The following is a 57,671-nucleotide window of genomic DNA, read 5'->3' on the forward strand; positions in this document are numbered from 1 at the left end:
ATAATGCTAATATGAAACTACTCTTTTTCAAAAAAATTTTTATTAGGGGGAAGGTTCATGAAAAAGAAAAGTTTAGCGTTAGTGTTAGCGGCAGGAATGGCAGTTACTACATTTGGAGGGACAGGCTCTGCGTTTGCAGATTCAAAAAATGTGCTCTCTACGAAGAAGTACAATGAGACAGTGAAGTCGCCTGAGTTTATTTCTGGTGATCTAACTGGAGCAACTGGCAAGAAAGCGGAATCTGTTGTGTTTGATTATTTAAATGCAGCAAAAGGTGATTATAAGCTAGGGGAAAAGAGTGCGCAAGATTCTTTCAAAGTGAAACAAGTGAAAAAAGATGCTGTAACTGATTCAACAGTAGTACGTATGCAACAAGTTTACGAAGGAGTACCTGTATGGGGTTCTACTCAAGTAGCTCACGTAAGTAAAGATGGTTCTTTAAAAGTATTGTCTGGAACAGTTGCACCTGATTTAGACAAGAAAGAAAAGTTGAAAAATAAAAATAAGATTGAAGCCGCAAAAGCGATTGCAATCGCGCAGCAAGATTTAGGTGTAACACCGAAATATGAGGTAGAACCAAAAGCGGACTTATATGTATATCAAAACGGTGAAGAAACAACATATGCATACGTTGTAAATCTAAACTTCTTAGATCCAAGCCCAGGAAACTACTACTATTTCATTGAAGCAGACAGCGGTAAAGTGTTAAATAAATATAATAAACTTGATCATGTAACAAATGAAGATAAGTCACCAGTTAAGCAAGATGCTCCTAAACAGGAAGCAAAAGCTGCTGCAAAGCCAGTAACAGGAACGAATAAAGTGGGAACTGGTAAAGGTGTATTAGGAGATACGAAATCGCTTAATACAACGTTATCTGGGTCATCTTACTACTTGCAAGATAATACGCGCGGGGCAACAATTTTCACATATGATGCGAAAAACCGTTCAACATTACCGGGAACATTATGGGCAGATACAGATAATGTTTTCAATGCAGCGTATGATGCAGCAGCAGTAGATGCTCATTTCTATGCTGGTAGAACATATGATTATTATAAAGCTACATTCAATAGAAACTCTATTAATGATGCAGGAGCACCATTAAAATCAACAGTTCATTACGGAAGTAAGTATAATAATGCATTCTGGAACGGTTCACAAATGGTATACGGAGATGGTGATGGTATAACATTCACTTCATTATCTGGTGGAATTGATGTAATTGGTCACGAATTAACGCATGCTGTTACGGAAAATAGCTCGGATTTAATTTATCAAAATGAATCAGGAGCGCTAAATGAAGCAATTTCTGATATCTTTGGTACTTTAGTAGAATACTATGATAATCGTAATCCAGATTGGGAAATTGGTGAAGATATTTACACGCCTGGTAAAGCAGGAGATGCACTTCGCTCTATGAGTGATCCAGCGAAATATGGTGATCCAGACCATTATTCTAAGCGTTACACTGGTACTAGTGATAACGGTGGGGTTCATACGAACAGTGGTATTATTAACAAGCAAGCTTATTTATTAGCAAATGGCGGTACGCATTCTGGTGTAACTGTAACTGGTATTGGTAAAGATAAATTAGGTGCGATTTACTACCGTGCAAATACACAGTATTTCACGCAATCTACTACATTTAGTCAAGCTCGTGCTGGTGCAGTACAAGCTGCAGCGGATTTATATGGTGCTAGCTCTGCAGAAGTAAATGCAGTGAAGCAATCATTTAGTGCTGTTGGTGTAAACTAAGGATTTAAGGGATAGATATTAATAAAATACTTCAAAATAAAGAAGGAGCATAGGCTCCTTCTTTATTTTTTTCTCCATTTTTTCCACAAATAGAACAATCCAATGCAACCTGCGATTGTTACAATCCACTTCGCTTCATTTGTTCCATTCATAACATGATATGCCGAATATACTTCAATCAATAAGGCCGGTATTTTACCTATTGTACTGGCAATACTGAAGGAGAGTAATGACATTTTCCCTAGAGCTGCAAATAAAGTCACGATACTTGATGGGATGAAAGGTATCAATCGAAACGATAGAACGAGTAGAAAGGCCTCTCTACCTTCTACATAAAGAAGACGCTCTACCTTTGGATACTTATTTACTTTATCGTGAGTGAACTTTTGAAGGCCTATGCGATAAATATAAAACGAGATAATAGCGCCTAATGCTTCGCCTGCGATCGAAATGAGTGTGCCATTTGTAACGCCAAATAGCTGTATATTAATGGCGGTTAAAAAGATGCTAGGGATAAAACCTAAAAGACTGATGATGATATTGATTAAGATACTAAGTGGAATTGCGATTGAATAGTATTCTGTTAGGAAATTTTGAATCGTTTCTGCCATATTATAAAATCCTTTATCTTTTTTTGCATTACACCATATTTCGAATGGATAGGCAAGGAGAAATTTACATAATGTAGAAAACGTTGACAGAACGACATTTATATACCGTATATAGGTATGTGGTATATAAAAATGGGGGTATATTTTAATTTATTAAAAAACACTGCATAAACCCTATTTTTACAGGGTTTATGCAGTGTTTTAAATGGTGTTTTAATTCGGGAAATAATTAGAAAATCATAGGGGTATATTTTAAAGTAGGTGAAAAACAGTGGTTTGATGAAGATAGAGTGGTAAATATAGCAAAATAGCTGAAGGGTTTAAAAAATGTATGTGTTTTTTCGTTGTGAAATTGACTTTTAGTGAAGTTACGATAATAATCATGGAAGAGGTGATATGATGAAACGAATAAATAGTCTTTTCTTCAGTAGTTTACTGGCATTGATGCTGATCTTAAGTGGATGTGCAGGAAAAGAACAAAAAACTGAGAAACAAACAGGGAATCAAGGTACGTCAGTAGAAAAAATTAGTGATAATATTTTAGATGAAATGGAAGGGCCTCCTAAAAATGGTCATACGATTGAAAGGCATGTAGGAAAATCAGAAGAGGATTTGAAGAATCGTTTGAAGACAGATAAAGTATCAGCGGCAAGTACATACTATGATAAAGAAACAGCGACGAAAGCTGTAAAAGATAGTTTGAAGCAACATGATAAAGAAATTCAAGATTGGTTAAAAAATTCTAAAGAGGCTCGTCTCGTATTAAATACAACTCATTCATTCCCGGTTGGGAAAACGGTAATAAAGAAAAATATGAATGTAAAAGATAAGTTAGTAAAAACTGTTACTGTTTTAGCGAGAGATAAGTCAGGAGATTTAGGATATAAGATTATTACTTCTTATCCATCTGACAAATAAGAAGGGGGAGTACATATGTATACGACATTACAATACTTTCTTAAATCATACTGTACGTTAAGTATTCATGAGGATGAAATAGTAAGCGTGATGGCAGAGTTTATAGAGCAAGAAGATGAAGAAATTGTTTTGAAATTACGCGATGAATTAGTATATATGAAGAACAAGAACGCGTGGGAAGAAGCGTGCGTACTGGCTGCGAAGCAAGGGAATCGTATATGGTCTTTAGAAGAAACGAAGGATCATCTTGAAACTTTTTTACTATTACTGCAAAAGAAAAAGGCGTGAGTAGATTACGCCTTTTTCTTTATGCTTTTTGAAATTTGTCCGTTTGATAGTATCTCATTGTTTTGGGGCACTTTTATATACGCTTTTTGAAATTTGTCCATTTGATAGTACTTCGCCGTTTTGTGTTACTTTTTTATACGTAACCGCTGTTATTTTATCATTAGTTCTACTAATTACTTGAGAAGAAACTTCAACATTTTTACCAGTATTTGTACCGAAAATGCGTGTAGTAATACTACCTCCATTTGAAAATGCTTGAATATAAATATGATTACCTGTATTGTTTTTAAATTTTAAATCCGGACCATAGTCTGCCACTGCTGCATCTTGCCCAAGTGGTAAATAATTTACGGGCATAGAATGATTACTTCGAGAAACAATTCCTAAATCTGCCCTTAAAGCTGCGCTATATAAAGTACTGCTGACTTGGCAAACGCCTCCGCCTGCACTTTGTATAACTTTACCTTGTGAATATACTGCGGCAGATTTATAACCATGTGCAGCATCAGTTACACCAACACGGCCATTAAAACTAAACGTTTCATCAGGTGCTACAATAACTCCACTTAAAGTATTAGCTGATTTATTTACGTTAAAGGATTGATTACCATTACGGCCAGCCATTGGAGTAGAGTACTCAGCAATTACTTCTTTAATCCCCATTTTCTGTATATCTTCTGTAGAACGTTCTGGTTTTATTAATGTAACCGGTAATGTAACATCTGATTTACCAGTAGTAATAGCTTCGTTTGTTAAATCGCGTAGTTTGCCTTTATCAATTTTTTCTCCGTTTTGACTTTGACTAACATTTACAGTAGAGCCTTCAATACTTAATTCTGCATTAACAGGATTTTTTAATGTTTCATTATATTTATCTTTTATAAAGGTTTCATAAGCTGTTGTATTTAATTGTGGTGTTAATTTATAGTCACGTTTTAATTCATCGTTTTCAGCTTGCTTCCGCATTTTGTAACGACTCATTACGTTTCCTTCTTGTTCTTTAAAGATTTTGTTTACGATATCTTTCTCTTTATAATTTATACCTAAATCTTTCCATATGTAAGTTTGTTTATCATCTTGGAATATGTAGGTAAGGGATTTTTGATCTAATTCATTTATTTTTTGATTAATAATTGCTTGAATATCTGCTTTATTTTTTCCATCAAGAGAAATACCTTCAAACGTAGTATTTGGTAATGCGGTGTTATTTAATTGATTATTTAATTTGGATACATATTGATATCCACCAATACCGCCTACACAAAGTAATATGCCCCCTGCAATTGCAGAACCGATCAGTATTTTACTTAGCTTCATTTATTTCCCCCCAGAAATTTGTGTATAAATATATGTATTACATTTTTTGTATAAAAATGATGAAAATAACAGTATGTAAGTTCTAGTATACTATTATTTCCACTGTGTGTGTAATGTTTTTATAAAAAATGTTACACTGTTGTAATAATTGTCTCTTTTTGTCACAATATGCATGAAAAATTTGTTGAAAATTATAATAAAAAGGCTGTCTAGAAAAATCTAGCAGCCTTTTTATTATAATTTTTTATGCTCATTTTTATTCGTAACACCGAGATGTTCTTGAAGTGTTGTCGATATATTATTGACGCTTTTTTCGTTTGGAACGTAATAATAAATACCATCTATATATTTATCTGTACCTTCCACTTGAAATTTGTCCATTTTTAAACTTGAATCCATTGAATTTTTTGCAATTGTCATCATATCATCAAAAGTTAAATTTGTTTTTAAATCATTATCGACAGCATCTAGTAGGCCACCGATTTTATTAATGGAATTAAGAGATAGTGCTTTTTCGGCAATAGCTTCTAAAACAAGTTGTTGTCGTTGACCGCGCATATAATCGCTATCGATGTGACGAGTTCTAGCTAGTGCAAGTGCCTCTTCTCCGTTTAAATGTTGACGTCCTTTTTTAAGATGAATTGCATTTGCTTCGTCTTTACTATTTTGTTCTGTAAACTCAACAGGAACATCGACAGTAATACCGCCAAGGGAATCAACGATTTTGATAAAGGATTTAAAGTTAAATTTTACGTAGTAGTCAACAGGAACGTCTAAAAAGTTCTCTACTGTATCAATCGTGCTGTCTACACCGCCGAATACGTGTGCATGTGTAATTTTATCGTATTTATCACGTGACTTAATGTAGACGCGTGAGTCACGTGGAATGCTTACAAGTTTAACGGATTTATCGTTTTTATTAATTGTTGCAAGTAATAGCGCATCCGTACGAGTTGCTTTTCCATAATTTTTTTCTCTAATATCACTTTCATCAACACCCATAATAAGTACGGAAATGTTATCAGTCATAGGTTTAACTGCTTTTTCACGTTTGTTGGATTTATCTCCTCGACCTAGTTCAGAATAAGCGTTATTTAAAATGGATTTTGCTTTACTGTATATATGGAAGGAGTAACCTCCTGCTCCAAGTGCTACAATTAGTAATGGAATAAGAAGGAACCAAAGTAGGCGTTTTTTCTTTGAGCGTCCTTTTTTGGCTCGCATATTGTTGTTTGTGTCGGATTTCATCATTTTTTCTCCTTTAAAACTATCAAAGTGTATACATCTAGGTGTATTAAAACACATAAAAAATATTTTACGCTAAATAAAAGCGATTGTACATGTATAAAAAATAGATGTCTTGATTATTTATCCCGCATTAACGGGCAGTAAAACTCCCACCTCAAAGTCCAGCGAATGCAAGGAAGTTAGGTGGGAGTTAACTGCCCGTAAAAGCCCGATTGGTGAAGGCTAATACTCAGAGGGGGATAGTCCCCTCTGAGTAAAGTTTCACTTTATAAGACACCTATTCGTTATTGTATACAAAAGATAGGGATAAGAAAATGATAAAATTTTACCTAATTACAACATAATACTTACGATAATTGCAGATAAAATACTAACGAGAGTAGCTCCATATAGTAATTTAAGCCCAAACCTTGCGACAACGTTTCCTTGGTCTTCGTTTAACCCTTTTACTGCACCGGAAATAATTCCAATAGAAGAAAAGTTGGCAAAAGAAACGAGGAAAACAGAAATAATACCAACTGTACGGGGAGAAAGGCTATTGGAAATTTTACTAAGATCCATCATTGCTACAAATTCATTCGTTACAAGCTTTGTTGCCATAATGCTACCAGCTGCGACAATTTCAGAACTTGGTACACCGATAAGAAATGCAATAGGTGCAAATACGTAGCCGATTAATTGCTGAAAAGTAATGCCGAATATAATGAGGAATAGGTCATTAATGCAGCTAATCAATGCTACGAATCCGATGAGCATGGCGCCAACGACAATGGCTACCCGGAAACCATCAAGAATATATTCGCCAAGCATTTCAAAGAAACTTTGCTTTTCACCTTTTATTTCCAAAATATCTTCTTCATCTTTAACGTCGTAAGGGTTAATGATGAGTATGATAATAAAACCGCTAAATAAATTGAGAACGAGTGCGGTTACTACATATTTAGGTTCAATCATCGTCATATAGGCACCTACGATAGACATAGATACTGTTGACATGGCTGATGCACAAAGTGTATAAAGACGGTGTTTTGGAATTTGTGCTAATTGCTTTTTTACCGTAATAAACACTTCTGATTGGCCGACAATAGCGGAAGCGATGGCATTGTAAGATTCTAATTTCCCAAGACCATTTATCTTGCTAAGAAAGAAACCAATCCAATGAATAAAAAATGGTAGTATTTTGAAATGTTGTAATATACCAATTAAGACGGAAATAAAGACAATCGGTAATAATACAGTAAGGAAAAACGACATCTCACCTTTATTTGCAAGACCGCCAAACACAAAGTTTATACCATCAGCAGCATACTCGAGTAGCTTTGTGAAAAGGCTGGAAATGAACCGAATAAGTATGAGACCAATTTCTGTATTTAATAATAAATAGGTTAAAATTAACTGTATAATAAGCATGATGAAAATAGGTTTAAATTTAATGTGTTTCTTATTATTGCTAGCAATATAAGCAAGGAAGAAAACGACGATAAGTCCGACAAAAAAAATGATAAATTTCATAGTAAGCCCCCTAAAAGAAATGTTCTGCTATATATGTTTTTCATTTCAAGGGAGAATATGCATCTTTGGTAAAGAAAGGAATAGAGAAATCATGAATATATGTAAAGTGCATCACGTTGCAATTATTTGTTCGAATTATGAAGTGTCAAAAAATTTTTATACTAGAATATTAGGTTTTAAAGTGATAAATGAAGTATATAGAAAGGAACGCGATTCTTATAAGTTGGATTTATGTGTAGGAGAAGAGTATCAAATAGAATTATTTTCATTTCCAAGTCCGCCTGAGCGCCCAAGTTTTCCAGAAGCAGCTGGACTTAGACATTTAGCATTTGCAGTTATAAATATAGAAGAAGCTGTGACGCATTTAAATCAATGTGGTGTTGAGACGGAATCGATACGTATTGATGAAATAACGGGGAAGAAATTCGTCTTTTTCCAAGATCCTGACGGTTTACCTTTAGAATTGTATGAGGTTTGAAAATTGGTGAATTTTATATAGGGTTGCTTTCTAATAATTGAAGAAACTAAAGTGAAACTTCTTTTTAAAAGGAGGTGTAACTTTAGCTAAGAAAGCTAAAGGACATATGTGGATATTTTAAAATTATTGATGGTAGCCATTCTTATTGCATTAACAGCTTTTTTTGTGGCTGTTGAGTTTGCAATTATTAAGGTGCGTAGCAGTCGCATTGATCAACTCGTTACTGAAAAACGACGAGGTGCATTGGCTGCTAAAAAAGTAACTGCAAATTTAGATGAGTATTTATCAGCATGTCAGTTAGGTATTACGATTACTGCGTTAGGGCTCGGGTGGTTAGGAGAGCCAACTATAAAACATTTACTCGAGCCATTGTTCTTAAAATTACAATTATCTCCTGCCATTGCTAGTACAATTTCATTTATTATTGCCTTTGCAGTGATTACATTTTTACATGTTGTTATTGGGGAACTTGCCCCAAAAACATTAGCTATACAAAGGTCAGAGCAAGTTAGCTTATTATTATCAAAGCCACTAATTTATTTTTACCGAGTTATGTATCCGTTTATTTGGGCTTTAAATGGTTCAGCAAGGCTTGTAACAGGTTTATTTGGGTTACATCCAGCTTCTGAACATGAAGTAGCTCATTCAGAAGAAGAATTAAGGTTAATCTTATCGGAGAGTTATGAGAGCGGAGAGATTAATCAAAGGGAATTTAAATACGTAAATAATATTTTTGAATTCGATAATAGAGTAGCAAAGGAAATTATGGTACCTCGTACGGAAGTTGTAGGATTATATGAGGACGAGCCGTTTGAAACACATATTACAGTAATTGCGCAAGAAAAATATACGAGATATCCTGTATTTGGTGAAGATAAAGATGAGATTATCGGAATGGTTAATGTAAAAGATTTATTTATTCGTTATATGGATGGTAATCGAGAGGAAGAGTGCTCGATTACACCATATACAAGGCCAGTTATTGAAGTATTAGAAAATATCCCAATTCATGATTTGCTATTACAAATGCAAAGAAGACGAATTCCGTTAGCTGTATTATATGATGAATATGGTGGTACAGCAGGCATTGTCACGCTAGAAGATATTTTAGAAGAAATTGTTGGAGAAATTCGAGATGAATACGATGAAGATGAACACCCGCCTATTGAACACATAAGCGAAGGATGTAAAATTGTAGAGGGAAAAGTGCTTATTAGTGAAGTAAATGATTTATTTGGCATACATTTGGTTGCTGATGATGTAGATACAATTGGTGGTTGGATCATGGTACAAAAACAAGTCGTTGCTGAAGGGGATGTTATTGAGAAACATGGCTTTTATTTTAAAGTCCTTGAAAAGGATATGCATCAAATTAAACGAGTGGAGATAAAGAAAGTAGAAGAATGATTTTCTATAAACTTTAATAAAAAGGATATATAGAAAATTAAATGTTTGCGCTTTCAAAAGAGGTGCTATATAGTGAAGGTGGATACTGAAAAATTCTTCTGAATAATATTCGTATTTTGAGATGGCGGATTTTTCAGATAAGGATTTAGAATGAAAAAAGTATAGGTGATGCAAATGATAGCAACGAAGGATATACGTATAGAAAAAGACTTTTTAGGTGAAAAGGAAGTACCAAGTGTAGCTTATTATGGTGTACAAACATTACGTGCCGTAGAAAACTTTCCAATTACAGGATATCGCATTCATCCGTCACTCATTACGGCAATGGCAATTGTGAAAAAAGCGGCGGCACTTGCGAATATGGATACTGGTTACTTAGCTAAAGATATTGGGCAAGAAATTGCGGAAGCAGCACAAGAAATTGTTGACGGAAAGTTCCATGATCAATTTATTGTAGATCCAATTCAAGGCGGTGCTGGAACTTCTATTAATATGAATACAAATGAAGTAATTGCGAATAGAGCATTAGAACGTATGGGATACGAAAAAGGTGAGTATGCGAAAATTAGTCCAAACACGCATGTGAACATGGCTCAATCAACAAATGATGCTTTTCCAACGGGAATTCATATTGCTACTCTTATGATGTTAGAAGAGCTTCTTATTACAATGGAAGAACTTCATGCTGCTTTCCGTACAAAGGCAAAAGAGTTCGATCACGTCATTAAAATGGGGCGTACACATTTACAAGATGCAGTGCCAATTCGCCTTGGACAAGAATTTGAAGCGTATAGCCGCGTGCTTGCGCGTGATATAAAAAGAATTAAACAGTCTCGCCAACATTTATATGAAGTGAACATGGGAGCGACAGCTGTTGGTACGGGATTAAATGCAAATCCTACGTACATTGAACAAGTGGTAAAACATTTACGAACATTTAGCGGATTCCCGCTTGTCGGTGCAGAGCATTTAGTTGATGCAACGCAAAATACAGATGCATACACAGAAGTATCTGCAGCATTAAAAGTATGTATGATGAATATGTCTAAAATTGCAAACGATCTTCGTATTATGGCGTCTGGGCCACGTGTCGGATTAGCAGAGATTCAATTGCCTGCACGCCAACCAGGTTCATCTATTATGCCAGGTAAAGTAAATCCAGTTATGGCAGAAGTAATTAACCAAGTTGCTTTCCAAGTAATTGGTAATGATCATACAATTTGCTTGGCATCAGAAGCAGGACAATTAGAATTAAACGTAATGGAGCCTGTGCTTGTATTTAATTTAATTCAATCTATTAGTATTATGAATAACGGATTCCGTGTATTCCGTGAATACTGTATTAAAGGAATTACAGCAAATGAAGAATTGCTGAAGCAATATGTTGAGAAAAGTGTTGGAATTATTACAGCAGTTAACCCTCACATTGGTTATGAAGCAGCATCTCGCATTGCGCGCGAAGCGATTGAAACAGGGAAATCTGTTAGAGAGTTATGTTTAGAACATGGTGTACTAACAGAAGAAGAATTGGATATTATTTTAGATCCATTCGAAATGACTCACCCTGAAATTGCTGGAGCTTCTTTATTAAAGGATAAAGTGAAACTTTAATCAGTGGGGGAGCATCCCGCGTTAATGCGAGATAAAAAAATAAAACACCGATCCATTTGGATCGGTGTTTTATTTTTTAAAAGATATTAAATACAGCGTTTAATTGAAGTAAGCTAATAACAGCTAAGAAGATTAAGCTATATTTCATTGCTGTTTTAAATAGAGCAGACTCTTTACCAACTAGTCCAACTGCCGCACAAGCAACTGCTACAGATTGTGGTGAAACCATTTTCGCCATTGTACCACCTACTACGTTTAATGCAACGAGTGTAGAAGGAACGATGTTTAATTGATCTGCAGTTACTGCTTGAAGCGGTGCGAATAATGAACCACTTGATACTACTGATCCTGTAATGAATACGCCAATCCATCCTAAGATTGGAGAAAGAACTGGGAATGCATTACCAGTAGAAGAGAATGCAAGTCCAAGTGTAGATGACATACCAGAGTAGTTCTCTACGTAAGCTAAAGCGATAACGCTACAAATTGTATATACTGGAGCTTTTAATTCTTTAATTGTTTCAACGATTAGTTCTTTAATCATTTTACCTTTTACGCGGTAAACGATAAGTGACACGATAATTGCTAATACAATCGCAGTAGTTGTAGAAGAAAATACATCGAATTTGAAAATCGCTGCGAAAGGTGTATCGGCTTTTGTAATTGGTGTAGTTTTCATAACCATATTATGAAGACCAGGGAACTGAATGTTAAATACTAAGTTTGCTAACGCACCATCCGGAGCGAATAAAGCTTTAATCGGTTTTAAATTAAAGATTGTTACGAATGCAGTTAAGAATACGAATGGAGACCAAGCATATAAAATTTGATTGAATGTATGAGCTTCTTTTTCTTCTTGTTTTTCTTCTTTAGTAGAAGATTTTGGTTGCCAAACACGTAAGAATAATGCAAGGGCAATCATACTTACAACGGCTGCGAAAATATTAGTAAGTTCTGCACCTAAGAAGTAAGTTACAAGGAACTGAGTAACTGCGAAAGAAACACCACTTACAAGAATACCTTGCCAAGTTTCTTTAATACCTTTAATTCCATCGACCATGGAAACAAGTAAGAAAGGTAAAATAATGCTAATGAATGGTAAAATAAGAACAGTTTGACGACCTATAGTTAATGCATCAAGTTCAGTTAATTGTGCTGGTACAGTAACTGGAATACCCATAGCACCCATAGCACCACCAGCGATGTTAGCTACTAAACAAATACCTGCTGCTTTTAATGGGTTAAAGCCCATACCTACAAGTAATGCAGCTGTAATAGCAACTGGAACCCCTAGACCAGCTGCGCCTTCTAAGAAAGCACCGAAAGAATAAGCGATTAATAATACTTGTAAACGTTGATCATTTGTAATGCTGGAAATACTATCGCGAATGATGTTGAATTGCTCTGTTTTAACAGTTAATTTGTAAAGGAAAATTGCTGCGATAACGATAGTACAAATTGGATAAAATCCAGATAAAACACCGAATCCGGCAGATGCTACAGCTACAGTTGCTGGCATTTTATAAACAAATATAGCAAGAATAATAGCGACAATCACACTGTAAAGACCAGCGATATAACTTTTCATTTTGAGTCCCATTAAACAAATGATGAAGCAGAAAATTGGAAGTGCTGCGATTAGTGCAGATAACCAAATATTGTTTAATGGGTCATAAATTTGTGTCCAAGTACTCATAATAATGACAACTCCTATCTATTATATGTGAAGAAATTCACATTATTTGTGAAACAATTCACAATCAACTTACATGCTTAGTATATTCTCCTTCAACACTATTGTCAACGTAAAAAAGTATAATTATTCCATAATAGTGTTAAAAGAAAGCTTTGTTCATAAAGTAGACAAAAAGCGCACTTAAATGTATTTGAGTGCGTTTTTTAAAGTGAAACTTTATTCAGTGAGTATTTTGTTCATATGCCATTGTCCCAATAGGTGTATAGTAGATGCCGTCTTTTGTATCGAATATAAAGTTTGATATATTGCACGTATCTGTCCTGTTTGATCTAGTGGGGGAAGGAGTGGTTTATTTCATTATGAGGTTTTGAATAACAGTCCAGCCAAATGTAATATGAATAAAAAATAAGAAGCAAATTCTTAATACTAGAGCATCTCTTTTTACTGAAAATTCCTTTTAGTGTAACAAAGAGGTTAAGTATACTCCAACTACTTTACGGAAGTTTATCAATTATAGACGGTATTTTACAATATCATTACTTTGCGTTTCAATGAGGTGAAAATATAACAAAAAGCCTGATAAAACAACGTTTGCAAGCAAAGTATTTGTAGCCCTTTATTTTGCTTTTTCGTTATATCATATAGTATAATATTCAAAATCAGTAAGGATTTTTTCCTGAATTCTATGCTGATAAAGGTGGAAAAAATTTTCAGCGTTATAGGTTGATAAAGTTATGTCGTAACAGGAAATATAAGAACAGATATATAAATAAATAAAAAGAAAATAAAAACGAAAATGAGGGGAACTTTATGAGCCAAAATCAATTCGAATGTCGTATTTCAGAAGAAGATGTACAAATGTTAAGAGCGTTAGCGCATCCGTTGCGTCTACGCCTAGTAATGGAACTAATGCAACGTGGAACGTGTAATGTAACACAACTACAGGAAGTATTAGAAATTCCGCAATCAACGGTTTCACAACATTTAACGAAGTTAAAGCAAAATAAGGTAGTACGCTTTGAGAGACGAGGATTAGAAGTGTATTATCAAATCCATAATGATAAAGTAAGTGCAGTAGTAAAAACATTATTTTCTTAAAATTTGAATATTATGGAAAAAGACGTGTGGAATATACGTCTTTTTTTATTTGTCAGAAAGGTAGCGAGAGAGTAAATATTAACAGGTGAGGAAGAAATGACTATCAATCAACATGCTGCCTTACGGAATATATTCTAAAAGGAAAAGAAAAAATAGAAAGGAGTGTAGTAAGCAAAAGGAGGGATAGTAGTATGGATGTGCAACGTGTGAAACAAATCTTATCTTCTTCAAGTAAAATTGACGTTACATATGAGGGCGTACCAGTATGGATTGAGAGCTGTGATGAGCAGAAGGGGAGTGCCCAAGTGTATGACGTATCTAATCCTGGTGAGAGCGTTCATGTGGACGTGACGGCTTTAGAGGAGAAATAATAAAAAAGACGCTTCTAATTTTAGAAGCGTCTTTTTGTTATTCCATCATATGTGCAATTTTCTTAGAGAACATAAGAAGTACTAATCCTAGTACGATTACGATAACACCGATGCTTGCAAATACTTCTAAATATCCTAAAGATTGAGTGAAAGCAGCTAATTGTCCTGCTAATAAGTTTGCAAAGCCAGTACCAGCTAACCATACACCCATTAATAATGATGCTAATTTAACAGGAGCGATTGCACTTACCATAGATAATCCAATTGGTGATAAGAATAGTTCACCGATTGTGTGGAACATGTAAGTGAATACAATGAATAGTAAGTTTGCTTTCATTGTAATGTTACCTTCATCGCTACCAGTTTTTAGAACAGCTAAAGTTAAAACTAAGTACCCGACTCCTAGTAAAATCATACCAAAAGCCATTTTTGTAGGGATTTTTAAATCACCATTTTTTGTTTTTGAAAGTTTAATCCATAATGCAGAAACTGGTAATGCTAATAAGATAATGAATAATGGGTTTACAGATTGGAACCAAGGTGTGGGAATTGTAAATCCACCAATTGTACGATCTACGAACTTATCTGTGTAAAGTGTTAAAGAACTACCAGCTTGTTCAAATCCTGCCCAGAAGAATACAACGAAACAAGTTAAAATTAAAATTGCAACAGTACGTTTTTTCTCTTGTGGTGTTAAAGGTTTTTTCTCAACAGCTTTTGCATTTTGTTCTTTAGATTTTTTACCCACAACTGTTGTTCCAGCTGATCCTAAGTAACGAGGTGCTAATAAGTTAAATGCAATCTGCCCAATAATCATACCGATACAAGCTGTTAAGAAACCGTATCTGTAATCTGCGAAGTAACCGCAAATGAATGGAGCGATAAGAGCTCCTAAGTTGATTCCCATGTAGAAGATAGTGAAGGCACTATCACGACGAGAATCGTTGTCGCTATATAATTGACCTAGTAAAGTCGAAATATTTGGTTTGAAGAATCCGTTACCGATAACTAATAATCCTAATCCTAAAAATAGTCCGGTTTTCGTGTTCATTGAAAATAGTACGAAGTTACCAATCGCCATAATGATACCGCCAATAGTAATGGCGTGTCGTTTCGTAATGAAATGGTCAGTTAACCAGCCACCAATAATAGGTGTGAAATATACAAGCATTGTGAAAATACCGTAAATTTGAACTGCAACTGCTTTATCAAAGCCTAAACCGCCGCTTACTAAGCTCGTTGTTAAATAAAGAACTAATAAGCCACGCATTCCGTAATAACTAAATCTTTCCCATGCTTCTGTAAAGAACAACAAGTATAACCCTGGTGGATGTTTTTTTGGTGATTGTTGCTCTCCAGCTTTGTCTAATTTTAAAGCTGCATCCATTTTTGTTTCCCCCTAATCCTGTATAACGGATATTTATGTAATCATTTTAATTTACAAAATATTTAGAAGTCAATAGAATTATATGGAAATAGAAAGAAAATTTCTAAAAAAGTTCTATTTTCTTCAACCGTTATTGTATTTTGCCCTGAAAACTCGATAATAAGCGTTTTCAAATGTAGTAATTGAATTCTAAACGAATTTAAAATAGTGATTAATCAGAAAATTTAGATTAAAATATTTATTCTGATATAGAGAAAATATATTCTATTTACTTTTATAATATAACATATTGGGAATAAAAATACAAAATGAAATAATGTGACACTTCAGTGAAATGAAAAAACCAGCTCCATAAAAGAGGGGAGCTGGTTAGAATAAATTTATTTAACGAAGCGTTTTTCAATGTCGTCTAGTAGCAAGTTAGCAGCCATTACACCGCCAGCTGTATTCCAAATAACATCGTCAACTTTGTATGCTTTTCCGTTCTTTACTGCATTTAAGTTTTTAAATAGAGGATCGTTTATATATTCCTTTTCTAGTTCAGAACCTTTTTTCTCATTGCCTTTATCGAATGTGAAGTAGAATAATACATCGCCATCCATTGCCGAAATACGTTCTTTAGATACGTTACGCTCTGCAAAATCATCTTTATTTTGATCACCAGGACGTTTAAATCCAAGTTCTTTTAAAATAACACCAGAGAATGTATCACCGTGATAAATACGAACATCACCAGGCATAAAGCGTACCATAGAAATTTCTTGATTTACTTTATCACCAAGTTTGCCTTTTAAATCTTTCATACGTGTTTCGTAATCAGCTAAAACCTTTTGGCCTTCTTTTTCTTTATTTAATGCTTTTGCATAAAATTTGAAGTTATCTTTCCATTCACCACGTAATGTTTCTGAGAACACAGTAGGTGCAATTGCTTTTAGTTGTTCGTACACTTTTTCGTGGCGCATTTTGTTACCAATAATTAAGTCTGGTTTTAAAGAAGCAATTGTTTCAACGTTAACTTGTCCTTCATCACCAACAACTTTTACATCTTTCATTTTATCCTTAATATGTGGATACCATGGGTCACCAGTCCAAGACTTTACAGCACCAACTGGTTTCACACCTAATTCAAGTAAAGCTTCAGTTCCTTCATTTGTTAAGATAACTACACGTTTTGGATTAGCAGGAACTTCTGTTTTACCCATTGCATGTTCTACAGTAACCACTTCTTTTTTATTATCTTCTTTTGTAGATTCTTCTTTGTTATTTGATTTTCCACAAGCACTTAAAAGCATTGAAAATGCTAGTAAAAATACAAATACTGTAAACGATTTCTTCCGCATGAAATTCATTATGTACCCCCTACATGTTGAGAATATTTTTCAATAGCAAGCATGATATTAAGCCTTTATCTTTTGATTGTCAATACATATGGCTGAAAATAATTCTCATTTCCGTTGACAATGAGAATTAAGTTGAAATACACTAACAACGTATCATTATACATTGAAGGGGAAACGCTGCATGTTATTAAAAACAAATCGAGCAAAATGGATTGGATTATTTGTTGGAATCATTGCAGTCGTTATTTGTATTTGGGGAAGTATTATTTTCGGATATACAAATACGAGTTGGAAACTAGCATTGGATGCTTTTTTCCATTTTAATGGTTCCAATGAACATATTATTATTCAAAATGTACGTCTGCCTAGGGCGTTAATTGCAGCTAGTGTTGGTGCTAGTTTAGCCATTGCAGGCTGTCTTATGCAAACTTTAACTAAGAATCCACTTGCTTCACCAGATTTTATTGGATTAAATTCAGGCGCTGCGTTCTTCATAGTTGTAGCAATTGTTATCTTTTCCGTGACGTCATTATCGGCTTTCACGTGGATTGCCTTTTTAGGAGCGGCAATTGCAGCTGTACTTGTATTTGCTTCTAGTTCTTTAGGAAAAGAAGGGACGACTCCTCTTAAGTTAACATTAGCAGGTGTCGCGATAAGTGCTTTATTTTCATCATTAACACAAGGGTTGCTTGTTTTGAATGAAAAGGCAATGGAAGAAGTATTGTTTTGGCTTGCCGGATCTGTACAAGGAAGAAAAATAGAAATTTTACAATCTGTATTTCCGTATTTATTAGTAGGATGGATTGCCTCTCTTATGATGGCAGGGAAAGTAAATACATTGATGATGGGAGAAGATGTTGCAAAAGGTCTCGGACAACGAACAATTTTAATGAAATCATTCGTACTACTCATTATTGTATTGTTGTCGGGTGGTTCAGTTGCGGTTGCTGGCCCAATAGGATTTATAGGAATTGTAACTCCGCATTTTGCCAGATTTCTTGTTGGAGTTGACCACAGATGGAGAGTGCCCTATAGCGGATTGTTAGGTGCAATACTATTAATCTTAGCGGATATAGCCGCAAGATATGTCATTATGCCACAAGAAGTACCAGTAGGGGTTATGACAGCATTTATCGGGGCCCCATTCTTTATTTATATTGCACGTAAGAGAGGGCTTAGCAAATGAAGAAGTATATCCCGTTTCGTATAGGAAAAGATGGATTCTCGTTTTTAATGTATAAACGAGCTAGTCTCGTCTTGGTGAGTTTATTAGTAATTTTAATAGGATTATTTTTTGCAAGTGCAGGTATGGGAGATATGAAGATTGCTCCTTATGACGTATGGCAAGCGATTACTGGAAATGGCGATGCGATGTCAAATATGGTTGTAAATAAGTTTCGTATGCCGCGTATTTTAATTGCGATCCTTGTAGGAATTGCACTTGCTGTAGCAGGTTGTATTTTACAAGGGCTCGTTAGAAATCCGCTTGCTTCCCCTGATATCATTGGAATTACAGGTGGTGCAAGCGTAGCAGTTGTACTCTTTTTAGCTATATTTAGTGATAAAAACAATGCGCTAACAGTAAGCATTCATTATATGCCGCTCGCAGCTTTTGCTGGAGCGACGATTGTAGCGCTTTTTGTATATTTATTTGCATGGAAAAATGATGGCTTATCACCGATTAGTCTTGTTTTAATTGGTGTTGGATTTTGGGCGTTAACGAAAGCGGCAACAACGTTATTTATGTTATTAGCACCAATTTATCAAGCGAGCCAAGCAAATGTATGGATTACAGGTACTGTTTACGGCTCTTCATGGCAAAATGTGATGGTACTTGCGCCTTGGGTTCTCATTTTAACGGTAATATCCTTTATCGCTGCTAGACATTTAAATGCACAAGAGCTAGGGGATGATATAGCGGTAGGACTTGGTGTTCCTTTAACGAAGTCGCGTGTATTTATGTTATTACTTAGTACAGCTTTAATTGGTGGGGCGGTTGCCTTTGCCGGAGGGATTGGGTTTGTTGGTTTAATGGCACCTCATATTTCGCGAAGATTAGTTGGTTCTTTATACGGTGCATTACTCCCAGTTGCAGCTATTGTCGGTGCAATTTTAGTACTCGCTGCGGATTTAATTGGGCGCACAATTTTCACACCACTTGAAATTCCAGCAGGGGTATTTACATCAGCAATTGGTGCACCTTATTTTATTTATTTACTTTATAAAAGTCGGAATTCATAAAGGGAGATGAATATGCAAAAAGCATTGGAGACAAAACGTTTGACGCTGTCCTATGGTGAAACAATTATTATCGATGAGTTGGATTTAGAAATTCCAAAAGGTGAAATTACAATCTTCATCGGTTCTAACGGTTGTGGAAAATCAACTTTATTACGTTCACTAGCTAGATTATTAAAGCCAACAAATGGTGATATTTTGTTAGATAATCAAGCGTTACAAAGTATGCAAACGAAGCAAATTGCTCGTCAAATGGCAATCTTACCGCAAGGACCCCAAGCACCAGAAGGGCTTACAGTATTGCAACTTGTAAAGCAAGGACGTTATCCATATCAAACTTGGTTAAAGCAATGGTCAGAAAAAGACGAGGAAATGGTACAGAAGGCACTTGCAGCAACAGGTATGACAGAATTTGCTGAGCGGGATGTGCATGCTCTTTCAGGTGGGCAACGTCAACGTGCTTGGATTGCAATGACGCTTGCACAAGATACAGACATTATTTTACTGGATGAGCCAACTACATATTTAGATATGACTCACCAAATTGAAGTGCTAGATTTATTATTCGAATTAAATGAAACAGAGCAACGAACAATTGTTATGGTATTACACGATTTGAATTTGGCATGCCGTTATGCAGACAACATTGTAGCTATTCAAGATAAACGAATATATGCACAAGGTAAACCAGAAGAAGTTATTGACCAGAAGTTAGTTCGGGATGTATTCCGTATGGAGTGTCAAATCAGTACGGATCCGTTGTTTGGAACACCACTATGTATCCCGCACGGAAGAGGAAGACGATTAGTTAAAGAAGTTGCTCAAGCAATGAGATAACGAAAAAAGACGATGGGGATTCATCGTCTTTTTATTTTTTGCAAGAAAATAATAGAAAGAGGGGAATTCGTAAACGTCGTTCATATTCCTCTTCACTTTGAAAATAGGTTTGATTTGGTGTAGCTTCTTTTAGATTTATAATGGTAAATCCGGCTTGCTGTAATAATGTGAAATACTCTTCCGTTGTACGATGATATTTAATAACTTCTTGGTCAATCCATGGTTCAACCCGTTTGCCTAGTTTAAAATAATCATCGACGAACCAGCTCTTTCTTTTACCACTCGTTTGCAAGCTTTCAAATGAAGAGGTAATAACAGGATGTTGAACGCTAAAGATGAAGGTTCCATTTGTTTTTAAAGTTTTGTACACATTTTGAAAAATGATATGAAGATGTTCAATATAATGTAAAGCGAGTCTAGATGTGACTAAATCAAAAGTGGATGGGGAGTATGTATAATCTTTGAGGTTTATCAAATGAACAGATCCATTTTTATTTTCTAGTTGTTTTTTAGCTTTTTCATACATAAGCTGAGAGCCTTCAATGCCAGTGTAAGAGTGGCATCCGTTTTCTAATAATTCCTCGCCAAACTTAGCATCGCCACAACCTAAATCGAGAATTTGTTTTCCTTTTACATCACCAATGAGTTGAAAGAATGCTGGCTTTTCAATGGATTCATTGGGGCTATTTTCGCAGTATCTTCGTTTCATATATTGCTCAAAAAACGCTTCGTTATTATATACATCAGATTCTGTAAATGCCATGTTTGAAGCCTCCCTAAATATTTTTTTAATTCTATCAAATATGGAATGTAAATGATAGATTTCTTGTAATGAATCATATATAATTAAAATTTGTAAGCGGTTTCTTTAAACTATTTTTCTATAATAAATTCTGAAAACGTGTTAAGCTAGTAGAGGGATTATTAGAACTATTAAGACAATAATCCGCTTACATGAACGATGGGAGGCTTCACGATGTCTAGTAAAACACTTGCGAAATTTTTAGAAGAAAATTTAGAGGATTTAAAATCAAAGGGGCTTTATAACGTAATTGATCCGCTTGAAAGTCCAAATGGACCGATTATTACAATTGGCGGCAAAGAATATATTAACTTATCTTCAAACAACTATCTTGGATTAGCGACTGATAATTGCTTACAAGAAGCAGCGATTGGTGCAATTCATAAGTACGGTGTTGGGGCAGGAGCTGTTCGTACAATTAACGGTACTTTAGATTTGCATATTAAATTAGAAGAAACAATTGCAAAGTTTAAACATACAGAAGCAGCAATTGCTTATCAATCAGGATTTAATTGTAATATGGCAGCGATTTCAGCTGTTATGGATAAAAATGATGCGATTCTTTCAGATGAATTAAATCATGCATCTATTATTGATGGTAGTCGTCTATCAAGAGCGAAAATCATCGTTTATAAACATTCTGATATGGAAGATTTACGCCAAAAAGCAATCGCGGCGAAAGAATCAGGTCTTTACAATAAATTAATGGTTATTACAGACGGTGTTTTCTCAATGGATGGAGATATTGCAAAATTACCAGAAATTGTTGAGATTGCAGAAGAGCTAGATTTAATGACATATGTAGATGATGCACATGGTTCAGGGGTACTTGGAAAAGGTGCAGGTACTGTGAAGCACTTCGGTCTTTCTGATAGAGTTGATTTCCAAATTGGTACATTATCAAAAGCAATTGGGGTAATTGGTGGATATGTAGCAGGGAAACAAAACTTAATTGATTGGTTAAAAGTTCGTTCACGTCCATTCTTATTCTCTACAGCATTAACACCAGCTGATGCAGCAGCTTGCATGAGATCAATTGAAATCTTAATGGAAAGCACAGAGTTACACGATCGTTTATGGGAAAATGGTCGCTATTTAAAACAAGGGTTAAAAGAACTTGGCTTTAACATCGGAGAAAGTGAAACGCCAATTACACCTTGTATTATTGGTGATGAAATATTAACACAAGAATTTAGTAGACGTCTAAATGAAGAAGGCGTATACGCAAAATCTATCGTGTTCCCAACTGTAGCTAAAGGAACAGGACGCGTTCGTAATATGCCTACAGCAGCTCATACGAAGGAAATGCTAGATGAAGCAATTCTTAAATATGAAAAAGTAGGGAAAGAAATGGGCATCATTTAAGTAACGACATCTTTTGAATAGCTTGCAAATGAGGAGTGGGGAAAATGAAAAAAATTCTAGTAACCGGTTCTTTAGGGCAAATTGGTTCTGAACTAGTAATGAAACTTCGTGATGTATACGGCGCATCAAACGTTATTGCAACAGATATTCGTGAAACAGATAGTGAAGTAGTAACGTCTGGTCCATTTGAAACGTTAGATGTAACAGATGGGCAAAAACTACATGATATTGCAAAGCGTAATGAAGTAGATACAATTATTCATTTAGCAGCTTTACTTTCAGCAACAGCAGAAAAAAATCCGTTATTTGCTTGGAATTTAAATATGGGTGGACTTGTAAATGCATTAGAAGCAGCTCGTGAATTAAACTGTAAGTTTTTCACGCCAAGTTCTATCGGTGCATTCGGTCCATCAACGCCGAAAGATAATACGCCACAAGATACAATTCAGCGTCCTACTACGATGTATGGGGTAAACAAAGTAGCAGGAGAATTACTATGTGATTATTATCATCAAAAGTTTGGCGTTGATACGCGCGGTGTACGTTTCCCAGGCTTAATTTCTTACGTAGCTCCTCCAGGAGGCGGAACAACTGACTATGCAGTTGAAATTTATTATGAGGCGATTAAAAAAGGTGCATACACCTCATACATTGCTGAAGGAACGTACATGGATATGATGTATATGCCAGATGCTTTACAAGCGATCATTTCATTAATGGAAGCTGATTCAAGTAAGCTAGTGCATAGAAATGCGTTTAACATTACAGCAATGAGCTTCGAGCCAGAGCAAATTGCAGCATCAATTCGTAAACACATTCCGACGTTTACAATGGATTACGCAGTAGATCCAGCTCGTCAAACAATCGCTGATAGCTGGCCAAACTCTATTGATGCAACAGCAGCAATGAAAGAGTGGGGCTTTAAAGCAGAATACGATTTAGACAAAATGACAGCGGACATGCTGGCTAAGTTAAAAAAAAAGCTCACAGCTGAGTTAGTGATGAATTAATAGGAAGAGCCGATTCTTAGGAATTGGCTCTTCATTCTTTTTGAGAGGGGGAAAATAACATGCAAAGAGTTGATGTCGTATATGCACTAATACATGACGAAGAAACAGATAAAATATTAATGGTACATAATGTAGAACAAAACGTTTGGTCATTGCCAGGCGGGGCTGTTGAAAAGGGTGAGACGTTAGAGGAAGCTCTAGTAAGGGAAGTAAAAGAAGAGACAGGTTTAACTGCTATGGCAGGTGGACTTGTTGCAATCAATGAAAAATTCTTTGAAGAATCCGGGAATCACGCACTACTTTTTACATTTCGAGCGAAAGTACTAACGGGCGAGCTACATGCAGAAGATGAGGGAGAAATTTCTGCGATAGAGTGGGTGGAGCGAACAATCGCAAATGAACGATTCCCATTCTACGATGGAGGATTCGAGTCATTGTTAGAAGTAGCCATTCCATACAAGTTTCAACCAGAAAAAAGTAATTGAACGAGAAAAAGGGGCCAAAAGGCTCCTTTTTTCTATTCAATCGTCTTCAGTAATAGTTTTTTCAGCAATGGTTTAATCTTCAATCGTAAATCTTCAGCATGATTTGCAACTAAGAAGTGATGATTATAAATGTTTTTCATTAATTGATAAGTCGCTTCTTTCGCTTCGCCTTCTTCGATGAAGATACCGATTACTTCCATACCACTTTTACGAGCGAGTTTCACAGCTTCATGCGTATCTAAAATTCCGTCTTGTTGATAGTCTAGGGCAGAAGGTTCACCGTCTGTGAAGACTAATAGAAATTTATGTTTTTCTGGTCTTTTCGCAAGCTTTTCAGAAACGATACGAATAATATATCCGTCGCGGTTATCTTCTTCTTCACGAAGTTGCATAATTTCTGGACCAACGTTTGGTAACGTTGAGTTTTTGTAATTTACAACCTCATGGATAACGTTCGGTTTATCTTCAGGTTTAGCACTAGAAGCATCTTCCCAAAATCCGCTAATAGCGTGCGGGATTTTTAAAGATTTCAACGCTTCATGGAATAAGACAACACTCTTCTTCGTTTCTTCCATTTTGTTATACATAGAACCAGAACAATCCACTAATAGTTGGAATGCAACGTCGAGCTCTTGCGATTCTTGTCCTTTTTTATAAAACATGCGCGGCTGCTTTTCAGTATAAATACGAAGGAATTTCTTCCGAAGTCTTCCGTAGTATTTATCACTATTTGCATTCGTTTTATTTTCAATCGTTTTTTCGATAATTTTCTTTAATTCTTTTACATCTTTATTAACGACTGATTTGATAGCTTGGTAATCTTTTTTCTCGTCAGGATTTGATTTGCGAGCTTCTTTAAATGTATGAGAGGCACCTACATTATACTTACCATATGCACCCTCGCTTTGGCTAGAAGCGTGTGAAGCTCTTGCTTCTTCTGTATCAGCACCATCAAAGTTGGATTGTGTACTTTTTTGAGAAGTACCTTGTACAGAACCAAGTGCTTGATCGCCATCTTCTGATTCACGAGCAGTATCACCCATCATGTTTGTTTTTGTTCCGCTTTCTAATTCAAAGCGTAAAAAGTTCTCGTTTTCGTTATTTTTATTTTCACGATGCCATGTGGAGAAGCTTTCATCCATTTTGTTTTTATTGTCATCGTCATCTATGAGCTGCGTATCATCATTTGCTAAATCTTCAACGCGGCAGTTCTTTTCATCTGCAATGACAGATAAATAAAGCGGAGCATGTCCGAAATAATTGTTAAGCATATCATTTTCAAGAAGCTCCTCTAAGCGGTAGCGAATTTTCTCAACGATATACATAATATCTTCCGTATTACGGGCTTGGAATGTCTCATGCAAAATTACTTCAATTTGCTCGAAATATTCATTGGTAAACATTTCATATTTATCGCTCGTTAATGAAAGGTAACATAGACAAAATAGACGATCACCGTGATAGTTACGAACGCGGTTTATTTCATTTTGTGAGCCGAAGTAATTGCGGTACATTTCTTTTCGGCGTTTAAAAATATGTTTCGTGCCAGGTCGTAAGTTTTTTACGATTTCCTCGACACGTAAATCTTCTAATAGAACAAATAATTGTGTTAAGAACTTCTTTAGGGGCGATTCTTGTAATTCAATCGCGTAAGAACGAATTAAAGCCATGTCCGAGTAATGTTTATTACCAAGTGCTTTTAAGAACACTTCGCTTTTTAATCCGATTACTGTATCTTCTTCTTTTCGATCATCCCAAAAGTGACTAATGACAACCTTTTTTTCAATTTCGTCGTAGTATGCTTTATAGCCATATTCAAGATAGGCATCGTCTTCTTTTAGAAGGGCATACATTAAGTTTTCCATTTGTAGAAACAGCGACGCATCAATTTTTTTGTCACTAAAAATTTGTCTCATGAATTATCCCTCAAAGAAATAACTTTCTGCTAATTCACGGACAGTCATTTGTTCTGTTTCATCATTTAATTTCGCAATAATGCTTCGCTCAATAGCGCGCATAACAGGAATATATACACCTAAATCGCATGCGTCGATAATACCACGAATACTTGCTGCTTCTTCACTTACACGGCCATCACGAGCTAAAGGCATAAGGTCGCTTGCAAATGCAACGAACTTTTCAATTGTTGCAACATCATTTAATTTTGATTCAGATAGTAATAGTTCTTTTAATGTGTCACCTTGAATATAAGGAACTTCAATAATAACAAAACGGTTTTTTAATGCTTCGTTTAGTTCACTTGTCCCAACGTAACCTTCGTTAATCGCAGCAATTACGCGATATTCGTCATCACCGTATACAACTTCTTGTGTAAATGGGTTTGTAATCATTTTACGGTAATCTAGTGCACCGTGAAGAAGTGGTAACGTTTCAGGTTTTGCCATATTGATTTCATCAATATATAGGAAGTGACCGTTCTTCATTGCTTTCATAAGAGGACCGTTAACGAACGTAACTTCAGATGCTCCGTCTTTCGTTTGTAATGTGTTGTATCCTAAAATACCTTCCACATCTAAATCGACAGAACAGTTAATGCTATGCATTGGTTTTTGGAATAAAGAAGAAAGAGTTTCCGCTAGTACCGTTTTACCACTACCAGTTGGTCCTTTTAATAGAATATTTTTGCCAAGAAGAAGTGCCGTAATAGCATCTTCGATAATGCTGTTATCAGATGCTTTATATATTTTAGTACCGATTAAATGAGCATTTTCACCAGCTTCTTGTTTATTCTTTTCATGAATTGTAGAAAGCTGCTGTTTTAAATCAGAATGTATATGAAATTGTTCTAACATGTATTTCCCACCTAACATTATTTTCATAAAGTAATATATCTTATGATAACTTGTTTTAATATGGTATGCAAAGAAAAGGAGAAGGGGGAAATATAAAAGAAAAAGCAATCAATATCACATTGATTGCTTATAGTAAAGGTGAAATCAGTCGCATAAAGGACTCTAATATTCTTTTTTTGATACTTCTTTTTTGGAATGAGTTCCATTTAATTTCAGTAGAGTGTTTAAAGTCTTCTTCAAAATCGCATTTAATATCATGAACGGTTTCTGATTCATAGAGTACGCTAATAATTTCATAATTTAATTCAAAGCTACGTACATCCATATTTGCTGTTCCGATTGTTGCAATTTTATCATCAACGAGTACAATCTTTGCGTGCATAAATCCATCTTTATAACTGTAAATAGAAGCACCGGCTTTTAAAAGTGGAGTGAAATAAGATTGAGATGCTTGATCGCTAATAATACTATCACTCTTACCAGGATATAAAATGCGTACATCTATGCCAGATATTGCACTTAAGCGTAATAATGTTAAAGTTTCTTGATCCGGAATAAAGTATGGTGTAGCGATCCAAATAGATTTTTTGGCTGAGCCCATAACAGCTAGTAATGTATTACGAATGCTTTTATCATCTGAGCTTGGTCCACTTGCTACAATTTGCACCGCACCTGTTGCATCCAAAATTTCTTTTCCTGGGAAGTATTGTCTATTCATAAATTGATCCCAAGAATAAGTATTCAATCCACTAGACGCATAAAGCCAATCTTCTAGAAAGATGGCTTGTAATTTATACAATGCTTTTCCTTCTATTTTTAAATGACTATCACGCCAAACAGGGAATTTTTTTGAGCGACCAAGATATTCATCACCTACGTTAAGCCCTCCGGTAAAACCAATTTCTCCATCTACAATGACGATTTTACGATGATTACGATAATTAACTGTCTCCAGTAACCAAGCTGAAAAAATAGGGTCAAATTCGACAATTTCAATTCCAGCTTTTTTCATAGGTTGTAAAAATCGTCGTCTTAACGTATTACTTCCGAGTCCATCATAAAGGAAGCGTACAATAATACCCTCGTTTGCCTTTTGTATTAAAGCATCTCGTACTTTTGTACCAATCTCATCAGATTTATAAATATAGTATTGAATATGTATGTGATGTTTTGCATTCTCGATTGCTTGCAAAATTTCTGAAAAGGTTTGATCGCCGTTTGTTAAAAGTTTTGTCGTCGTTCTATCTGCGGCAGGCCCGCCTCCAAATTTTTGTACGACTTCTGTTAAATGTATGGAACGTTCATGTAATGGGACTGTGAGTGATAATTCTAGTCGTCTTCCTTCTAATATTTCGCGGAATAATTTTCTTTGTTCTTCTGAACGATGGAGATGTTTTTTTCTTCTCCAACGGCTACGCCCGAAAATAGAGTATAAAAGTACACCTACAACGGGAAGAAGTGCTAATACTAAAAACCAAGCTAAAGTACTTTGGGGAGATCTATTTTCTATAAAAATAACGAATGAAATTCCTACGATTGTGATGGACCATAGAGCACCGACAAACGTATATAACGAAATAACCGATGTATTTAATAGGAAAAGAACGATAGATACGATTGTAAATATTAATAATAATTGAACGATAGGTTTCTTCATTTCTATATAATTCCTCTAATCTTTCTTAAATATAGACTTCTTAAATAGAAGATATAATCTGACATCCTTATTATAAAGTGTTTTGTTTTTTTTACAAAATATAGACATTTGTCCTATACTTTCCGCATTTGTCCTACATACAGTATATTGTTACGTTGTTATCCCGTTATTTGCTGGGTAGTAAAAATCCCATCTCAAAATTCGATGAGTGCAAGGAAGTTAGGCGGGAAATGATTGTCCATAAATGCCCGATTGATTTGGGCTAATAATCAGTGGGGGAGGGACAAAGCCCGCGCCGATTAAAATTTCACTTTGAAAGGGAGAGGTGAATAATGAATTATATAGAAAATAACGGAGTGTATTATCGCAATCATAATGGAGGACACCATCATAATGGAGGACACAACCATTATGATCATCACCATCATCATCACGGTGGTGGATGGGGCTGGGGTGGAGGCGGCTCATGGGGCGGCGGATTTTTCCCAGGAAGTTTTGCGGGAGGTATGTTAGGTGGGCTTACAGCAGGTGCATTAACGGGTGCAGCGAGTGGAGGTTATTATCCAGCACCGTACCCAGTAACATATCCAGCACCATATCCAGTTCCATACCCAGGTTATCAGCAAATACCATATCAGTATTAAACAAAAAAGAGGTTATCCTCTTTTTTGTTTAATACTATATTTATTTATGAAATACTTCCAAAATAAAGGTAAAAATATGTTAATATTTTATTATTGTAATTCAAAAACATATATAGCAATTTAAACTTTTATATTATTATTCGTGAATAGTTATATAGTATGTTCTAATGTCTATTTTGCTATTAAAAAGCATAGAGGTTAGACGCGAGTGGAATGAGTAGGAAACAAGGGTTGCATAGAGCAAGTTAAAGGAATGCGGTATAATAAGGCAAGCTAATTAGGGAGATGAGAAGCTACTAATTATAATTGGAACGTTATTATATTGCTTTTTTTTACAAATAATATTATGTTATTTTAATCGGCATAATTCAAAATGTGATGTATGTAAAGGGTTATTATTAGAAAATGAAATATCTCTATTTCTATGAAAAGAAACAAGTTGTGTTTTAGTTAGATAGGAAGCAAGGAGAGATGCGCATGCTAGAACAAAGAGGTCATGCATTATATGACTCTTCATTGCGAGATTTAAAGTTAGCATTAGATGAGTCTTCAATTGTTGCAATTACAGACCGAAAAGGTCTTATTACATATGTAAATGATAAGTTTTGTGAAATCTCCAAATATAAAAGAGAAGAGTTAATAGGAAAAGATCATCGTATTTTAAATTCAGGATATCATCCGAAAACTTTTTTTCAAAACTTATGGAAGCGTATTTTGAATGGGAAAGTATGGAGAGGTGAAATCCAAAATCAAGCAAAAGATGGTACATATTATTGGGTTAAAACCACAATTGTTCCATTTTTAAATGAAAAAGGAGAGCCGTATCAATTTATCGCGATCCGAAATGACATTAGTAGTAGAAAAGAAGCAGAACAGAGATTACGATTGAGTGAAAGCCGTTATAGGGAACTTGCATATCATGATGCTTTAACGAGTTTACCGAACCGATTACAGCTAATAACGACTGTTAATGAGCTGATTGCAGGGAAAAAGGAATTTGGCATAATATACTTTGACTTAGATCGTTTTAAATTAGTAAATGATACGTTAGGTCATATGATAGGAGATTTACTTTTAAGCGAAGTTGCTTCACGGTTGCATTATGTGTTAGGAGAGAAAGATGTTCTGGCTAGGCTAGGTGGCGACGAATTTGTGCTGTTAACAAATGAACATACACAAGATGAGATGCGGCAGTTAGCGACATCGGTATTGTCATGTTTTCAGGCACCATTTATGCTTGAAGGTCATGAAGTATACATTTCAGCTAGTCTAGGACTTTGTTCATATCCACAAGATGGACAAGACGTGGAAACACTATTGAAAAATTCGGATTTAGCTATGTATAGTGCGAAAGAACAGGGAAGAAATGCGGCGTGTTTCTTTACAGATGAGTTACGTGCAAAAATAAATCGTAGAATGAAAATCGAGTTTGCTTTGCAAAAGGCAATTCGTGATGAAGAATTAGATGTAGTATTGCAACCTATCATTGATTTGAAAACGAAGAAATATACTGGCATTGAGGCTTTAGTGCGCTGTATGACAGAAGAAGGGCCTATTTCACCAAGCGAATTTATTCCAGTAGCTGAAGAATCTGGACTTATTATAAAATTAGGAGATTGGGTATTAGAAAAATCGTGTCGCCTGTTTAAAACATTACCGGATTACCAAGAAGGATTAAGGTTATCTGTGAATTTATCCATACAACAATTAATGCAGAAGCGTTTTATTTTGTCTGTACGTAGCATCTTAAGGAGAACTGGTTTTCCTCCGAATCGTTTAATTTTAGAAATAACGGAAAGTATTGCTGTTCGCCATTTTGATTATATTATCGCTACATTACAAGAATTAAGAAGTATGGGCGTATTAATTGCTTTAGACGATTTTGGAACTGGCTATTCCTCATTGTATTATTTAAAACAATTGCCACTTGATATCGTAAAAATTGATCGTAATTTTATTCGTGAATTTCATTATGATCATGCACAGCCAGAAAGAACGATTGTAAAATCTGTTATTGAAATTGCCCATAGTTTAAATTTAGCAGTAGTTGCTGAAGGGGTAGAAACGGTAGAACAAGAAAGTTTATTACAATCCATGGGCTGTGACTATGTACAAGGATTTTATTATGCAAAACCTTTATCCGTAGGAGAGTTAAAAGAAAAGTTAATTACGGATTTTTAATAGAAAAGAGAAGCTAAAAGCTTCTCTTTTTTTAATTCGTTTTTTGTGAGTTTTTCATTAATACGGGATAAAGAATAAGACCTAATATAAACAATCCAATTCCTAAGAAGAACGTTTTTAAATCAGCAGTTCCCGTTTTGATAACCCAAATAGAGTATACAAATGCTAATGTAGTAATAACCCCGTCTTTTATTCGAGATCCTGGCATTATATCATACGTTTCTCCTGTAATAACCAATTTAAATTGGTACAGAGTAGAAACAAGGTATGGAATTAAATAAGCTAATGTTGCTACAACGATAGCGAAATTATATGCTTCTGAAACAGTGCCAGAAATCGTTGAGAATAAGAAGATTTGTGTCATCACATTTGTAATAAATAATGATTTTGAAGGACTACCCTTTTTATTTGTTTTACTGAAAAACTTAGGGAAAAGTCCATTTTTGGCAGCCTGGTAAGGTACTTCTGAACTAACAACAATCCAGCCAACAGTAGATCCAAATAAAGATACAAGTGCTAGTAACGCCATTATATATGCGCCTTTATTGCCGATTGCTAAATTTAATGCGTCTACTAATGGTTTTTGAGACTCTTTTAAAGCTTCTTGCGAGAGAGCTCCCATTGTAAGTAAAGTAATTGACATGTAAATAATAAGAGCAATAATTAGGCCGAAAATTGTAGCTTTTTTTACATCACGCTGTGATTTTGCGCGGTTAGAAAGCATAACTGCTGATTCGATGCCGATAAACGCCCAAAGTGTTGCAATAGCAGCTGAATTGATTTGTCCACCTAACGAGATGGATTGTCCAGCTTCATTCATAAATGTTTGACCGTCTCCGAAATTAGAGGCGTTGAAAATGAATAATGTAATCACAATAAACATTGTAAATCCGATAATTTTTGCAATGGTAGCAAGAAGATTCATATTTCCAGCTCGATCAATATTTTGAGAAAGAATATATTGAATTCCCCATAACATAAGGCTACATACTAGAAAAGTTAACCCTTTTCCTAGTTCTAGTGAAAATCCATTTATTGAAAAGAGAATTTGCTTACTTTGTAAAACTGGAAAAAATGTTGATAAATATCCAGCAAAGGAAATAATAACAGATGCTGTTGCAGCCCAGTTCGCAGCCCAATATCCCCACGCCATACTATACCCTGCAACTTTACCTGCTTTTTTTGAAGGAAACATCGCTTGAGCGTAACTTTGTGGTCCTGCTTTTAATTCTGGTTTTCGAATTGCTAAATTTCCAAATACGAGTGCAATCATAAATACGCCAAGTCCTGTAATACTCCATGCGAGTGTAGAACCCATTGGACCTGATACTTGTGCTAAATTTGCTGGGAGCATAAATACGCCACCGCCAACCATATTCCCGATAACAAAAGCTGTTAAAACCCATAATCCCCATTTTTTCGTTTCCATTTTTGTTAACTCCTTTGTAGTAAGATTTGCTTAAACATCATTTTTTACTAGCTTTTTGGCAATAAAAAAAGAGCCATGTAGATAAAAAATACCTACATGGCTCTTCGCCAAAGCGTAGGTACAACGGGAATAACCCTTGTACCTACGCGTAAATTTTCCGCTAGGTTTCAAGGGTTACGTATGATGATGATGTTTTTGTGCAAATGTAACTACAATTGTTGTATAAGTAAGCATAGTTCTTTGCTCCCTTTCTCCTCTGATTTTGAAGTTAGTATACTACATGTTTTTTTGAATGAAAAGAAAAATATAAAAACTTTTATAAAAATACGTTTTAGAGATTAAATATTTACCTATATTTTTCTTGTACTGGAAAATAAGTGAGAGATTGGCAGAAGAGTGTAGCATGGTATAATACATATAGAATTAGAAGGTGACAAGGGGCTATTGTAGATGACGAGTAAGTATGAGCAAATTTATATAGAAATCAGTAAGTCTATTGATAATAAGCACTTAAAAGAGGGATGCAAAATCCCATCAGAAACAGAATTAATGAAGCAGTATGAGGCAAGCCGAGGTACTGTAAGAAAAGCAGTAGATTTATTGCAAGAGCGTGGATATGTGCAAAAAATTCATGGAAAAGGTGTTTTTGTATTAAAGCGAAAAAATATTGAGTTTAACTTCGGTGGCATTGTAAGTTTTCAAGAAGAAAATGAGCGTCTAGGACGTCATTGTATTACAGAAGTCGTGGAAATGAAGAAAGAAGAAGCGACAAAAGAGGTTGCAAAATTATTAAACGTGAAAGAAAAAACAGAAATAGATCATATTAAACGTGTACGAAATATTGATGGAGAAAAAGTAATTTTAGATATAAATCATTTTGTATCTGAGTTTATTCCAGGATTAACGAGAGAAATTGCAACGGCATCAATTTATAAATACATTGAGAAAGAATTAGGGCTACATATTAGTTATTCGCAGAGGGTAATTGAAGTGCAGCCGTGTACAGATGATGACCTAAAGTATTTAGATTTAAATGGCACAGATTATGTTGTCGTTGTGAAAAACTTTACTCATTTATATGATGGGAGTCAGTTCGAATATACGGAATCACGTCACCGCTTAGATATTTTTCACTTTTCGGATGTGGCGCGAAGAAAGTAAAGAGGTGAAACGAAATAACGTTTCATCTTTTTTTTATAAAAAAAACCACCAACTCGTATATACGAGTGTTGACTAACTTATATATACGAGTTAATATGTAAGTGTAAACGGTATCAAAAAAAGAAAAGAGGGACGGGAATATGGGGAAAGACTATCGTAAAACAGCAGAGGAAGTGTTGCAGTATATTGGTGGGAAAGACAATATTGAACAAGCTGCGCACTGTGTAACGAGGCTCCGTATCGCTTTAAAAGATGAAAGTAAAATAGATAATGATAAATTACAGTCTGTTTCATTAGTAAAGGGAGCGTTTCATAATGCTGGGATATTTCAAATTGTAATTGGTCCAGGGGATGTAGATCGTGTTTACGCTGAATTGATAACGCTTGCAGGTATGAAGGAAGCGACAGTGGCTGACGTGAAAGATTCTGGAAATCAAAAGTTAAATCCAGCTCAAAAGTTTGTAAAAGTATTTTCAGATGTATTTATGCCGATATTACCAGCAATCGTCACAGCTGGTTTACTAATGGGGATTAACAATTTATTAGGGGCAAAGGACTTATTTTTTGATGGTAAAAATTTATTAGATGTTTATCCGAATTTAGGTGGGCTTTGGGATTTAATTAATATGATGGCCAATACAGCATTCGTATTCTTACCAGCACTTGTCGGTTGGTCAGCAACGAAGCGTTTTGGTGGTAGTCCAATACTAGGTATTGTTATGGGCTTAATGCTTGTGCATCCGGCCTTATTAAACGCCTGGGATTATGGCAAAGCAGCGACTGGTTTAGAAGGTCAAAAGATTGAGTACTTCAATATTTTAGGATTGTTCCAAATTGAAAAGGTAGGATATCAAGGTCAAATTTTACCGGTGTTAGTAGCAGCATTTGTATTGAGTAAAGTAGAGATTTTCTTAAAGAAACATGTACCAAATGCAATTCAATTATTAGTTGTACCAATTACAACAATCGTTGTAACAGGTGTGTTAGCATTAGGAATTATCGGTCCAGTTACACGTCATATTGGAGATTTATTAACAGCTGGATTAGTAGGCGTATATGAAACAGTACCAGTAGTTGGAGCAGTATTATTTGGAGCATTATATGCACCGCTTGTAATTACAGGTATGCACCATATGTTTATTGCAATTGATCTACAATTAATTGCACAGCACGGCGGTACATTTATTTGGCCGATGATTGCTCTTTCTAACATTGCGCAAGGTAGTGCGGCACTTGCAATGTTCTGGATTTCTAAAAATCAAAATGATAAAAGTATGGCATCGACATCAGCAATTTCCGCGTACTTTGGGATTACAGAGCCAGCGATGTTTGGTGTTAACTTACGAAATAAATTCCCGTTTTATGCAGCAATTATAGGATCTGCTGTGGCAGCAATATTCATTACATTAAATGGTGTATTAGCACCGGCTATCGGAATTGGCGGATTGCCAGCATTTATTTCGATCATTCCGAAATCGATTCCAATGTTTATTGTAGGAATGATTATCGCAGTTGTAATCCCATTTACGTTAACATGGTTATTTGCGAAAAGAGTTAAACAGAAGTAGGAGGAAGTTAAACATGAAGGATTGGCATAAAAGTGTAGTCTATCAAATTTATCCGAAGAGCTTTAATAGTTATTACAATAAAGAAACCGGTGATATAAAAGGAGTTACAGAGAAACTAGATTATTTAAAAGAACTCGGAGTGGATTATATTTGGTTAACACCGATATACCAATCACCACAAAATGATAATGGGTACGATGTAAGTGATTATTATAGCATTGATCCATCTTACGGAACGATGGAAGAGTTTGAAGAGCTTCTAGAAAAAGCAAAAGAACGTAACATTGAAATTATGCTTGATATCGTTGTAAACCATAGTTCGACGGAGCATAAGTGGTTTAAAGAAGCGAAAGAAGATAAAAATAGTCCATATCGCAATTATTACATTTGGCGTGATGAAAAAAATAATTGGCAGTCTAAGTTTGGTGGATCGGCTTGGAAGTACGATGAAAAGACTAAGCAATATTTTTTACATCTATTTGATGAGACACAAGCAGATTTAAATTGGGAAAATGAAAAGCTTCGTGAAGAAGTTTATGATATGATGCACTTTTGGCTTGATAAAGGGGTAACTGGATTCCGCCTTGATGTTATTAACTTAATTTCAAAAGACCAACGTTTCTTAAGCGATGACGGAAGTACTGCGACAAGTGATGGACGTAAATATTATACGGATGGTCCGCGTGTTCATGAATATTTACAAGAGATGAATCGAAATGTATTTGAAGGGAAAGAGGTAATTACAGTTGGAGAAATGTCATCGACGACAATTGATAATTGCATTAAATACTCAAACCCTGAGCGCAATGAACTGAGTATGACGTTTAGTTTCCATCATTTGAAAGTAGATTATCCGAATGGTGATAAGTGGACGAAAGCTGATTTTGATTTTATTAAATTAAAAGAAATTATGTCTAACTGGCAAATTGAAATGCAAAAGGGCGGGGGATGGAATGCATTATTCTGGTGTAACCATGACCAGCCTCGCATCGTGTCACGCTTCGGTGATGATGGGAAGTACCGAAATGAATCTGCGAAAATGTTAGCGACAGCTATGCACATGCTGCAAGGAACGCCTTACATTTATCAAGGGGAAGAAATAGGTATGACGAATCCTAAATTCGAATCCATCGAGCAGTATCGTGATGTGGAATCGTTAAATATATATGATATAAAGCAGGAAGAAGGCTTATTAAAAGAAGAGATTATAGGGATTTTAAAACAAAAATCGCGTGACAATTCTCGTACTCCGATGCAGTGGAATGAAGAGGTGAATAGTGGTTTTACAACAAGTGCCCCTTGGATTTCAGTAGCTGAAACCTTTAAAGAAATAAACGTAGAGAAAGCATTACAAGATAAGGAGTCTGTATTTTATCATTATAAAAAGTTAATTGAACTTAGAAAAACTTACGATGTTATTACAGAAGGAGAATATGCTATTTTAGATGAAAATCACCCTAAGATTTGGGCATATACACGTACTGTAAATAATGAAGTATTACTTATTATTAATAACTTCTATGGAGAAGAAATAACGTATTCTGTACCAGCCCATGTTCAATTAGATGGAATGAAACAAGAAGTACTACTGTCGAATTATAAAGATTCCAGCAAGGATATTACAAAACTTAACTTAAGACCATATGAATCAATTATATATCGATATACGAAATAAAAGGTTGTATGCCCACGCGGCATACAACCTTTTTATTTTAAGACACCACTATACAAAATATTTACGTCTACTTCTGGTTTGAATTTTACTTTTGCATAATCTTTATTCCAATTTTTTTTCTTCCATAAGTCAGGATGATATGCGATAAGATGTCTTCCAATACCGAAAGCATCACAATTTGCTTTTTGTAGTTTGTTTGTTATTTTTTTCGCTTCTTTCGTAAGTTGTTTCGATAAGTCTTTATTTAGTTTTTTTCGTTCTCCCATTTTATAAATATTATCTCTTGGGGCTTCAAGTGCTATTACTTTTAGTTGGAGCTTAATGTGAGCATAAACATTTCCTTTTTTATCTGTTGTTATTTTTAAGTCTCGTTTTAACTTTCGATTGCTAATTTCCATTGTTAAATAATCAGATGTTTTCTCTGATTCATCGCTAGTAAGTTTTTGGGTTATACGGGCACTTGTTCCCATTTTTCCGGTTAATAATACGAATAAAACAGATTGTTTCAAAGGTAAATGCCCAGTTAGTTTATCATTGTTAAATAAAGCTAACCCGTTTGTAATTACTTCTTTTCCTTTTATTTTTATAGAAGGGAGGGTAAAGTCTTTACCGGGATCTAACATTTTTGTAGCAGCTGTTTCTAAAGTTTCTTTTGGAAATACACTCATATCTTCTAAGCTTTTCACTTTTTTCTTTAGAAAATCTCCAATTAGTAAATTTCCTACTTTCTTTTTTTCTAGTATCTCGGATGTTTCACCCTCTACTGCAATAAGTTTTACTAAAGCAGTTGGGTTTGTTGGGTCCCGAAAGCTGACATCTAAATAGGGTAGTATACCCTTTTTTAGAATTTTGGTTCCTAGTAATTGAACACCATATTTGAAGTAGCGAATATTACCAGTCACATTTTTTTTTAGGGCATCGCTTGTATCCCGTATGTTATACCCGTTTGCTGAATGTATTTCATTCTCGAATGAAGATTGCTCTCCGCTTGAACTTTTTACGAGTTCAAGCGTTTGCTGTAGTTTATTCTCTTCCGTAATATCATATCCAATACTATAAGCTAATCTCGCTTCTCTTAATGGTTCTTGATCCCAACAGCCAGAAAGGAATGAACTAGTACATAATATAAAAAATAATTTAACCCTTTTTTTGAACATACTGTTCTCCTTTCTTCTTTCTTATTACTGAATAAAGTAGAAATAAAAGAGGGAGGACAACGATGAAAATATAGGTGAACTTATCAGTGAAAGTTGCAATTACTTTTAATTCTTCAGGTGTATCTATAAATAAGGCTACACTAAACGCAATAATTCCAACGACTGGAACAGCTTGTTTATGATTAGCAAGATTGAATATATGTCCAATTCCGATAGAAGCAGCGCAATAATAACTAGCAATAGAAGCTACAACTGTTATCATCCAAATTGGTATGAATAGTAAATCAGTTCGGTCTATAATCCCGATATGTAAAGAGTGCAATAAGTAAGCAACTGGTTCTGGAATAAGCTCAACTTGCTTTGGACTAAATACGATAAAGTAAATCCAAACAGTAAAAGTATAAAAGAGAGTCACAAATCCATTAGCGATAGAAATTGCCTTTAGTTTTGCCACAGCAGTCCCATTTACTTTTGGGAAAGCGATAAGAATAATTTCAAAACCATACATAGCTGTAATTGTTTCTTTGGATGCTTGAATAATATTCCACCATCCAGCTTCTGTAATGGGAAAAATATAAGAAAAGTCAGCCCGTGAGAGCCCAAGTCCAATTAACAGTGCCATTGGGAAAATAAGAATAGAAGCCATGACATAAAACCGTACGATGACTTTAAATGTGTTATAGGCTACATAGCAACAAGCTATTGTAAATAGTATGAGAATGGCAGACCAAGGAGTTGCTTGTAATATCCAAACTTTAATGACATTACAAGCATTTAACATAACCGTCATACCGATAAGGGTAAAATAAAAAACATAAGCAAAACCTAATAGTTTTCCAAATTTATTACCAAATAGCATACAAACACTTTCATACATATCAGCATCAGGAAATCGTTTTAAGAAAAGCCACATAAGTAAAATGATAAGTTGAATGGCAAGCCCAGCGATGAGAACAGAAATCCAGCCACCACCTTTCGCTATCGGGTGAAGACGATTTGGTAGAGAAAGGATACCAACCCCGATTTGGCATTGAATAACGAAAAAAGTAAATTGAACAAGTGAAATTTTACTTTGCGTGTTTGTCACCGTTCTCATCCTCTCTCGTTACATGTTGTCGTTGCATTTTTTTCGGCTTTGGATCATGAGGTCGTTCCCAAAACGACCAAATTGGAAGTCTTACAAAAGAATCTTTCATATCCTTTATCCGCATTGGTGCAAGGGGAGAAAGGTAAGGTGTATGAAAAGAATGGAGCTGACATAGGTGAACGAAAGTTATAATTAGACCGAATGATATTCCTACATATCCGAATATGGCAGCAAGAATCATTAATGGAAAACGAAGAATACGAACTGCTGAACTCATATCGTTTGATGGAACGAGAAAAGATGAGATTGCAGTTAAAGCTACAACGATGATCATCGTATAAGAAACAAGTCCGGCTTTTACAATCGCATCACCAATGACTAAACCACCTACAATACCGATTGTTTGTCCAACGCGGCTCGGCAGACGAATACCAGCTTCCCGTAATAACTCGAAAATTAACTCCATTAAGAGAGCCTCAAAAATGGGGGGAAGTGGTACTTTTTCTAATGAAGCTTTAATTGTATAAACGAGTTCGAGTGGCAACACATCAGGATGAAAAGCAACTGTTGCGATATATATAGCTGGTAAGAGAAAGGCAATTAAAAAACTCACTAAGCGAATCATTCGGACGAAAGAACCGACAATCCAGCGATTATTATAATCATCAGGTGATTGATAGAAAGCGAATAACGTAACAGGTACGATGAGCGCTGTTGGGTCTCCGTCAGATAAAATAGCAACTCGTCCTTCCATTAAATTAGCGGCGGTTCTATCTGGGCGTTCTGTATTTAATTGCTGCGGAAAGGGTGAGAAAGATGTATCTTCTATAAATTCCTGTATGTAGCCTGGTGGCATGAGTGCGTCTGTCTCAATCATTTCCAATCTTCTTTTTACTTCTGCAACGAGATCGTCATTAGCTATATTTTGAATATAAGCAATTGCCACTTTCGTGTGCATTTCTTCACCAAGTGTGAAATATTTAACGACGACATTTGGGCTTTTTATGAGTTTACGAATAGAAGCTAAATTGGTTGCTAAATCTTCTACAAAACCGGTATGTGGTCCACGTACAATGCCTTCATTATCCGGCTCTGTTATATCTCTTTTTAAAGATAGAGCTGTTTCGAAAATACAAAAACTATCGACATGTTCATGAAAATATAATGATTTTCCTTGTAATAAAAGCTGCACCCCATAATTTAAATTCGTTTCTTTTTTCATATTTAATGTGGAAAAAGCTTTATCTAAAGCCAAATCTGACCGTGTTAATAAAGGTTCAAGAGCTAATTGATGAATTAAATTTGGATCTGCTAAAGATTCGATATATATAATCGTTCCTTTTCCGTTTTGAAAAGGGATATCTAATTTTTTTATATCATCTGAATGACAGAGTTTATTTTCAATGTAATTAATATTTTCCGGAAGCGATGGAAACATATGCTTTTGATTTTCACTCTTTTGTTGTTCTTTTTGCTCTGTCATAATTTCCACCTCTTTTAGAATAAAGTCGCTTCTGTTAATTTTTGCTTTTTGTGAGAAATTTATGCTTGGATTATTTGAAAATAAGTCGCTTGAAAGTTACGTTACGTCATCTTTTAAACTAAAGAAAATGAGAAGTAGGGGATGAAAAGAAAGTATATATTAGATTAGCGGTGTTGATATAAATCTTTTGTACTATAGAGGATAAGCCTAGCGGTATAAATAATTACATCATTCGATGAATAGGAAATTTATGAAAGGCAATTTATACTATTAGTATTGTGTCTTGCCTTTTTAGGTGCAGTACACAGCCGGTGATTGGCTAGTGGAGGTTCTTCCATTTTGCCAGTGCCGGTTTTTTATTGGATAATAGAGAAAATAAAGTTCTATAAAGAAAGAAGGGGTTGTTTTGAAAGCTGTAAATTCTATCTTTATGAGAGAAAAGATTGCTAGTTCTTATCTTTATTTTATTTCTTTTCTTGGTTTGATTACTATAACTATATCTTTACTTGAAATTAAAATCCCTTCTCATCCAACAATACTAATATTGTTATTAATATTTATGGGGATTGCAGAGTATTTTCCTGTACGATTTTGGAGAGGGACTAGCTCGCTTACCTTTCCGATAATTTACGCTATGAGTTGGCAGTTTGGAATCCATATAACTATTATTTCTATTGTACTCGTTACGCTAATTATTCACCTGCACCGCCGTTCACCGATACAAAGAATGTTATTTAATAGTACTCAGCATGCACTTAGTTTAATCTTGGCCGAATGGTTTTCAAACAAATGTATGTCCTTATTAATTAACAAAATAGATATATCAGTTCTGTATGGAAATTTAATATCTTTGTTATTATTTTGCGTGTTTTTTTGTTTTTTCAACAATCGTTTTTACGATTTGTTAATGATACTCCTTCCGCAGCCATATTCAATCTATCAGTGGTATAAAAAAACTGTAACGGTATTTCTTTGCGAAACTTTTGGTTTCTCTTATGCGGCACTGATGCACGTATTAATTAGTACATATAGTGTGGAAGTAAACGAGATTACAGTACTGTTTTTCTTTTTTCCACTTGTAGCAACTTCCGTTATTAGTTCTTTTTCTGTACGGATAAGGATGGAGAAGGAACGATTATATGAGTTATTTCTTATTACGACCGAAATTAGTCGAGGATTAACCGGAGGAAACTTGAAACATATTAAACAAGCACTTAAAGGCTTTTTTGGCATACAAGCATATGTAATATGGACAAAAGATGATGGGAACTGGAATATTCTATTAAAAGATGGGAAAGTCCGCCTAGATGTATCTGATGATTCAGAAAAGTATGAGGCGTTTGAGGAACTTTCTAAAAATCTTGTATTTAATGATTGGAAAATTGGTACGGCTCCTGGAGATGAAATATTTGATAGTGTTATACGCTCACTTGTATATTTTCCTCTTATAGTAAATGATGAATTAGTCGGAATGTTTGTTGCAGGGAAAAGTAGAAATGCGGGTTTCTTTCCGGAAGATGTACAGTCGTTAGCTACATTTTCTAACCAATTAGCTAACGTTGTTAAAACAAGGATATTGATTTCTGAACAGGAAAAAAGAATGATCTTAGAAGAAAGAAATAGAATCGCCCGTGAAATTCACGATGGTATTGCGCAAACATTAGCCGGGGTGATATTCCAACTAGAATCCGCACAGAAAAAATACCGTGATAAATCAAAAGATATGCAGCAAATAGTAGAGAAAAGTATAAAAGATTTAAGAGGAAGCTTAGGAGAAGTTCGCTATTCTATTTATGCTTTAAAACCATATCCGACACAACAATTAGGGCTAAAGCAGGCGATAGCAAGTAAAATAAAATCTTTAAAACAAGAATATGAACTAGATATTACATATCATGAAAGAGGTCATGCACGTGCGCTTAGCTTTTCAAAAGAAAGGGTTATTTTTGATACATTACAAGAGAGTTTGCAAAACATTGTAAAACATGCACAAGCAGACAAGACTGATGTTTTACTTAGTTATCAAAGTGAGCACGTGCTTTTAAGGGTTAAGGATAATGGGATTGGCTTTTCACTATTTGAGTCTATGGTTAAAACGAAGAATGAGCCACATTATGGTATATTACATATGAATGAACAAGCTGAACAATTAGGGGCTACTTTACAGATTGATAGTTCTGTAGGGAAAGGGACAAAAATTACACTATTAATTCCAGATTCACAAACAAGGGGTGCGTAAAATGATTAAAATATTAGTAGTGGATGATCATGCTTTTTTACGAGACGCAATTCGGAACATACTAGAGGATGAATCTGATATGAAAGTGGTTGGAGAAGCTAGCTCTGGGGACGGAGTATTGGGAAAAGTAGAAGAATGCAGACCAGATTGTATTTTGATGGATATTAATCTTCCGGGGAAAAATGGGATTGAAGCTACAGAGTTGGTGAAAAAAAATTATCCGAATTGCCGAGTACTTGTGTTTACAATGTATGAGCATGATGAATATTTAATGGATGCACTCCAGGCTGGTGCTGATGGTTATTTATTGAAAGATTCATCATCGGAGCAGGTAGTAGCAGCAATTCGGATGTTATATCGAGGGGATTCAGTTATTCATCCGCGTATGACTAAAAAATTAATTACATATCATCAGCAAAAAATGAAATTAGAATCAAATGAAAATGAACTGACGGAACGTGAAAAGGAAATTCTTTTTGAATTAGTAAAGGGACTTAGTAATAAAGAAATCGCTGAAGCTCTATATATTAGTGATAAAACAGTTAAAATTCACATCAATAAAATTTTTAAAAAGCTAAATGTGAAAAGTCGATCGCAAGCGGTGATTTATGCTGTTCGAAATCAATTGGTTCCGTTGGATTAAATAAGAAATGTTTAAAAGAACTATCATGTTTATTTATTCTTTATTACAAAGAATAAAGAGCAAGATAGTTCTTTTGTACTATGTAGGTATAGAATCATTAGAAAAAAGATACTCCTTTTGTTCAATTTTCAGAAAAGTCAGAACGTGGAATAATAAATATAGAATTATATTTTAATCCTATTAATAATTCATTTTGTGAAAATCTTTTATTGAAAATAAATGATGGGGGGCTTTTATAGAGAGTAAAGTAAGTGATTAGCTATATAGGGATGGTAGTAGTGTTGAAAATTCTTAATGATGCAAAATAAAAGTTTAAGATTAATAGAATTTTCAATGATAAATGGGAGCTTAAGAATCAATTTGGTTAGAAAAATAATTTTAATAGTGGGGAGATGCAATATGAAACGAGGGAAATTTGGAAAGGTTCTTATTGGAACACTAACAGTTGGAATGTTATTGTCCCAAGGAATTCCATATAACGTATTAGCTGAAGAGGTAAATACATCTAATTTAACTGGAATTGATGATGTAAATGCTATCTTGAAAGATCTTACAAAGGAACAACGTAATGCTTTGAAAACGTTAGATACAAAACCGGGTTTTGTTATTTCACCAGGTATCAATACAGCAAGTCCTAATAATGTGAATGTGATTATAGAATTTAAGCAAGCACCTAGTAAGATTGAGGTGTTAAAACAAGCGGCTAAAGGGAAAAAGTTAGCTCTTTCAAATGCGGAACAAAAGGTAGAGGCATCCCATAAAGGATTTAAAGCAGAGCTTGAACAGCTTCAAAAGAATAAAGATAAAGGGAAGAATTTTAAATCTGCCAAAATAACAAGAGAATATAAGAGTGCTTTTAATGGTGTGGCGATTTCGTTGCCTGCGAATATGATTGAAGACTTAGTTCGCACTGGTATTGTTAAGCGCGTATGGGAAGATCATGAGGTTAAAATTGATTTACCGAAAGAAACAGCTAAGGCGGCTGTTGAACCAAAAATGGCAGATAGCGTACCACAAATTGGTGTGGACAAGCTGCATGCTGAAAAAATAACAGGTAAAGGAATTAAGGTGGGTGTACTGGACACAGGTATTGATTACAACCACCCGGATTTGAAAGATGCATATAAAGGATATCGTGCAAAACAAGGTGAAGATCCAAGTAAAATAGATCCGAACTCAATAAAAGGATGGGATTTTGTTAATAATGATGCTGATCCAATGGAGACAACGTATAAGGATTGGCAAAATTCTGGGGGATATCCTGAAATTTATGATGGAAGTGCATATTATACATCCCATGGAACTCATGTAGCTGGGACAATCGCTGCAGACAAAAAGAATAATGTTGATTACGCGGTTACGGGAGTCGCTCCAGATGTAGACTTATATTCATATCGCGTATTAGGTCCGTATGGAAGCGGACAAACAAGCGGTATTCTTGCTGCAATTGATAAAGCAGTAAAAGACGATATGGATGTTATCAATTTATCATTAGGTGCGTCTATTAATGATCCTTTATATCCTACTTCTGTCGCAGTGAACAATGCGATGTTGGCTGGTGTTGTTACAGTAGTAGCAGCTGGTAATAGTGGTCCGGAAGAAGGTACCATTGGATCACCTAGTGCAGCAGCACTTCCAATTACAGTTGGAGCCAGTGACGCTGCAATGACTATCCCAACGTTCTCCGTCGATGCAGGTGATTTACATGTGGATAAGATGATGCTACTTGGAAAAAGCTTTACTGATAAGATTGAAGATTTGAAAGGTCAATCCTTATCGGTTGTATATGCAGGACTTGGGAAAACAGATGATTTTACAGGGACAGATGTAAAAGGAAAGTTAGCTCTTATTCAACGCGGTGAGCTTACATTTGATGAAAAAATTAAAAATGCTAAGGAAGCAGGCGCAAAGGCGGTAATTGTATACAACAATGTAGATGGGGAAATTACAAGTTATCTTGGAGAAAGTACTTCATCTATTCCATCGTTCCGCTTAACAAAAGTAGATGGTGAGAAATTGCAAGCAAAAGCTGTACAAGGAGATGTGTCGTTAGCATTTGGAGAACTTAGTAATATAAAAACAGAGGGAGATCACTTAGCTGATTTCAGCTCCCGCGGTCCTGCAACTAAGACGGATGATATTAAGCCGGATATTGTAGCGCCAGGTGTGTCTATTTTCTCAACTGTTCCTGAATATATTAATGATTCAAAAGATGGAGAAAATTATCCGGTAGCGTATGGACGTATGTCAGGTACATCTATGGCAACTCCTCATACTGCAGGGGTAGCGGCACTCATTTTACAAGAACATCCAAACTATAATCCATTTGAAGTAAAAGAGGCACTTATGAATACCGCAGTTGACTTAAAAGAAGAGCGTTCTGTATTTGAGGTGGGCTCAGGACGAATTGATGCATATCGTGCAGTTCATGCAGATACATCTATCGAGGTTGTCGATAAAACATCAAACGTTGTAGATGATGAAGAAGTAGAAATTGAAGAAAAAACAGGCTCTATTGCATTTGGGTATAAAAATCAACTTGAAAATGGACCTATTAAAGATAGTCGAAGAGTCTTAATTAAGAACAGCAGTAAAACTGATGGGAAAGAGTTTAAATTAGAAGTAGAGTTTTCACCTACAAGTGTAGGTGTGCAAGATGCAGCGAAGAATGGTGTGAAGCTAAACGTAAAAGATTCTATCAAATTAGCTCCTGGTACATCAGAGGAAATTAGCCCTGAAATTATGATTCCAGAAAACGCTGAATTTGGTAGATATGAGGGATATATTCATATTTCAAATAAAAACAATGAAAAAGAAGTATATCAAGTACCATTTGCAGTTAAATTCACAGAAAAAGGGATTGCGTCTGTAGATTTACTGAGAGATGCAATGGCAACAGATGCATCTAAATTCCATCCATTTATGGAAAGACCAAGTTCGCCTTTGACATTTAAATTAAATAGTCCTCTTGAAACCATTGATGCAGTTGTGAAGGACCGAAAGACAGGGAAGGCATTAGGAGTCGTTGGTACACTTAACGCAAGTAGTCTAACACCGAATGTTGAATATATGATGTTTTCTGGTATCGGAGGGTATGTACTTCCATTCACAGGAGATCCAGCTCATCCAATTGGGGATAAACCTGTTATGTTGCCTGATGGAGATTACGAATTGAACTTTGTTGGATATGATAAAGAAGGTAAATCGTATACAAAAGGCGATAACATTATCATTGATAATGTTATACCTGAAATGAAATTTATGGATGTACAACCTGGTATACACGAAGTCAATGATTCTATGTTTAAAGAAGAAGACGGCCAGCGTGCATTATGGGTGCATGGTAATATTTATGATTCTACAGTAGACGCATTAAAAGCAAAAGGCTTGCAGTATGATCAAAAAGCGAATCAAATTGTATATTATCAAAACTCAGCCTTCCCATCAGGTTGGTTGAATACAATTCAAGCAAATGGTGATTTTAAATTTGGAGTACTTCCAGAGGAAATAAATGAGCCGTTAAATTTAAAATTATTTGGATATGACCTCGCAACTGCAGGGAATATGGCAACGGGATTTAAAGATTACGTCTTTGTAAAAGAAGGGACAGAATATGCTGTTCCAAGCTATAACAAAGATAAAATAAAATTGGGCGAAAAAATTACGTTAACTTTGAGCCTCAATAATGTAAAGCAACTTATGACAGGTACATTTGAAATTCCTTATAACAAGCAGCTATTTAAATTTATAGATGTGAAACCAAATTCAGCACTTACGGAATATGCAAAACAACATGGATTAAACTTGAAAGTAGAAGATCCGGCTATAAATACAGAAGAAACTTGGGAAAACAAGGTGAAAGTTGGCGCGTCATTGGAAGGAAAAGAATTTAAAGGACTAGATGGAGATACACCATTTTTAGATGTTACATTTGAAATGACAAGCGATGAATATTTTAATGATGTAACTGCATTTGGAGCAGATAAATTCTCTTACACAAAAGCTGGTACATCAGAAGGTATTGAAATTCCTGTGTTTAAGGATAAATCCTTCTCTATTATTTCGAAGCATTCAATGATTACAGGATATATTGGACCAGAAGCATTTTTACATGAAGAGGGATATTTAGGTAAGAATGATTATACAAAATTAGGAGTAAAAGTGTACGCAGTTGGCAAGGATGGAAAGAAATATACAGGAACGGTTAGTGATAATGGACAATTTGAAATTCATAATGTTCCTGTAAGCGATAAGGAATACGATATTTTCGTAGAAATGCCAGGTCATTTAAATAGTAAACTGACAACCAAAATAGGAAAAATGCAAGACGGAGAATTAGTGGGACAAAACTTTAGAGCTGATATGGATGACAACCTTGCAGGTGATGTAAACGGCGATAAAATGGTAGATATTCAAGATGCTAGAATAGCAGCTTTATCGTATGGAAAAGGAAAAGTATCTGTAAAAGATGGAGATATAAATCAAGATGGTGTTGTGGATGAAACAGATATTCGTTTTATTGAGAAAAACTTCTTGAAAAAGGGTCCAGATGCTAAAGAAAATCAGAAACCGAAAGAAAATGTAGGGCCAGTGACGTTAGAGAAAATCTTACGCTCGATTGGTTTAGAGCCAAAAAAATAAGGGGATACACTTCTAAGGGAAACTAAACGATAAAGCAATGAACACAGAAAAAATGGTTTTTGCTAACAACGAACCGGTAATGATTTACTGTAACATTACCGGTTATTTAAAAAATAGCTATTTGAGTACATGAAGAAAATAGTTTAAAGCTAGTTTGCTTTCGTTATGGGGCAAGGTAGTTGCTTAATTAATATTGTTTGTGGGATGAAAATAAGGTTGTTGTTTGAACTTTAAAATAGGGGGGCTTGTGAAATGAGTATTAAGAAAAAACTTGGTATGGGTGTTGTAACTGCAGCGCTTGGTCTATCTTTAATTGGTGGGGGAACATATGCGTATTTTAGTGATAAAGAAGTATCACAAAACGCGTTTGCAGCGGGTACTTTAGATTTGAGTGTTAATCCTGAAGTTGTTATTAATGTCGACAATATTAAACCGGGTGATGAAATGGAGCGCGGTTTTCAATTAGTTAACAAAGGAACCTTAGCGATAGGAGACGTGAAACTTCTTACAGATTATAGTGTTATTGATGCTAAAGGAGATAATGGAAATGCTGATTTTGGTGATCATATCCGTGTTGATTTCTTATGGAATTTGGATAAAAATGAGGTTCCAATTTGGTCTACTACATTATCTGAGTTAAAGGTAGCTACGCAAAATGGAAGTATTCCTGATCTTGTACAAAAAGGTGTTGTAGACCGGGAAGGAAATGGACTTGCTCCTGGTGATGATGATACTTTCTATGTAATGTTCACATTTGTAGATAATGATGAAGAACAAAATGTATTTCAAGGAGATTCATTGAAATTAAATTGGACCTTCAATTCAATGCAGACAAACGGTGAAGAGAAATAAAGGTAAATGTTATATATAAGAATGAATTGATGAAGAATTGAGAAATAGTATTTTTAATAGTGTAAAGGTTGATTTAGTGAATCAACCTTTTTTGTTTTTAGATTTCTTTATGTGTAGAGATTGCATTTTTATAGTGGGCATAACGGTACTTTTCACATTCATAGCAGTACTTCTAACATTTATGTCGAATTAAGAAGATATATAGGAGGGATACATATGGAAATATCTGTAGAACGAGTTTTTACAAAAGAGATTTTAACAAGAGCTGCAAGTTTGTTTCATGTGACTGTAGAAGAAAAGCCACTTGGAGATTTTGAGAATTATATTTTTCAGGCGAAGGGTGATAGTGATGAAGATTACGTATTACGTTTAACGCATTCTTCCCATCGTTCTAAAAAAGAGGTAGAGGCTGAACTAGATTTTTTACGATATGTTGCGGAGAACGGTGCAAAGGTAGCGGGACCTCTTTACTCAACATCTCAAAATCTTGTAGAAGAAATTGTAGTAGAGGATGGAACTTTCTTTTTTGCTTCCTTATTTACATACGCAAAAGGTGAGCAAGTAAAAGGAGAAGGATCGCCATATTGGGGAAATGCTTACTTTGAAGCGTGGGGAAAAGCGATTGGACAATTGCACCGCCTTACAATGAATTACCCTAAAACTGACTACCGTGATACGTGGGAAGAGGATGAAAGTAGTATTGTTAATGAATTAGAAGATGAGAACGTGAAAGAAATTGCAGCTGTATTAATGGAGGAAATAAATGCTCTTCCAATTGAAAGAGAAACATTCGGCCTTATGCATGGTGATATTCATCCAGGCAATTTTCACTATGATGGAAAAGAGTTAACAATCTTTGATTTTGATGATGCGGCCTATAATTACTTCATTCATGATTTGGCAATGGTTCTTTATTACTCTGTTCTTTTTACACCGTGGACAGTGGAAGAAAAGACGACATTCGCTCGTAAACAGTTACAAGTGTTAAGAAAAGGGTACGAATATGAGCACAGGCTGGCGGATAGTTGGTATGAATCGTTACCGTTATTTTTACGTTTACGTGATATAGGTTTGTATGGCACGCTCCAAAAGAAATTTAAAGGGAAAGATATGCCAGATCATTTCAGAGAATTAGCTGAACAACTATATGAAAGAATTATAAAAAGAGAAGCGATTGTGAATATATAATACATTCATGTGAAAACAAAGTATATAAAATAAATATATACTTTGTTTTTTTATACAAAAATATGTTTATTTTATTAAAATAATATTGTTATAGATTCGGTATGCACGTATAATTTTATGTATATTCTGAATATTCTTTATAAATGAGGAGGGGGAATGTTGGAAGCTATCGTAAGTTGGATCAATAATATTGTTTGGAGTCCAGCACTTGTTTATTTATGTTTAGGAGCAGGTTTATATTTTTCTATTCGAACGAGGTTTTTACAAGTAAGGCATGTAGGAGAAATGGTGAAGCTTACATTTCAAGGAGAAAAATCGGATGCTGGTGTTTCTTCGTTCCAGGCGTTAGCACTTTCATTATCAGGGCGCGTTGGAACAGGAAATATTGCGGGTGTTGCAACGGCTGTTGCATTTGGTGGTCCAGGAGCTGTCTTTTGGATGTGGGCGGTAGCTTTTCTAGGAGCAGGTTCTGCTTATGTAGAATCAACACTTGCACAAATATATAAGACGAAGCATCAAGGGCAATTCCGTGGTGGTCCGGCTTATTACATTGAAAAAGGGCTAGGAGTTAAATGGTATGCATTAGTATTCGTTGCGGCAACAATTCTTGCAACGGGGATGCTGTTACCGGGTGTTCAGGCAAATAGCATTGCTGTAAGTTTGGAAACAGCTTTCGGTATTAATACTTCTGTATCTGGAGCGGTATTAGTAGCGGCATTAGCGCTTATTATTTTTGGTGGAGTTAAGCGAATTGTTAACGTAGCACAAGTTGTAGTGCCGTTTATGGCGCTTGGTTATATTTTAGTAGCTTGTGTAATTGTAGCTATGAATATTGAAAAGTTACCAGATGCGTTCATGTTAATTTTAAAAAGTGCATTTGCATTAGAAGCAGCTTTTGGTGGGATTATTGGTTTAGCAATCTCTTGGGGAGTAAAACGTGGTATTTATTCCAATGAAGCAGGGCAAGGAACTGGGGCACATGCGGCGGCAGCTGCTGAAGTATCACACCCAGCTAAACAAGGGTTAGTACAAGCATTTTCCGTTTACATTGATACATTATTCGTCTGTTCAGCAACAGCATTTATGATGATTATTACAGGCATGTATAACGTATTTGATGCAAGCGGAAAAAACTTTATCGTCAATAAATTAAACGGTGCACAGCCAGGTCCTGGTTATACACAGGCAGCAGTAGAATCTGTTTTCCCTGGATTTGGAAACGGTTTCGTCGCAATCTCGCTATTATTCTTTGCATTTACAACAATTATGGCGTATTACTACATTGCAGAAACGAATATTGCATACTTAAATCGTGATAAAGACCGTCCTTGGATGTCCATCGTACTAAAGTTTGTATTCTTAGGAGTCGTATTCTATGGTTGTGTAAAAACAGCTGCAACAGCGTGGGCTTTAGGTGACATCGGTGTAGGGATTATGGCATGGGTTAACATTATCGCGATTTTACTACTACAAAAACCAGCATTGATCGCCTTAAAAGACTATGAAAAGCAGAAAAAAGAAGGGAAAGATCCAGTATTTGATCCGCAGGAATTAGGAATTAAAAATGCTGATTTCTGGGAGCATGAATATGGGAAAGATAAAAAAGAAGAAGTATCTTAATAGGATAGGAACGAAGGAGCAAAGGGAACGACCTTTGCTCTTTTTTTATGGACAAAATGAAGCTGAAAGTTATTTTTTTGCCTATTTTTGAATATAAAAAGAATGTACATGCTTTGTTAGAGGAAGGGGGGAGTATGGTGATTGAGTTTCGTAATGTAAATAAATATTATGGTGACTTTCAAGTTTTAAAAGATATTAATCTGCAAGTACAAAAGGGTGAAGTGGTAGTAGTAGTTGGACCTTCAGGGTCAGGGAAAAGTACATTGCTTCGGTGTATAAATCAATTAGAGACAATTACAGATGGAGAATTAATTGTACAAAATACAGAGGTACACAATAAGAAAACGGATATGAATGAATTACGCCGAGATATCGGGATGGTCTTTCAACATTTTTATTTATATCCACATAAAACGGTTCTTCAAAATATTACACTAGCGCCTATTAAAGTAAATAAAGTTTCAAAAGAGGAAGCTGAGAAAACAGCGATGTTTTATTTAGAGAAAGTAGGAATCCCGGAAAAGGCTAATGTATACCCGCATCAATTATCCGGAGGTCAACAGCAAAGGGTAGCGATTGCTAGGGGACTTGCGATGCAGCCTGAAATTATGCTATTTGATGAGCCTACGTCTGCTCTTGATCCGGAGATGATTGGAGAAGTGCTTGACGTTATGAAAACGCTAGCTAAAGAAGGAATGACGATGGTCGTCGTCACGCATGAAATGGGATTTGCACGTGAGGTAGCAGATCGGATTTTATTTATGGATGATGGTCAAATTATCGAAGATACAACACCAGTACAATTTTTTGCGAATCCTGAACAAGAAAGAGCTCGTCTATTTTTAAGTCGGGTGTTAAATCATTAAAGGAGGAATTTCATGCTTAAAATGAAAAAGTTGTTTATTTTAATTGTATTTTCATGTTTATTCGTACTCGTTGTCGCTGGGTGCGGAAGTAAAAAAGATGATGTGAAAGAAACGAATACGAAGCAAGGCGAGGCCATTGAACAAATTAAGAAGCGTGGGAAATTAGTAGTTGGAGTGAAGAATGATACGAATTTATTTGGATTGAAAAATCCTTCAACAGGGCAAGTAGAAGGATTTGATGTTGATGTTGCAAAGGCGCTTGCGAAAAAAATCCTCGGAGATGAAAAGAAACTAGAATTAAAAGAAGTAACGTCTAAAACGCGTATCCCACTACTGAAAAATGGTGACATTGATGCAATTATCGCAACAATGACAATTACGGAAGAACGCAAAAAAGAAGTGGATTTCTCAGATGTATATTTTAAAGCGGGACAATCGTTACTTGTGAAAAAAGGGAGCGATATTAAAAGTATTGATGATGTGAAAAAAGGTGTGAAGGTGTTAGCGGTAAAAGGTTCAACATCTACAAATAACATTCGTCAAAAGTCACCAGAAGCGACTGTATTAGAATTTGAAAATTATAGTGAGGCATTTACAGCGTTAAAAGCAGGTAAAGGCGATGTTTTAACGACAGATAATGCGATTCTTTACGGAATGGCAAAACAAGATTCGAATTATGAAGTTGTAGGGAAAATTTTCACGGATGAGCCATACGGAATTGCTGTGCAAAAAGGTGCAGATGATTTGACGAAAGAGATTAATAGCTTGCTAAAAGATATGAAGGCGAACGGGGAGTATGACAAACTGTATGAGAAATGGATTGGTCAAAAGCAAGAGTAGTAAAGTGAAACTTTAATTAGTGGGGCTTTATTCCCAGTGAATAGTAAGAGTGAGGGGATGAGAGATACTCATCCTCTTCTTGTAAAGAAAGAGGGGAGAATATGTGCCTGATTTTTCTATATTAACGAATAACATTGACATGTATTTAGAAGGATTTAAATATACAATAATGTCTAGTGTACTTGCATTAATAGGAAGTTTTATTTTAGGAGTAGTATTGGCGGTAATGCGTATTGCACCGATTCGTATTTTAAATTGGTTGGGAGCTGCTTTTGTAGAGTTTGTAAGAAATATTCCACTCGTATTAATTGCATTTATATTCTATTTTGCTTTACCTGTAATAGGAATTACGTTAAATGGTTTTGTAGCTGGAACAGTTACGCTTACCGTATATACTGCAGCGTTTATTGCTGAAGTCATTCGCGCTGGTATTTTATCCGTTGCGAAAGGTCAAATGGAAGCAGCACGTTCTTCAGGGTTGACTTATACGCAAGCGATGTACCATGTCGTTTTACCTCAAGCGATGAAAATCGTAATCCCGCCTCTAGGAAATCAATTTCTCAATTTAGTTAAAAATTCTTCCATACTCGGAATTATCGCTGGTACGGATTTAATGTATCAAGGAGATTTAATTTCAACGAAGACACTTGTTACGTTCGACGTTTATATATTTGTCGGGATGTTTTATTTAATATTAACAATTCCGCTCAGTATGCTAGTGCGTTATTTAGAAAAACGCTTGGCAAAGGAGGCGGTATAAATGGATTTTAAGGGAGCAATAACAGGTGATCATATTCTCTTTTTATTAAAAGGATTACTTATAACGTTAGAGGTAGCGCTCGTAGCAATTGTACTTAGCTTTATTATTGGTAGTATAATAGGAATATTACGCTATGCGAAAATACCGGTCGTCTCACAAATACTAGGTTTTATCGTGGAAGTAATTCGGAATTTACCGTTACTTTTAATTATATTTTTTACGTATTTTGCACTGCCTGAAGCGGGCTTGAAATTAGAAATTATAACAGCCACAATTGTCGCTTTAACAATATTTGAAGCTGCAATGATATCTGAAATTGTTCGAAGCGGTCTATTATCTATCGAAAAAGGGCAGATTGAGGCTGCAAGGTCTTCAGGATTAACGTATGTGCAAGCGCTTTGGCATATTATTTTGCCGCAAGCATTAAGAAGAATGGTCCCCCCGCTTGTTAGTCAGTTTATTTCATTGCTAAAAGATACGTCGCTCGCAGTTGTTATATCATTGCCAGAACTTATGCATAACGCTCAAATTATTAGCGGGCAAAATGTAAATTATATGATTCCGACTTTTATAGTAGTGGCTTGTATGTATTTTATAGTGAATTATAGTTTATCAATTTTATCGAGAAGATTAGAGCTGCGTTAACTCTTACAATATATGTAAGGGTTTTTCCTTGTTTCTCCTTATTTTCCTCTAAATAGTATCTAAATCTTGCAATAATTCGATTTTTTATATTATTTTATCAGAAAAGTGTTAATTTTATATAGAAATTGTAATCGCTTTCGTGTATATTTTTATTATCAGAAAATTTTAAAAAGAGATAGGGGTACTTGTAGGGGGAGGATTAAGATGCAGCAACCAACAAATGAGAAATTACATCGTACGATGAAGAGTAGACATTTATTTATGATCGCACTTGGTGGTGTAATCGGAACTGGTTTTTTTCTAGGTTCAGGTTACACTATTAATCAGGCTGGACCAGGGGGGGCCATCCTTTCATATTTAGTGGGCGGATTTATTATGTATTTAACAATGCTTTGTCTTGGAGAACTAACAGTAGCAATGCCAGTTTCAGGGTCTTTCCAAAAGTATGCGACGAAGTTTATTGGACCAGGAACAGGCTTTATGATCGGCTGGCTATATTGGCTTGGCTGGGCAGTAACAGTAGGACTAGAATTAACATCGATCGGTTTAATGATGAAAAGATGGTTTCCAACTGTTGATGTTTGGGTATGGTGTCTCGTATTCGGAGTTATTTTATATGCTTCAAACGCTATCTCAGCGAAAAGTTACGCTGAATTAGAGTTTTGGTTCTCTAGTATTAAAGTAGTTACAATTATTGCATTCGTTCTACTTGGTGGTAGTGCATTACTAGGATTTTTACCATACGATGGAAAAGAAGCGGCACCTCTTTTCTCTAACTTCGTAAGCGATGGTGGGCTTTTCCCGAATGGACTAGCTGCCGTATTACTTACAATGATTACAGTTAACTTCTCATTCCAAGGAACAGAGTTAATCGGGATTGCAGCAGGAGAAAGTAAAGATCCAGAAAAAACAATTCCACGCGCAATTCGTAATACAGTATGGCGCATTATGTTATTCTTCATTTTAACAATGACGATTTTAGTAGGATTAATTTCTTGGAAAGAAGCAGGCGTAATTGAAAGTCCATTTGTAGTCGTATTTGATAAAATCGGTATTCCGTATGCAGCTGATATTATGAACTTCGTTATTATTACTGCTTTATTATCTGTAGCGAATTCAGGATTATATGCAGCAACGCGTATATTATGGTCACTTGCAAATGAAGGGATGGCACCAACTTCTTTCAAGAAAGTAAATAAACGTGGTATTCCAATTACAGCGCTAGTCGTAACGATTGCGGTAGCTGGATTATCTCTATTCACAAGTTTCCTTGCAGAAGATACAGTATACATGTACTTATTATCTATAGCTGGTTTATCGGCTGTTTCAAGTTGGATCATTATTGCTCTATCGCAACTTCGCTTTAGAAGTCAGTATATAAAAGGCGGAGGAAAGTTAGAGGACTTAAAGTATAGAACACCGTTATATCCAATTGTTCCTATTTTAGCTTTAATTACAAATAGTATCGTTGTTATTAGTTTAGCGTTTATTCCAGAACAAAGAATGGCGTTATACTGTGGTATTCCATTTATCATTTTCTGCTACATATATTATTATATGAGTAAGAAACGGCAGAAACCGATGAAAGTGGAGATGGAAAATACAAATGAAACTAACAATCAAACACGATGATATAGAGGCAGATTTATCATATGGTCAATTAGCGATTGGAAAAGAAAACGGGTATTCACCGTTACAATTACTCGTTTCTTCTATCGCAGGGTGTAGTGCAATTGTCTTTCGAACAATTTTAGAAAAGAAACGTATTACATATGATACGTTTACAATTGAGACTGAAATTGGTAGAAGTGAAGCATTATCAAAACCAGTTGAAAGTGTTCATTTGCACTATAAAATCAAAGCACAAAACATTACAGAAGAGCAGTTGGACAAGGCGTTACAGCTTGCAGTGAAAAATTGTACGATTGTTCAATCTGTAAAAGATAGTATAAAAGTTACGGAAACAATTGAATTAATAGGGTGAAACATAAAAACGTGAGACTACGGCTCTCACGTTTTTATGTTTTAGAAAGAGGAGAAATTTAATGGAATGTTTAGGGTGTAAATTAGCAAACAAAGAGGAAAAAATATATAAAGTATATGAAAATGAATATGTAACATGTTTTTTAGATCATGCCCCTTTCTATCCAGGACATATTTTAATTGTGCCAAAGCATCATGTTGTAGAAGTGGACGAATTAGATGATGTTGTAGCAAAATCGATTATGGATGCTTCTAAGCTTATTGTAAAAGCGATTAAGTCATTATATAAACCAGATGGAGTTACAATTTGCCAAAATGGTGGAATTTTTAACGAGTTAACACATTACCATATGCATGTCGTACCGAGATATAAAGAGCGCTCGTTTGCTGAGTTTTATACGGTACAACCGGAGGAAAAGAAGAATCATAATTTTGAAGAAACAAAGACATTGTTAAAAGAAGCGATAGAGCAAATAATACTTACTGAAAAGGCATAAGAGTGATGTTCTTAATGGAACAGTCAGGAAAATTATAATATAAAAAAGCCCAATTTCTCAGTTACAATAGAGAAATTGGGCTTTTGTTTATTCTATTATTAAATTTTATCTATAAAAAGATTTTGCAGTGTCACAAAGTATATCGCTCATTCGTTATATAGAGTGAGAGGAGGAATTATATGAAAGTTACAAACAACGATTATGAAAAGATGGAAGAGCTATATGAGTTGTACGAACAAAAAATTTATTATGTGGCTTATTCTAT

General features: G+C 35.2%; 48 protein-coding genes (1 of these 48 only partly in view). 33 read left to right on the forward strand and 15 right to left on the reverse strand.

The window, feature by feature from the left end:
* The first annotated feature begins 57 nt into the window (after nucleotides 1-57).
* Nucleotides 58-1,758 (forward strand): M4 family metallopeptidase, encoded by a 1,701-nt coding sequence (locus JDS95_RS15180; RefSeq protein WP_000730352.1) that lies wholly within the window; start codon nucleotides 58-60, stop codon nucleotides 1,756-1,758.
* A 62-nt stretch (nucleotides 1,759-1,820) separates the two neighbouring features.
* Here the strand turns inward: JDS95_RS15180 and JDS95_RS15185 are convergent, their stop codons facing one another.
* Complete coding sequence (locus JDS95_RS15185) at nucleotides 1,821-2,369, reverse strand: TVP38/TMEM64 family protein (protein WP_000852219.1); 549 nt, start codon at nucleotides 2,367-2,369, stop codon at nucleotides 1,821-1,823.
* Nucleotides 2,370-2,768: 399 nt separating this feature from the next.
* On the opposite strand from JDS95_RS15185, the gene JDS95_RS15190 reads away from it, so the two are divergent.
* Nucleotides 2,769-3,287, forward strand: a complete 519-nt coding sequence (locus tag JDS95_RS15190; protein ID WP_000822375.1) for an RNase A-like domain-containing lipoprotein — start codon at nucleotides 2,769-2,771, stop codon at nucleotides 3,285-3,287.
* Between the two features lie 15 nt (nucleotides 3,288-3,302).
* A complete protein-coding gene (locus JDS95_RS15195; RefSeq protein WP_000288801.1) occupies nucleotides 3,303-3,575 on the forward strand; it encodes a hypothetical protein in 273 nt (90 codons plus the stop codon).
* A 54-nt stretch (nucleotides 3,576-3,629) separates the two neighbouring features.
* Here the strand turns inward: JDS95_RS15195 and JDS95_RS15200 are convergent, their stop codons facing one another.
* From JDS95_RS15200 to JDS95_RS15210, 3 genes are all read right to left on the reverse strand, one after another.
* Complete coding sequence (locus JDS95_RS15200; protein WP_085451050.1) at nucleotides 3,630-4,892, reverse strand: VanW family protein; 1,263 nt, start codon at nucleotides 4,890-4,892, stop codon at nucleotides 3,630-3,632.
* Between the two features lie 234 nt (nucleotides 4,893-5,126).
* Nucleotides 5,127-6,143: an LCP family protein gene (locus JDS95_RS15205; protein WP_002105716.1), complete on the reverse strand. Its 1,017-nt coding sequence runs from the start codon at nucleotides 6,141-6,143 to the stop codon at nucleotides 5,127-5,129.
* A gap of 330 nt (nucleotides 6,144-6,473) precedes the next feature.
* A complete protein-coding gene (locus JDS95_RS15210; RefSeq protein WP_000668632.1) occupies nucleotides 6,474-7,652 on the reverse strand; it encodes a NupC/NupG family nucleoside CNT transporter in 1,179 nt (392 codons plus the stop codon).
* A 91-nt stretch (nucleotides 7,653-7,743) separates the two neighbouring features.
* On the opposite strand from JDS95_RS15210, the gene gloA2 reads away from it, so the two are divergent.
* From gloA2 to aspA, 3 genes are all read left to right on the forward strand, one after another.
* Entirely contained in the window at nucleotides 7,744-8,130 is a 387-nt protein-coding gene (gloA2, locus tag JDS95_RS15215; RefSeq protein WP_001017661.1) for an SMU1112c/YaeR family gloxylase I-like metalloprotein, read from the forward strand.
* Nucleotides 8,131-8,238: 108 nt separating this feature from the next.
* On the forward strand, nucleotides 8,239-9,537 hold the full coding sequence (locus tag JDS95_RS15220) for a hemolysin family protein (RefSeq protein WP_000353290.1): 1,299 nt from the start codon (nucleotides 8,239-8,241) through the stop codon (nucleotides 9,535-9,537).
* A gap of 174 nt (nucleotides 9,538-9,711) precedes the next feature.
* Nucleotides 9,712-11,148, forward strand: a complete 1,437-nt coding sequence (gene aspA, locus JDS95_RS15225; RefSeq protein ID WP_000562164.1) for an aspartate ammonia-lyase — start codon at nucleotides 9,712-9,714, stop codon at nucleotides 11,146-11,148.
* 76 nt (nucleotides 11,149-11,224) lie between these two features.
* On the opposite strand, the gene JDS95_RS15230 is transcribed toward aspA, so the two are convergent.
* Nucleotides 11,225-12,844: an L-lactate permease gene (locus JDS95_RS15230; RefSeq protein WP_085451049.1), complete on the reverse strand. Its 1,620-nt coding sequence runs from the start codon at nucleotides 12,842-12,844 to the stop codon at nucleotides 11,225-11,227.
* A gap of 810 nt (nucleotides 12,845-13,654) precedes the next feature.
* Between JDS95_RS15230 and JDS95_RS15235 the strand changes: the two genes are divergently transcribed.
* Nucleotides 13,655-13,942 carry an ArsR/SmtB family transcription factor gene (locus tag JDS95_RS15235; protein WP_000081428.1) on the forward strand — a complete coding sequence of 96 codons (288 nt, stop codon included), beginning with the start codon at nucleotides 13,655-13,657 and terminating at the stop codon, nucleotides 13,940-13,942.
* 191 nt (nucleotides 13,943-14,133) lie between these two features.
* Nucleotides 14,134-14,313 (forward strand): acid-soluble spore protein H, encoded by a 180-nt coding sequence (locus JDS95_RS15240; RefSeq protein WP_000383122.1) that lies wholly within the window; start codon nucleotides 14,134-14,136, stop codon nucleotides 14,311-14,313.
* Nucleotides 14,314-14,350: 37 nt separating this feature from the next.
* Here JDS95_RS15240 and JDS95_RS15245 read toward each other — a convergent pair whose 3' ends face one another.
* Nucleotides 14,351-15,700 carry a peptide MFS transporter gene (locus JDS95_RS15245; protein WP_000338302.1) on the reverse strand — a complete coding sequence of 450 codons (1,350 nt, stop codon included), beginning with the start codon at nucleotides 15,698-15,700 and terminating at the stop codon, nucleotides 14,351-14,353.
* Nucleotides 15,701-16,080: 380 nt separating this feature from the next.
* Nucleotides 16,081-17,049, reverse strand: a complete 969-nt coding sequence (locus JDS95_RS15250; protein WP_001010273.1) for an ABC transporter substrate-binding protein — start codon at nucleotides 17,047-17,049, stop codon at nucleotides 16,081-16,083.
* Nucleotides 17,050-17,221: 172 nt separating this feature from the next.
* Here JDS95_RS15250 and JDS95_RS15255 point away from each other — a divergent pair, with 172 nt between their 5' ends.
* Genes JDS95_RS15255 through JDS95_RS15265 form a run of 3 tightly spaced genes read left to right on the forward strand, consistent with a single transcriptional unit; the run spans nucleotide 17,222 to nucleotide 20,115 of the window.
* Nucleotides 17,222-18,226 carry a FecCD family ABC transporter permease gene (locus tag JDS95_RS15255; protein ID WP_000925228.1) on the forward strand — a complete coding sequence of 335 codons (1,005 nt, stop codon included), beginning with the start codon at nucleotides 17,222-17,224 and terminating at the stop codon, nucleotides 18,224-18,226.
* Nucleotides 18,223-19,281 (forward strand): FecCD family ABC transporter permease, encoded by a 1,059-nt coding sequence (locus JDS95_RS15260; RefSeq protein ID WP_000760041.1) that lies wholly within the window; start codon nucleotides 18,223-18,225, stop codon nucleotides 19,279-19,281. The genes JDS95_RS15255 and JDS95_RS15260 overlap by 4 nt, the downstream gene beginning before the upstream one ends.
* A 12-nt stretch (nucleotides 19,282-19,293) precedes the next feature.
* Entirely contained in the window at nucleotides 19,294-20,115 is an 822-nt protein-coding gene (locus JDS95_RS15265; protein ID WP_001167946.1) for an ABC transporter ATP-binding protein, read from the forward strand.
* Between the two features lie 31 nt (nucleotides 20,116-20,146).
* Here JDS95_RS15265 and JDS95_RS15270 read toward each other — a convergent pair whose 3' ends face one another.
* The gene (locus JDS95_RS15270; protein WP_199690606.1) at nucleotides 20,147-20,878 is read right to left on the reverse strand and encodes a class I SAM-dependent methyltransferase; all 732 of its coding nucleotides are present in this window, start codon (nucleotides 20,876-20,878) and stop codon (nucleotides 20,147-20,149) included.
* 213 nt (nucleotides 20,879-21,091) lie between these two features.
* Between JDS95_RS15270 and JDS95_RS15275 the strand changes: the two genes are divergently transcribed.
* Genes JDS95_RS15275 through JDS95_RS15285 form a run of 3 tightly spaced genes read left to right on the forward strand, consistent with a single transcriptional unit; the run spans nucleotide 21,092 to nucleotide 23,777 of the window.
* Complete coding sequence (locus JDS95_RS15275; RefSeq protein WP_199690608.1) at nucleotides 21,092-22,282, forward strand: glycine C-acetyltransferase; 1,191 nt, start codon at nucleotides 21,092-21,094, stop codon at nucleotides 22,280-22,282.
* 44 nt (nucleotides 22,283-22,326) lie between these two features.
* Nucleotides 22,327-23,292, forward strand: coding sequence for an L-threonine 3-dehydrogenase (locus JDS95_RS15280; protein WP_000723132.1), 966 nt, complete (start codon nucleotides 22,327-22,329; stop codon nucleotides 23,290-23,292).
* A 59-nt stretch (nucleotides 23,293-23,351) separates the two neighbouring features.
* The gene (locus tag JDS95_RS15285) at nucleotides 23,352-23,777 is read left to right on the forward strand and encodes an NUDIX hydrolase (protein WP_001189951.1); all 426 of its coding nucleotides are present in this window, start codon (nucleotides 23,352-23,354) and stop codon (nucleotides 23,775-23,777) included.
* Between the two features lie 32 nt (nucleotides 23,778-23,809).
* Here JDS95_RS15285 and JDS95_RS15290 read toward each other — a convergent pair whose 3' ends face one another.
* The 3 genes from JDS95_RS15290 to JDS95_RS15300 form a co-directional block, all read right to left on the reverse strand.
* Entirely contained in the window at nucleotides 23,810-25,693 is a 1,884-nt protein-coding gene (locus tag JDS95_RS15290; protein WP_001248839.1) for a vWA domain-containing protein, read from the reverse strand.
* A gap of 3 nt (nucleotides 25,694-25,696) precedes the next feature.
* Nucleotides 25,697-26,590, reverse strand: coding sequence for an ATP-binding protein (locus tag JDS95_RS15295; protein ID WP_000892990.1), 894 nt, complete (start codon nucleotides 26,588-26,590; stop codon nucleotides 25,697-25,699).
* 127 nt (nucleotides 26,591-26,717) lie between these two features.
* Entirely contained in the window at nucleotides 26,718-28,247 is a 1,530-nt protein-coding gene (locus JDS95_RS15300; protein ID WP_000743021.1) for a cardiolipin synthase, read from the reverse strand.
* A gap of 332 nt (nucleotides 28,248-28,579) precedes the next feature.
* Between JDS95_RS15300 and JDS95_RS15305 the strand changes: the two genes are divergently transcribed.
* Both JDS95_RS15305 and JDS95_RS15310 read left to right on the forward strand, forming a co-directional pair.
* A complete protein-coding gene (locus JDS95_RS15305) occupies nucleotides 28,580-28,891 on the forward strand; it encodes a hypothetical protein (protein ID WP_001106418.1) in 312 nt (103 codons plus the stop codon).
* Between the two features lie 477 nt (nucleotides 28,892-29,368).
* Complete coding sequence (locus JDS95_RS15310; RefSeq protein WP_000893352.1) at nucleotides 29,369-31,072, forward strand: putative bifunctional diguanylate cyclase/phosphodiesterase; 1,704 nt, start codon at nucleotides 29,369-29,371, stop codon at nucleotides 31,070-31,072.
* Between the two features lie 31 nt (nucleotides 31,073-31,103).
* On the opposite strand, the gene JDS95_RS15315 is transcribed toward JDS95_RS15310, so the two are convergent.
* Nucleotides 31,104-32,501 carry an amino acid permease gene (locus tag JDS95_RS15315; RefSeq protein WP_000448439.1) on the reverse strand — a complete coding sequence of 466 codons (1,398 nt, stop codon included), beginning with the start codon at nucleotides 32,499-32,501 and terminating at the stop codon, nucleotides 31,104-31,106.
* Nucleotides 32,502-32,951: 450 nt separating this feature from the next.
* On the opposite strand from JDS95_RS15315, the gene treR reads away from it, so the two are divergent.
* The 3 genes from treR (at nucleotide 32,952) to treC (ending at nucleotide 36,905) form a co-directional block, all read left to right on the forward strand.
* Nucleotides 32,952-33,662 carry a trehalose operon repressor gene (gene treR, locus JDS95_RS15320; protein ID WP_199690609.1) on the forward strand — a complete coding sequence of 237 codons (711 nt, stop codon included), beginning with the start codon at nucleotides 32,952-32,954 and terminating at the stop codon, nucleotides 33,660-33,662.
* A 140-nt stretch (nucleotides 33,663-33,802) separates the two neighbouring features.
* Nucleotides 33,803-35,230, forward strand: a complete 1,428-nt coding sequence (treP, locus tag JDS95_RS15325; RefSeq protein ID WP_000513928.1) for a PTS system trehalose-specific EIIBC component — start codon at nucleotides 33,803-33,805, stop codon at nucleotides 35,228-35,230.
* A 13-nt stretch (nucleotides 35,231-35,243) separates the two neighbouring features.
* The gene (treC, locus tag JDS95_RS15330) at nucleotides 35,244-36,905 is read left to right on the forward strand and encodes an alpha,alpha-phosphotrehalase (RefSeq protein ID WP_144467539.1); all 1,662 of its coding nucleotides are present in this window, start codon (nucleotides 35,244-35,246) and stop codon (nucleotides 36,903-36,905) included.
* A 32-nt stretch (nucleotides 36,906-36,937) separates the two neighbouring features.
* Here treC and gerKC read toward each other — a convergent pair whose 3' ends face one another.
* Genes gerKC through gerKA form a run of 3 tightly spaced genes read right to left on the reverse strand, consistent with a single transcriptional unit; the run spans nucleotide 36,938 to nucleotide 40,632 of the window.
* Nucleotides 36,938-38,062, reverse strand: coding sequence for a spore germination protein GerKC (gene gerKC / locus JDS95_RS15335; protein WP_000474021.1), 1,125 nt, complete (start codon nucleotides 38,060-38,062; stop codon nucleotides 36,938-36,940).
* On the reverse strand, nucleotides 38,043-39,149 hold the full coding sequence (locus JDS95_RS15340) for a GerAB/ArcD/ProY family transporter (protein WP_199690610.1): 1,107 nt from the start codon (nucleotides 39,147-39,149) through the stop codon (nucleotides 38,043-38,045). Before JDS95_RS15340 ends, gerKC begins: the two co-directional genes overlap by 20 nt.
* Nucleotides 39,130-40,632, reverse strand: a complete 1,503-nt coding sequence (gene gerKA / locus JDS95_RS15345) for a spore germination protein GerKA (RefSeq protein WP_085451043.1) — start codon at nucleotides 40,630-40,632, stop codon at nucleotides 39,130-39,132. The genes JDS95_RS15340 and gerKA overlap by 20 nt, the downstream gene beginning before the upstream one ends.
* 406 nt (nucleotides 40,633-41,038) lie before the next feature.
* On the opposite strand from gerKA, the gene JDS95_RS15350 reads away from it, so the two are divergent.
* The 14 genes from JDS95_RS15350 to JDS95_RS15415 form a co-directional block, all read left to right on the forward strand.
* The gene (locus tag JDS95_RS15350) at nucleotides 41,039-42,871 is read left to right on the forward strand and encodes a GAF domain-containing sensor histidine kinase (protein WP_199690611.1); all 1,833 of its coding nucleotides are present in this window, start codon (nucleotides 41,039-41,041) and stop codon (nucleotides 42,869-42,871) included.
* Between the two features lies 1 nt (nucleotide 42,872).
* Nucleotides 42,873-43,514: a response regulator gene (locus JDS95_RS15355; protein ID WP_000590661.1), complete on the forward strand. Its 642-nt coding sequence runs from the start codon at nucleotides 42,873-42,875 to the stop codon at nucleotides 43,512-43,514.
* Nucleotides 43,515-43,913: 399 nt separating this feature from the next.
* Nucleotides 43,914-48,155, forward strand: coding sequence for a S8 family serine peptidase (locus JDS95_RS15360; protein WP_199690612.1), 4,242 nt, complete (start codon nucleotides 43,914-43,916; stop codon nucleotides 48,153-48,155).
* 252 nt (nucleotides 48,156-48,407) lie between these two features.
* A complete protein-coding gene (locus JDS95_RS15365; protein ID WP_000023361.1) occupies nucleotides 48,408-49,007 on the forward strand; it encodes a TasA family protein in 600 nt (199 codons plus the stop codon).
* A gap of 216 nt (nucleotides 49,008-49,223) precedes the next feature.
* Nucleotides 49,224-50,195, forward strand: a complete 972-nt coding sequence (locus JDS95_RS15370) for a phosphotransferase enzyme family protein (RefSeq protein WP_085451040.1) — start codon at nucleotides 49,224-49,226, stop codon at nucleotides 50,193-50,195.
* A 159-nt stretch (nucleotides 50,196-50,354) separates the two neighbouring features.
* Nucleotides 50,355-51,815, forward strand: coding sequence for an alanine/glycine:cation symporter family protein (locus JDS95_RS15375; RefSeq protein ID WP_000387486.1), 1,461 nt, complete (start codon nucleotides 50,355-50,357; stop codon nucleotides 51,813-51,815).
* A gap of 137 nt (nucleotides 51,816-51,952) precedes the next feature.
* Complete coding sequence (locus JDS95_RS15380; RefSeq protein ID WP_167545147.1) at nucleotides 51,953-52,681, forward strand: amino acid ABC transporter ATP-binding protein; 729 nt, start codon at nucleotides 51,953-51,955, stop codon at nucleotides 52,679-52,681.
* A gap of 12 nt (nucleotides 52,682-52,693) precedes the next feature.
* Nucleotides 52,694-53,521 carry a glutamine ABC transporter substrate-binding protein GlnH gene (gene glnH, locus JDS95_RS15385; protein ID WP_199690613.1) on the forward strand — a complete coding sequence of 276 codons (828 nt, stop codon included), beginning with the start codon at nucleotides 52,694-52,696 and terminating at the stop codon, nucleotides 53,519-53,521.
* Between the two features lie 103 nt (nucleotides 53,522-53,624).
* Nucleotides 53,625-54,281, forward strand: a complete 657-nt coding sequence (locus JDS95_RS15390) for an amino acid ABC transporter permease (protein WP_199690614.1) — start codon at nucleotides 53,625-53,627, stop codon at nucleotides 54,279-54,281.
* Nucleotides 54,282-54,926: an amino acid ABC transporter permease gene (locus JDS95_RS15395; RefSeq protein ID WP_199690615.1), complete on the forward strand. Its 645-nt coding sequence runs from the start codon at nucleotides 54,282-54,284 to the stop codon at nucleotides 54,924-54,926.
* Between the two features lie 204 nt (nucleotides 54,927-55,130).
* On the forward strand, nucleotides 55,131-56,558 hold the full coding sequence (locus JDS95_RS15400; protein ID WP_001187121.1) for an amino acid permease: 1,428 nt from the start codon (nucleotides 55,131-55,133) through the stop codon (nucleotides 56,556-56,558).
* A complete protein-coding gene (locus JDS95_RS15405; protein ID WP_000778840.1) occupies nucleotides 56,533-56,910 on the forward strand; it encodes an OsmC family protein in 378 nt (125 codons plus the stop codon). The genes JDS95_RS15400 and JDS95_RS15405 overlap by 26 nt, the downstream gene beginning before the upstream one ends.
* Before the next feature lie 61 nt (nucleotides 56,911-56,971).
* Nucleotides 56,972-57,406: an HIT family protein gene (locus tag JDS95_RS15410; RefSeq protein WP_199690616.1), complete on the forward strand. Its 435-nt coding sequence runs from the start codon at nucleotides 56,972-56,974 to the stop codon at nucleotides 57,404-57,406.
* A 179-nt stretch (nucleotides 57,407-57,585) separates the two neighbouring features.
* Nucleotides 57,586-57,671: the start of an RNA polymerase sigma factor gene (locus JDS95_RS15415; protein WP_199690618.1), read on the forward strand. It continues 472 nt past the right edge of the window; 86 of the gene's 558 nt are visible here — the first part of the coding sequence; the start codon lies at nucleotides 57,586-57,588; its stop codon lies off the right edge, out of view.

This window comes from Bacillus cereus group sp. N24, assembly GCF_016483345.1.
In the GTDB taxonomy this organism is placed as follows: Bacteria; Bacillota; Bacilli; order Bacillales; family Bacillaceae_G; genus Bacillus_A; species Bacillus_A toyonensis.

Coding starts and splice junctions, on each gene's coding strand:
- JDS95_RS15180 (WP_000730352.1), top strand. CDS start 58: ATGAAAAAGAAAAGTTTAGCGTTAGTGTTAGCGGCAGGAATGGCAGTT.
- JDS95_RS15185 (WP_000852219.1), bottom strand. CDS start 2,369: ATGGCAGAAACGATTCAAAATTTCCTAACAGAATACTATTCAATCGCA.
- JDS95_RS15190 (WP_000822375.1), top strand. CDS start 2,769: ATGAAACGAATAAATAGTCTTTTCTTCAGTAGTTTACTGGCATTGATG.
- JDS95_RS15195 (WP_000288801.1), top strand. CDS start 3,303: ATGTATACGACATTACAATACTTTCTTAAATCATACTGTACGTTAAGT.
- JDS95_RS15200 (WP_085451050.1), bottom strand. CDS start 4,892: ATGAAGCTAAGTAAAATACTGATCGGTTCTGCAATTGCAGGGGGCATA.
- JDS95_RS15205 (WP_002105716.1), bottom strand. CDS start 6,143: ATGATGAAATCCGACACAAACAACAATATGCGAGCCAAAAAAGGACGC.
- JDS95_RS15210 (WP_000668632.1), bottom strand. CDS start 7,652: ATGAAATTTATCATTTTTTTTGTCGGACTTATCGTCGTTTTCTTCCTT.
- gloA2 (WP_001017661.1), top strand. CDS start 7,744: ATGAATATATGTAAAGTGCATCACGTTGCAATTATTTGTTCGAATTAT.
- aspA (WP_000562164.1), top strand. CDS start 9,712: ATGATAGCAACGAAGGATATACGTATAGAAAAAGACTTTTTAGGTGAA.
- JDS95_RS15230 (WP_085451049.1), bottom strand. CDS start 12,844: ATGAGTACTTGGACACAAATTTATGACCCATTAAACAATATTTGGTTA.
- JDS95_RS15235 (WP_000081428.1), top strand. CDS start 13,655: ATGAGCCAAAATCAATTCGAATGTCGTATTTCAGAAGAAGATGTACAA.
- JDS95_RS15240 (WP_000383122.1), top strand. CDS start 14,134: ATGGATGTGCAACGTGTGAAACAAATCTTATCTTCTTCAAGTAAAATT.
- JDS95_RS15245 (WP_000338302.1), bottom strand. CDS start 15,700: ATGGATGCAGCTTTAAAATTAGACAAAGCTGGAGAGCAACAATCACCA.
- JDS95_RS15250 (WP_001010273.1), bottom strand. CDS start 17,049: ATGAATTTCATGCGGAAGAAATCGTTTACAGTATTTGTATTTTTACTA.
- JDS95_RS15255 (WP_000925228.1), top strand. CDS start 17,222: ATGTTATTAAAAACAAATCGAGCAAAATGGATTGGATTATTTGTTGGA.
- JDS95_RS15260 (WP_000760041.1), top strand. CDS start 18,223: ATGAAGAAGTATATCCCGTTTCGTATAGGAAAAGATGGATTCTCGTTT.
- JDS95_RS15265 (WP_001167946.1), top strand. CDS start 19,294: ATGCAAAAAGCATTGGAGACAAAACGTTTGACGCTGTCCTATGGTGAA.
- JDS95_RS15270 (WP_199690606.1), bottom strand. CDS start 20,878: ATGGCATTTACAGAATCTGATGTATATAATAACGAAGCGTTTTTTGAG.
- JDS95_RS15275 (WP_199690608.1), top strand. CDS start 21,092: ATGTCTAGTAAAACACTTGCGAAATTTTTAGAAGAAAATTTAGAGGAT.
- JDS95_RS15280 (WP_000723132.1), top strand. CDS start 22,327: ATGAAAAAAATTCTAGTAACCGGTTCTTTAGGGCAAATTGGTTCTGAA.
- JDS95_RS15285 (WP_001189951.1), top strand. CDS start 23,352: ATGCAAAGAGTTGATGTCGTATATGCACTAATACATGACGAAGAAACA.
- JDS95_RS15290 (WP_001248839.1), bottom strand. CDS start 25,693: ATGAGACAAATTTTTAGTGACAAAAAAATTGATGCGTCGCTGTTTCTA.
- JDS95_RS15295 (WP_000892990.1), bottom strand. CDS start 26,590: ATGTTAGAACAATTTCATATACATTCTGATTTAAAACAGCAGCTTTCT.
- JDS95_RS15300 (WP_000743021.1), bottom strand. CDS start 28,247: ATGAAGAAACCTATCGTTCAATTATTATTAATATTTACAATCGTATCT.
- JDS95_RS15305 (WP_001106418.1), top strand. CDS start 28,580: ATGAATTATATAGAAAATAACGGAGTGTATTATCGCAATCATAATGGA.
- JDS95_RS15310 (WP_000893352.1), top strand. CDS start 29,369: ATGCTAGAACAAAGAGGTCATGCATTATATGACTCTTCATTGCGAGAT.
- JDS95_RS15315 (WP_000448439.1), bottom strand. CDS start 32,501: ATGGAAACGAAAAAATGGGGATTATGGGTTTTAACAGCTTTTGTTATC.
- treR (WP_199690609.1), top strand. CDS start 32,952: ATGACGAGTAAGTATGAGCAAATTTATATAGAAATCAGTAAGTCTATT.
- treP (WP_000513928.1), top strand. CDS start 33,803: ATGGGGAAAGACTATCGTAAAACAGCAGAGGAAGTGTTGCAGTATATT.
- treC (WP_144467539.1), top strand. CDS start 35,244: ATGAAGGATTGGCATAAAAGTGTAGTCTATCAAATTTATCCGAAGAGC.
- gerKC (WP_000474021.1), bottom strand. CDS start 38,062: ATGTTCAAAAAAAGGGTTAAATTATTTTTTATATTATGTACTAGTTCA.
- gerKA (WP_085451043.1), bottom strand. CDS start 40,632: ATGACAGAGCAAAAAGAACAACAAAAGAGTGAAAATCAAAAGCATATG.
- JDS95_RS15355 (WP_000590661.1), top strand. CDS start 42,873: ATGATTAAAATATTAGTAGTGGATGATCATGCTTTTTTACGAGACGCA.
- JDS95_RS15360 (WP_199690612.1), top strand. CDS start 43,914: ATGAAACGAGGGAAATTTGGAAAGGTTCTTATTGGAACACTAACAGTT.
- JDS95_RS15365 (WP_000023361.1), top strand. CDS start 48,408: ATGAGTATTAAGAAAAAACTTGGTATGGGTGTTGTAACTGCAGCGCTT.
- JDS95_RS15370 (WP_085451040.1), top strand. CDS start 49,224: ATGGAAATATCTGTAGAACGAGTTTTTACAAAAGAGATTTTAACAAGA.
- glnH (WP_199690613.1), top strand. CDS start 52,694: ATGCTTAAAATGAAAAAGTTGTTTATTTTAATTGTATTTTCATGTTTA.
- JDS95_RS15395 (WP_199690615.1), top strand. CDS start 54,282: ATGGATTTTAAGGGAGCAATAACAGGTGATCATATTCTCTTTTTATTA.
- JDS95_RS15400 (WP_001187121.1), top strand. CDS start 55,131: ATGCAGCAACCAACAAATGAGAAATTACATCGTACGATGAAGAGTAGA.
- JDS95_RS15405 (WP_000778840.1), top strand. CDS start 56,533: ATGAAACTAACAATCAAACACGATGATATAGAGGCAGATTTATCATAT.
- JDS95_RS15410 (WP_199690616.1), top strand. CDS start 56,972: ATGGAATGTTTAGGGTGTAAATTAGCAAACAAAGAGGAAAAAATATAT.